A 57,671-nucleotide genomic window follows, 5' to 3' on the forward strand; every position below is an offset into this window, starting at 1 on the left:
CCGTGGACTTGTCCCGGCCGATCCTCTCCGCGGTCCGCCGAATGCTCAGATGCTGTTCGCAATGCAGCTTCTCGATCAGGATCCTCTCCTCGGACGACAGGTGCGAATACTGTTGACCCATGAGTGCAACACCTTCTTAAGTTAGAAACTTCGAACACTTCCAACCCTAGACAAGGTGTTGCACTTCTATTTAGAACCCGGGCTGGGCTGTAATCATCATCGATTGCTGTATGATGAGCAGACATGCCCGCAACAGTTTTGATATTGCGATTTCCGGTGTGCTTCTGCTGCTCATCGCGGTTCTCGTGATGTTCACCTGCTTGGTTTGGGTAGTGCGCGCGAATTACGCGGAACGTTCCGTCTGGATTGTCCGCACGACGTTGGCGATGATTGTGGCACGCCCGTTGTGCAGCCTTCTGCAGGTTGGACTGCTGATTCTTACCGTGCTTGTATGGGTGCAATGGCCTGGAATTCTCATGGTGTTCGGCTTGTCGCTGCCGATGTTCTGCACAGCCTGGATTGTTTATTCATTCGGCCGTCTGCCTGGAATGGACATTCATGACCGCATGGAACAGAGCGCGGGCCACGCCCGAAACCAGACATCGTGACATGTTCGCAAAAAGGGGGGTGTAAAATGGTGCAGTCGTCAGTAAGTCAACGAGTGAACAGGTCCAAACGATTGGTATCCATCAAAGACATAGCTAAGGAAGCGGGTGTTTCCGTATGCACTGTGTCTTTGGTTATGAACAACAAGGATCACAATCGCGTCAGCAAGGCGGTTGCGCAGAAAATCCGTGCGACTGCCAAGAACATGGGGTACAAGCCCAATTCTGTGGCGCGCACCCTACGTACCAGCAAATCCAATACTCTGGGATTTGTGACCGATGAGATCGCCACGACCCCGTACGCGAGCAAGGTACTCGAAGGTGCGCAGGATGCCGCGAGCAAGCTCGGATACATACTGCTTACCACGAACACCAATAATGACGCTGAACTCGAGAACCAAGAAATATCCGCCCTGCTCCGATACAACGTGGATGGCTTCCTATACGCCATGATGTTCCACCGCAAAGTGGACATTCCCGAAGTCTTGGAAGGCAGCCCGACCGTGGTGGTGGACAGTGAGGATGCAGCGGGGCGAGTTCCCTCGGTCTACCCCGATGATGAACTGGCGGGGTATGACGCCACCGACCGTCTGATCAAAGCTGGATGCAGACGCATTGTCTACTACGGTTCCGCAACCCCCATCGTCGCGCAAGGTCAACGTCTGACTGGTTACCGACGTGCGCTTGCGGAAGCGGGCATTCCATTCGATGACGCTTTGGTCGTCAATGTATTGGAGACGACCAACGCTGCTGCTGAGGCGGCGCGGGTATTCGACGAAATCAAGCCGGACGGCATCTTCTGTTTCAACGATGTGCGCGCCACCTTCATCTACGAAGCCGCACGCGAACGCGGAGTGCGCATCGGAACCGACGTGTCGGTGATTAGCATCGACAATCAGCCGTTCATCACTAATGTGATTAAACCATCACTGACTACGCTGGAACTGCCCCATTATGAGATGGGTTTTGAAGCGGTTCGGCAACTTGTCGCCATACTTGACGGCGACAAGGCCGTAGCTGATCTTGAGTCCGATCGTGGCATGGCGGTGCAGAGGCAACGTGATGGCAGCAAAACAGCATTGCGCTGCCGCATCATCGAACGCGATTCCATCGTGTTGTGACGGGTGTTCCCCTTTTTCATATTTAGTTTTCCGATTATCAGTTTTTCAATGCGTAGCCACGTGATATCTGATCATGTGGCGCTGTGGAGGAAATTATTATGCCTGACAACTATTCCGTTGCCATCGAAACCGGCGGCTACCGCTTGCTGGAATTGTTCGCCGAAAGATGCGGCGATGACGCTGCCGTCACCATTACAGACGGGGACGGCCATCAAATCGCCAGCCATGTCATGCCGGTGGCCGAGCGTCGCCACCGTTTCTTGATTCCGGTGCCGACAAACGTGTGTCTCACGGTGAGAGCGCGCCAACTGACCGTGCGGTTCGCCTACTTGTCCGAGTGTGAGAATCTTCTTGATGAAGGCGTGCGTTTCATCAGCATGAATCCGTACGACAATGAATGGGATACGCAGCCGACGCTGGATCAGATCTATGATCGTTTCGCTCGCCCTGCGGCGCATTTCGAGCCATTCGCTCGCTGGATGAATGATCCTAACGGCCTGTGTCGTTTCCAAGGACGCTACCATCTGTTCTACCAATTCAATCCGTATGGTTTTGGCTGGGACAATATGCACTGGGGCCATGCAGTGAGCCGCGATCTGGTGCATTGGACGCATCTGCCAATCTTCCTCGAACCGCAGACGGAGCTGCATATCGACGAACGCATCGTTGGCGGCGCGTTCTCCGGATCCGCGGTGACGGTGGATGCGTGTGACAATCCCTGCAAGGGTGATGATGCGGCCGCTATTCGCCTGTATCTAACCCGGCACCTGGAGACTCGCGGAGACGAATCGTCTGTTACTGAATACCAGACCACCTGCTTGTGTGAGGATGGCGTGCATGTGAGTGTCGAATCTCCAGTCGCGTTGCGCGTTAACGATGGTTTTGGCTTCGATTTCCGTGATCCGAAGGTGGAAACCGGCATGGGCGGCGAGGCGATCGATCCGGAACGCGCTTACATGGTGACCGCCACGAATCTGCCGGTCGCCGAATTCGATACTGATGCTGTGTCCTCCGCGGCGCCTGGCATCAGCGTACAGGGTACAGACGGCTGGTTTACGTGCGGTCCGCAAGGCATGCCCGGCACCGACAAGCCCAATATGGATACGGTGCCTGCCATGGCGCTCTTCTCCGCGAAGAAACCGCTCAAGCGCAACGTGACGTGGCAGTATGAAGGACCGGTGCTCGCCGACTTCGGCCACCAGCTGTCACGTACCTACGAATGTCCTGACCTGTTCCAGCTCGACGGCAAGACGGTCGCCATCGGAGCTTTGATGCACTACCGTGACAAGCAAGGTCGTTTCCAGCAGGTGCGTTGGTATGTTGGTGATCTCAAGGACACCGCCGATGGCCCACGTTTGCAGGTAGGGAACAGCGATTGGTGCGATTTCGGTACCGGCTACTACGCGACACAAAGCTTTGCTGCCGACGACGGGCGTCGTATCGTGTTCGGCTGGTATACCGACTTTCCCGCGATGCGTGTGGAAAAGCCGTGCATCGCTAACGGCATGATGTCGCTGCCACGTGAACTGCACGTGCGTGACGGCCGCTTGACCAGCCGTCCTGTCAAGGAAGTGTACGAGCAGCTGCTAGGCGATCGTTTGGAAGCGCATGCAGACGAAAACGGGACCTTCTTTATTGTGCCGAACAACGCGTATTACACGGACATGCATCTGGCTGACGATGACGATTTCACAATGCTCATCGCGACTGGTACCAATTCCGCCAATGGTAATTCGATGGAATTGCAGCTGCAGCGTCGCGACGGCGTGATCCGACTGGTCACGAAGGGAACAGTCGTGGACGACATCGATTTCGATAGCGGCATCGCCGATGTGCGTCGCGTCGAAATCTTCTTCGACCGTAATGTGGTGGAAGTCTTCCTTAACAACGGCGAAGCGGCCGGCAGTATGCTGTTCCAAGGTGCGGACGGCGATGGCGAGTTCCGTTTTGTTGCTGACGGCAAGGTCGATTGCGTGGATGTGCGTGTGCTTGACGGCATCTGGCGGTGACATACAGCTGCTGCAGCGGTAGGTGGTAACCGGCAGTCATCTCAGTATGTAAGGCAAAACAGACGAAAGGCACGTGTTTTGGCACGTGCCTTCCCTATACTTGAGGGCACGTCCGGCAATTCGCCAAGACGGTAACTGGATATTCACACCTCACGTTTAGGGAGTTCCATGAACAAGGCAATCATCACCGTCGTCGGTCAGGATACTGTCGGCATCATCGCACGCGTCTGCACATACCTTTCCGAACATCAGGTCAACGTGCTTGACATTTCCCAGACCATCATCGACGGTTACTTCAACATGATGATGATTGTCGACTACGCCAACGCGGACAAGGACTTCGGCGCGATGGTCGGCAACCTTGAGGACCTCGGCGACGACATCGGCGTGCGCATCCGCTGCCAGCGTGAGGAAATCTTCACCAAGATGCACCGTATTTGAGGCGGCCCGCTCAGCAGGCCGCCGCACGCGAGGAGGTGGAAAGCCCGGTGGGCTTTCCGCTGACGGAGCCATCCTTATCCCTCTGATGAGGGTGACCGCCAAACTAGTCTTTAAATATCCTGTAAGGAACAAACCATGCTGAACATCATGGAGGTCCACGAGACCAATCAGATGATCGAGCAGGAGAAGCTCGACGTCCGCACCATCACCATGGGCATCTCGTTGCTCGACTGCGCCTCGGACGATGTCGACAAGACCTGCGACAACATCTACCGCAAGATCACTACCTATGCCAAGGACCTCGTTTCCACCGGCAAGGCCATCGAACGCGACTACGGCATCCCGATCGTCAACAAGCGCATCACCGTCACCCCGATCTCGCTGGTCGGTGCCAGCTCCTGCAAGACGAGCGAGGACTTCGTCAAGATCGCCCACGCGCTTGACAAGGCAGCCAAGGAAGTCGGCGTCGACCTGATCGGCGGCTACTCCGCACTCGTCTCCAAGTCCATGACCCCGGCCGAGGAGTTGCTCATCCGCTCCCTGCCGCAAGCCCTTTCCGAGACCGACATCGTCTGCTCGTCCGTGAACGTCGGCTCCACCAAGACCGGCATCGACATGAACGCGGTCGAACTGCTCGGCCACATCATCAAGGACGTTGCCGAGCGCACCGCCGACAACGACTCCTACGGCTGCGTCAAGTTCGTGGCCTTCTGCAACGTGCCTGACGACAATCCGTTCATGGCCGGCGGCTTCCACGGCGTCACCGAGGGCGACGCCGTGATCAACGTGGGCGTTTCCGGTCCGGGTGTCGTCTCCCGCGCATTGGATGCGGCCAAGGGCAAGGACTTCGAGTTCCTGTGCGAAACCATCAAGCGCACCGCGTTCAAGATCACGCGCGTCGGCCAGCTGGTGGCACAGGAGGCATCCCGTCGCCTTGGCATTCCATTCGGCATCATCGACCTTTCCCTCGCGCCGACCCCGGCCGTAGGCGACTCCGTCGGCGAAGTGCTTGAGAAGATCGGCCTCGAACAGGTTGGCGCACCGGGCACTACCGCGGCGCTCGCCATGCTCAACGACCAGGTGAAGAAGGGCGGCATTATGGCGTCCTCCTACGTCGGCGGACTTTCCGGCGCGTTCATCCCTGTCTCCGAAGACAAGAACATGATCGACGCGGCTTCTTCCGGTTGCCTGACCCTCGAGAAGCTTGAGGCCATGACCTGCGTGTGCTCCGTCGGCCTCGACATGATTGCCATTCCGGGAGACACCACCGCAGCCACCATTTCCGGCATCATCGCCGACGAGGCCGCGATCGGCATGGTCAACCAGAAGACCACCGCCGTGCGCGTGATTCCGGTGGAAGGCAAAGGCGTAGGGGAGATGGCCAACTTCGGCGGCCTGATGGGCTATGCGCCGATCATTCCGGTGAACCAGACCAGCTGCGAGGCTTTCGTGACCCGTGGCGGCCGTATTCCGGCACCGATTCACTCTTTCAAGAACTAGAGCATTCTGCGCATTAGTACATTGCTTCGGTCCCTCCGCAGAGGGACCGTTGTGTTTGCATATGGATGTGAGATGCGAGCTTGGCGGGGGAGTGCGGATTTTGGGCATGCGGATTGTGGGGAGTATGTGGGTTTCGGGTACACGGCTGCTCGCGTGTATCGGTGAGTGCGGATTCACAGGAAACTCGCAGAAAAACATGGTGGTTCCTGAAGGTTAGAGAGGTTAACTATGTCTCAGCTGCAAAAGCCCCGAACCGCAAGGTTTCCGATAATTGAATTCCTTCTTCTCTTCTCTTCTCTTCTCTTCTCTCTCTAAGCCTGGAGGTTTCTGCCTTCGGGCTTTTTGTTACCTTTTTCCGGAAGGTCGGGGATGAACACCGCGTTGTCAAGCATCCGCTGCGTTCACTGCTTCCGTACCGGAAGGAAGTCGTGCTTGGTACGCTCGCCATGGGCATCACCTACACGTTGTTCTACGTGCTTAGTACTTGGTCGTTGAGCTATGGCGTTCAGCTTCTTCACTCCGGCGCTGCTGGTGCACAGTGTGCCGCGTGTGATGATCTTCCTGTGCGTCGGCTTTGTCATCATGGGTGGCCTGTTCGGACCGTGCGGCGCCTACCTGCCTGAGCTGTTCCCGACCCATGTGCGCTACTCCGGCACCGGTCTGAGCTACAACCTTGCTGCAATCTTCGGCGGAGCTTTCGCTCCGACCATCGCCGAATTTTACGGGCAGCCTTCAGAAACGCCGCCCTTCGCCACATGGCAGCAAGCCTTTGACTACATAGCCAAACGAGAACGGGAATCCAGTACACCGATGGTATTGGTATTCGACGAGTTTCCTTATGCAGCACTCGCCAACAACTCCCTTCCCTCGGTCCTCCAGATCGCCATCGACCATGATCTCAAACGAACCAATGTGATGCTGATTGTTTCCGGCAGCAACGAAGGATTCATGGAAAGCAAGGTGCTTGGCTCCAAAAGTCCCTTATTCGGCAGATGCACCGCGCAAATCCGGCTGCAGCCACTCAACTATCTGGAAGTCGCGAAATTCTTGCCGAACACCCCGCCGATTGAGCAGGTAGACTATTACGCTACCTTTGGCGGCATGCCATATTATCTGAGCCAACTTGACAAATCGGCCGGCTACCAGTCCAACGTCATCAACCTCTGCTTCGACAAACTCGGCACACTGTACGAGGAACCGATGATGCTGTTGCGCGAGGAGTTGCGCGAGCCTGCAATCTATTTTTCGGTGATGCAGGCCATTGCAAACGGCGAATCGACGCCCAAGGTAATCGCGGAGCATTCCGGAGTCGAGCACGGCAATGTTAACCTGTACCTGCAAACACTCAATAACCTCGGCCTTGTCGGAAAGCGAGTGCCGTTCAGTGAAAAACCGGAGCGCTCGCGCCGCGGCATGTACATCATCAAAGACCCCTTCTTCGCATACTGGTTCCGCTTCGTAGGCCCCCAACATGGGAGCCGTGGAACAGAATGCGGGCAGTATCGCAGCGCGTAGACTGGCTCTCGGCGAAGCGTTCGCCACCTATGTCGGTCAGCAATTCGAAGCGATTTGCGCCCAATGGCTGGCCTATGCCAACGCCGCTGGAAAACTTCCGTTCCTCGCCACCTCCTTCGGGAAATGGTGGGAACCAACCCGGCAAAACACGAACAGACCGACATCGACGTGATTGCAGCCGACGCCTCATTAAAAACCATATTGCTTGGCGAATGCAAATGGCGCAACAATCTTGACGAGACCGAGACCATCGAGTCCTTACGCGACCGTGTCGGATTGGTTCGTGGATTTGCCGCCACCCATTTGGCGGTATTCACCAAAAAACCGCTGAGCAAAGCCACACGAGCTAAATATCCCGAACTCATCGCCGAATCAGTCGATGAGCTGTATAGCACGTTGTAGCTGCTTACTTAGCAGCATGTGCTCGTCCGATTCCGGTTTACTTGGAAATGCTCTCCGGCGGATCGTCCGTGCAGCGACCCATCCAGCCAGACGAGACAGAGATGGACGAGTAGTCGTTCTTTTCCGCTTCGTTGCTGAATTCGGACTGTGGAACGTTGCATTGTTTGCGTTGTCCGAGGCTTGGTGCCCTCAGGTACGCCAAAACGTGGACGCAGCAATGAACAATTCCCCTATGACAACTAGCATGGGGAGACATTATTTGTAAAGCATAAAAGAAGGTCCATTCAAATGGAGAAGCTGAACGATATTAAAAGAGACTCCATATCAGTGAATTACTTTTTGAATACTGCTGCGTACAGCGGTCTCTTCTCCCTTCTTTCGGTTATTCTCACCGGCCAAGTTTCTGCGGCGTCATCGCTATATGTTGGACTGGCGCTCGGAATTTTATCTCTTTTTTCTAGAGGCAGTACTGTTTTTATAGGTAGCTTGATTGAGCGTTTCTCAACGGTATCCCTCACTGAGACCGGTTTCGGATTCATGGTTTTTTCACTTTTGCTGCTACAACCGACAATGGGTGGTTTTATCGGCTTCCTTTTTGCGGATTTGGCTTTGCTGGGACTCGGTCTTTCATTGGTTAATTTTGCCCTACGAGGGCATATCATCGCTACAGTAAAGGATAAAAAAATTCAGGCTTCTTTGTTTGCTTTAGTGACCATGGCAGCCAATCTTGGATCCGCGATTGGACCTCTGGGTTCGAATTACATATATAAGGCTTTCGGACAAACGCTCTTTATTGCAATCATCGTCGGACTCTATGCTTTTTCTGCTTTACTAGCTCCAATAGCGCTGACTCATCATGTCTTCATACGCAATGAGAAAAGCGGCGAGGAAAACACTTCCTCCATCGTGAAGACCATTACAGACTCGCTGAAAAGTCCCGGTACGGTTCTTGCCATCCTGGCAGTGTTCGTGGGCAGTATCATGAATGGTCAGCTTTTTGCCGGAATGGCATTGGAATTCCACTCGTTATCCGATAGTCCAGTCATAAGAGGATTGTTCTATTCCATTGATGCCATATCGGTCATAGCACTGCAAATGCCGGTAAGTAAGATCATCTCGCGCAATATGACCAAAGAACATAATGCCACCTCATTCATAGTCAAAAGCCTGGGGATTTATGGAATTTCCTTCGCACTATTCGCCTGCGGAGTCTCGTCGTACTGGTGGATATGCATCATTTCCTTGGTTGTGTTCTCCATTGCAGAATGCATCTATGCGCCATTAATCAATATTGCTCTGGTAGAGGCACAGCCAGATAAGCCTTTGGTGGACATTCTGAACTATCGGCTGATAATTGCAGCCATTGGTGAATCGGCAGGCTCATTCCTTGGAGGTTGGATCGTTCCGGCACTACGTCCTGCAGGATTGACGGCTTGGTATTGGTGTGCACTGGCGTTAGTGGGAATAATGCCTGCAGTCGTCACTAATCAAATTAGAAAACGTGGACAAAGAATCATTCGTCGTTAAAGGGGAAGTCACATGCATCCACAAAGATTATTCATACTCGAGAAGATATTAACAAATGCCCTTAAACATCCCAATAGTGAGGCTGTTAAGGATAGAAATGGAACTTTTACATACTCGCAATTAGTTGAACAAGCCAAACGTATATCAACACAAATAGAAGAGCAGCATCTTTGTGGCTCGGTGATAAATGTAGATGTCGGTAGATGTAAAGAACGAGTGGTCGTTCTACTGGGAATTTTAATGTCCGGATCATTCTATCTCCCATTAGAAGAAGAATGGCCTGGAAAGCGTAAACAAGTAGTCTGCAACCAAGCGCATATCAGTGCAAGTGCGAAACTAACCGAAAACTCTACTCTTCGAATAGTTCCGCAGCTCAATGATGGAAACCACCCTAAAAAAGACCCTGTGCCTTCGGGTGGTGGATATCTTATTTTTACTTCAGGGTCAACAGGAACTCCCAAAGGCGTTGTTATTGCCGCATCTTCATTGGATTACGTGCTTAAAAATAGTATTGAACGTTTTAATGTGTCCAATAGCACAAAATTATTAGCCGTAGCATCTCCTGCATTCGATTTCTCTATTTTCGAGCTGCTACTACCTCTTGTAGCTGGCGGCACTGTTTGCATCGCCGACAAATCAATACCCAAAAATCCGGATTATTTTGAGCAGATTAGTAAAAAATGGCAGATTAATTGTTTCACCGGAACACCAACTATGTTTACGATGATGACAATGGGAGGTTGGATACCACAAACGAACGCCACTCTGATATTAGGTGGCGAAAATGTGTCAAATCTTCTACTCAAAAACTTAAGCACAGCCAATCAAATATGGAATATTTACGGCCCTACCGAGACCACTATCTATTGTCTTTCAAAAAAGCTAAAACTAGGTGAAGAAATCACATTAGGCAAACCACTCCCCGGAACCAAAGTCTGGGTGCAAACAACGAAAAAGAATGAGCGCACTGGTGAGCTGTATGTTGTGGGTCCTAGCGTTGGATTTGGTTATATAAATAATATCGAATTAACAAAAAGTAATTTTTTTACTGATAGCTCTACTGGCTTTCAAGGTTATAGAACAGGCGACCTCGTATCGCTGACATCTGCTGGAGAGATGTCTTTCATCGGGCGAGCTGACAATCAGATAAAAATCCATGGCTACAGAATTGAGACAGAAGAAGTTGAAAACCATATAAACGCTTTTCTGGGTGGTCATGAATCCTGTGTGAGCGCGATTAAGTCAGAATCCGAAACCCGACTTGTAGCTTTCTTGCCTAAAAACGCTCTCCAATCTCCGATTGATAGTATCGACGCTCTCAGAAATCGCTTAAAGCTTGTGCTGCCAAACTACGCAATTCCCTCAAATATTTTACTACTGGACGAACTGCCAATTAACAGTAATGGAAAGATCAATAGAGTTTTGCTTAAAAACAATTATTTGGAAAAAGTGAACATAAGTAATAGAAATAATAAACTTGCACAGTTGCGAGAATTGAAAAAACCTACAATGACTCAGTTTCTATCTAATTTATTGGATGAAGAGATTGGTGACGATGACAATCTTTTTGCCCATGGAATGAATAGTCTTAAAGTTGTACAGTTTGTTTCGAGGATGCGTCGCCTGGGACAATTCCTAAATGTACGAGATGTTTATCAAAACCCTACTGTAAATCAGCTGAAGAAAATCATTATTGAAACAGATAACGTATTTATCGCACCTAAAACCTGCATACTTGGTCGGAAGGAGTTCAGAGTTCTTCCATCTCAAAGACGATTTCTGAGCCACAATATAACTGCTTCACATAGCTTTGTGGAAAGTGTCGCAGCTAGCGTTCAAGCGAATACAATGATTGATTTGCAAGTTTGCGCTGAAATGCTGGTAAAAAAGTTCCCTGAAATTTCATATGGGTTATCTTTCAAAGGTCGAGAACAACATCCGCATCTCGTCAAGATTGATGAGCCTATTATGGTTAAAACTATTAAGCTTAGCCCAACTGATGATATCCAGTCAAAGATCGATGAGACTCTTGAAACGTCAGCTTCAAATTTAAACATCAAGAACGGCCCCATTGCCGTGCTCCATTATTTCACTAAGCGCGATACTCATTTATTAGTGCTAGTTATCCATCACTGGGCATGCGATGCATTGACTATTCATGAATACGGGTCTGCATTAAAAGAGTTAGCAGAAACAAAAAGAGCAGGAATCGGCATATCTGAACCGGTAGAAGAGATTCCCGGATTCCTGCAGTATGCTGGGTTCTTGGAGGATTTTTATAACTCAGACAAAGGAAGAAAAAAGATAGAGCAACTTCCTGATATTAAAAGACACGACAGTCTCTCTGCTTCTTGGTATCGCGAAAGCAACGGAAGTAATCCTGAAATTTTACCACCACTATATATTAGAGATCACTCTATTCGTTTGTTGCAAGAAAGAGATGATGGACAATATGGATTATTAGATAAGCTATCCTTAGCGGCGTTGACTAATGCAGCTTCAGAATGCCTCAACCTCGACAACATTGTTGTCGACGTAACTCGAAATGGGCGCGAACAAGCTGACTGTCCTGTTCTTCCTTCAATGACAGGGTGGATTAGCAGCTCAGTTCCATTTTTCCACAAACACTGCAGATTTAATTCAGTCGATGAAGAGCTGCTTGCCCTTAATACAGAGTATGAAGAAATGTTGCAGCAAGAGACTGCTTGGAACTCATTCCGTTCAAACTCTCCTCATGTATATCCAGAAGCTTGCCCCACATTCTTTCTGAACGTAACGCGCTCTTCCCATAAGAACGAAGCATCTCCACTTTCAACAAGCTTAATCCGAGGAAGCACGTATCCGTATTCATATGGTTATCCAATTGAAGTGAGGATACAATATTTTAATGATGAGGCCAAAGTTAGAATCTCGTATAACAACGCATATTTTAGCAAGGAGACGATAGAACAATTTTTAGATTTTTTTTAAGGAGCATATCCTTTTAGTATCTCATGTTTTAGCAAATGCACTAGAAAGGGAATAATATGAAAGTACTACTAATGCAACAACCCAAATCTTTCTCGAATTATCCAAAATGGATCGAAGAGGGCCAAGAACGTTTCGATTGTTTAGAAGTTATGGTCTTCACCTCGAACGATCGAGCCGCACACCATAGTTGGCCGAGCTCCGTCATCAAGGAAATCGAGGTTTCCGATTATTCCTCTGATAGCGCTACCGCAAAATTCTTTGATATTGTCAGGAAATTTAAACCAGATAGGATAGTTTCCAGCTCAGAGGAAGACGTACTGAGGGTTGCAGAGGCGAGAAGTTTATTTGGATTTCCCGGTTTACAGCATGAACTGGCGTTAAGCTGTCGAGATAAAGTCACGATGAAACAATCGGCCCTTGATGCCGGATTAAAGATTATTCCCTATACCACCTGCCAAGGCTTTGGAGATATTATTTCGGCGTTCGATCGTTGGGAGACGGTTGTTCTCAAACCTCGATGGGGCGCAGGGTCTGCAGGCATTACGATATTGCATTCGAAAGATGACCTGCCCGCTTTAGCTACCAAGCCGGAATTCATACGAAACGTGCATTCAAACCAGTATTACTTAGAGGAATATTGTTCCGGTTCCGTCTACCATGTGGATGTAGTCTATATCAATTCCGGTTCGATTCTGATCTCACCATCACGGTATCTTGTCCCGCCACTGGATTTCGAGAAACAAAACACCGGTTCCGTGATGTTGGATGAGAACGATGCCGACTACTCCGAGCTGCTCCGACTGACAAAGCAATTAATTGCATCTTTCAGCGATCAGACAATTCCGAATGTGATGCATATCGAATTCTATAAGAATGAAACCGGTGATTTCGTATTCGGGGAAATGGCGGCACGCAGAGGAGGCGGTCTCATCAAGCAGGAGCTGGCAGCCGCCTATGGCATAGACCAAAGCAAGGCCAACTTCCTATTGGAACTTGGTCTTGTCGATGCGGATGTGAATATTACGCGATCATCTCAGTATGGCATACTGCTGGAAACCGCCGGATTGAACTGGCCAAAGGAAAAAGAAATCCCGGATTGGGCGGTTTTGGAATCTGTGGGCAAGAAAAAAGGTATCGCTCATAACTCTGTTGATTCTGACAGGAAATTCCTTATTTCCGGCAATAATGAATCTGAGATTATTCAACGTTCTAATTATCTTATAAATAGTCAATATAATGAGTAAAATTAACTTTTTACAGAGGGGTAATTGTGACTAATTCTGCAGCAGGTTCTATATATGACGAATTATTATGTAGAATTGATAATTCTACTGAATCTAGACTCTTCCGTAAAATAGTGATACTAGTATCGCTAGGGATGTTGGAAGCCAGTATTGACGTCTATATGGGAAGTGCAGTAGCAGGTAGTCTGACTGCATCAAAATGGTAGACATCTCAAGAAACCAGCATGTTTCTTTCAGCGAACTTTTTAGGACTACTCATCGGTTCTCTAATTGCTGGCCTAATAGGAGACTGCAAAGGAAGAAAAGTAGCATATCAAATTAATTTGTTGCTTTTCGGTGGATTTACTGTACTCGGTGCTTTTTCTCCTAACATGGACATGCTGATAGTCTGCAGGTTCCTTGCGGGAATCGGTCTTGGCTCAGAAATAGTGACAGGGTTTGCTTTCATTAACGAATTTGCACCTGTAGCAAGACGGGGAAGGTGGTGTGGACTAGTCTCACTTGTCGCTAATTGCGGGTTGCCTACATCGATTCTTTTATCAGCTGTGATAATCCCAAACACTTCTTGGCGCGTAGTTTTCTTTGCCGTGGGCATATTGGCCATTGTGCTTTGGTTTTTTCGTAAGGACATTCCTGAATCACCCAGGTGGCTAATCAGCAAAGGACGGTATAGGGAAGCAGCTCTTATCGTGGAACAGTTGAGCAGTGCATCCACAGCAACAAATTATGGAAATAACGATAAGCTAAAAAGGACTGCGTTGCAGAATCCCGATCAACAGGATAATTTATTCGTTATGCTTACTGCAGGTGTTGTAGCAGCGGTTGCAGCAAACGTATGCTCCTACACTTTCACAACTTGGGTACCAACAATCTTAGTTTCAAAAGGAATTAGCTTATCGAGTTCACTTTTAACAAGTAGCTTAATGATGTTTGGGGCACCTTTTGGCTGCTTAATGGCCCTGCTTTTACTTGATAAAATAGGTCGAAAAAAAGATGATTGTATTGGCTTTTCTGATGACAGCGATTCTAGGAATAGCTTATGCAAAGCAAGCAACAACAATTTCAGCGATAATACTGGGGTTCTTTTTGGTATTGTTTTTGTATATACTTACTGCTGCTGTTACGGCTGTTTATGTTCCAGAATTATTTCCAACACGAATCCGTTTCCGCTGCGTCGGCATAGTAAACGCTGCGGCAAAATCAGGAAATGTTTTTATGCCACTGTTTATAGCTTTTCTCCTAGCAGAGAAACAAGAAGGACTGATATATGTAAGCATTAGTGGTTTAGCTATAGCCGCAATGGTAATTGTTATCTTCTTTGGCCCTGAAACCTCTCATCGTAAATTACGGTAAATGTTCAAAAATGATCTCATCTTACACAGATAATCCCTATAGCATAATTCATACAGGAAATATTACTACCATTTATACGTATGTGAAAAATCTTCCTAGATCACATGAGTTTGAAGCTGTCGAAGGAAAGAATGGCTATACCCAACGTTTCTACCAGCAGTCTCTAGACGCCCGAACTTGCGCTCGATATGCATTTAGCGAGTACAACATTACAAGAAGTGAGATTCTTTCTGACATATATGGAAAACCTGTTTGGCCGGAAGGGATAATCGGCAGTCTATCTCATTGCGAAGGGTGCGTGGGAGCAGCTATAGCTCATACCTATTATTATCGATCTATAGGAATCGATATCGAAGAAAATTTTTTTTTTACCAATAGAAATTATACATTTTTCTTTGTTTGATAATGAAATTAAAACTATCAGTAGGTTAAAAAATAGCAATCCTACTGTTGCTTGGGATAGACTATTCTTTTCTGCAAAAGAAGCAGTATACAAGGCAATCTCATACGCAGAAAATACTGCTATACCCTTTACGGATATAGAAATTTCTCTGTTACCTATTCGCAAATTTCGTCTGAAATCAATTAGAAGTTCTTACGGTACACCGGTAAATGGACCGATTCCTTCTGTCACTGGTGAATGGAGAATACTGCAAGACAAAGAGCATAGGAAACAGTTCATACTAACGACAGCATGCATGCATAACAACTCTCAAACAGCATGAACATCGATGAGATGCTAAATTGCAATGTTAGGGGCTTAAAAGCATATGATGCAATATTCTGTACATCATATATCTACAACTATCAGCAACTGAAGGATAAGAAGCTGCAGATGTTTTCTACGCAGTTTTGAAGTGATGAAAGCAAAGCCTGATAGGCATCTCCCACACCGTCCGCAGCCCCTTATCCACCGTCCATGAACACGTACATATAATCAGAATCTTAATAGTCTTGTGCACCATGACTCGATGGTTTTCATACTTCTCCAAATTAGTCGCTCAGAGGCCACGATGGCCGGCATCCGTTCGCTGCTCGGCAACTGGTATGTCAATCTGTTCATTGGATAGGTCGCAAAGTACTTGCCATCAGTGTTTTTCGGTGATCTTCTTGCGACGCCAGTAATGTTCAACCGCAGCGGCAAGCACGTCCTTGCGCCGCTCTCCTTCGGAGCCTTGCGAATGCGTTTCAGCATCTGCTCTTTTTGCTTATTTCCCCAAGTTAGGAGAGTAACAGTCTTCGAGGCACTTTGTGAGAATCACAAAAGTGTTAACATGTATAACACGTAAACGTTTGGGAGGTGGACTATGGCCACGGTTACTGCAGCATTAAGGATGCCTGTCGAATTGGCGGCTCGTTACGATTGTCTGGCGAAAGCGACTGGTCGTACGAAGACGTTTTACATGAACGAAGCCCTTACCGAATCGATCGATAGGTTGGAGTATGAATACGGCATTATGAAAAAGGTCGAGGATTGGCGTGCCGGCAGACTCGAGACCGTGACGCTCGACGAGCTGGAGGAAAGCCTTGGCTTGGAGGATTGAGATTGACAAGGGCGTCCAGCGTTCGATGAAGAAGCTGGATCGTAATGTTGCCAAGAGAATCATCGCAAAGCTTAGGGAAATTTCACAGTTGGAAGATCCGAGAAGCACCGGCAAGGCTCTTGCCGGTAATCTGGCAGGGCTGTGGCGTTACCGTGTCGGGGACTATCGTATCGTGTGCGATATAGAGGATGAGGTTCTGCTGATTCTTGTGATTGATGTCGCGCACAGGAGCAAGGTGTACAAGCGTTGCTGATTGCTGCACCAAGGTTCCGTTGGCTCTGCCGGTGAGAAACCAGCGGATGGGAGAAATTGCCGTGTTCGACCCTATCGGGTCTCGTTCGGCGGGGCTATGCATAAGCCCACTGGGCGCTTATGCATCACGCTCCGATTGCAATTATTGACCGGCTTGCGGCCGGACTGTCACTTTTCCTCGTTCAGGCCTATCGGCCTTCACTTGGCGGAGCTACTCGGAAGCGCACTGCGCTTCCTCCTCACGCTCCGTCCTGCAATTGTGGTCTCGCTGCGCGAGGCTCAGGGTTTCCTCTCTCACGCCTGTCGGTGTTCGTTCGGCGTCGCTACTCGTAGGCCCACCGGGCCTTCTCCTCACGCTCCGCCCTTGAAATTCAGTTGGCGCCAGGCTTCGTAGATGGCGATGGACGCGCAATTGGTGAGGTTCAGGGAACGCAAGGACGGGCGCATGGGCAGTCGCACCTGCTCGGCCACATGCGGGCCTTCCATGATGTCCATCGGGTCGGGGATGTCGCCGGGTTCGGGGCCGAACAGCAGGATGTCGGTCGGCTTGTATTCCACTTCGGTGTACAGCTTGGTGGCATGTGCGGTGAACGCGATGATGCGCGAATTGGGCATGGACTCCACCAGGTTGTCGAAATTCGGATGCAGCACCACGTGGGCCATGTCGTGGTAGTCGAGGCCTGCTCGGCGCAGCTTGGTGTCGCGCAGGTTGAAACCCAACGGCTCCACCAAATGCAGGATGGTGCCGGTCACCGCGCACAGGCGGATGGCCGAGCCGGTGTTGCCGGGAATACGCGGTGAGTAGTAGCACAGGTGCGGTGTTACGGTTTCGGTGGTGGCGGCCTTTTCAGCCGAGAGCATCGCGTCCACCACGGAGATGGGGTTGCCATGCGCGTCGGTTACGAGTTCGTCCGGTCCGTAATTCGATTTACGGTACCCGTACTCGAACATCGTCTCGACTTTTGTTTCGGGATTCTGCGCGTTCTGCGAATTCTGTTCTGCCTCGTTCGTCATAGCTGCTAAGAATAAGAACGATGAACGACACAGCAATTTCTTTACGGCTCGGCGCATGGTGGGAGGCCAATGCGCGTGACTTGCCATGGCGCTTCGGACGGGCCACGCCGTGGGGCGTGCTGGTCAGTGAGGTGATGAGCCAGCAGACGCAGATGAGTCGTGTGGTGCCGTATTGGAACGATTGGATGGCACGCTGGCCTGACGCCCGTGCTCTTGCCGCAGCACCTAAAGCCGATGTGATCACCGCATGGGGCCGGCTTGGCTATCCTCGCCGTGCGCTGCGATTGCAGGAATGCGCCCGCGTGGTGGCGGAAGAATATGGCGATGAGCTGCCTCGCACCTACGACGAGCTCGTCGCTCTGCCCGGTATCGGCGACTACACCGCCTCCGCCGTGCTGAGCTTTGCATTCGGTGAGCGCATTGCGGTGATCGATACGAATATTCGCCGCGTGCTGAGCCGCGTATTCCTCGGCACCGAATCTCGCGGGGGAGCGGCGAGCCCGGCCGAACGCGCGCTCGCCAACCGCATGTTGCCCCAAGACAGGGTTTGTGGGGACGGTGCCGATTGCACGGACCATGCATATCGATCCGGCGAACACACTTTCCTGCAGCGCAGCGAACCTCCATCGGTCACGTGGAATCAGTCGGTGATGGAATTGGGCGCGGTGGTTTGCACAGCCAAGACGCCGTTATGCGAGATTTGCCCGATTGCGGATGATTGTGCATTTCTCAAAGCCGGCCGCCCCGGACTGGGGGAGCGCCGCACCCGCCCGCGGCAGCGATTCCAAGGCACGGATCGACAGGTGCGCGGTCTGGTGCTCGCCGCGCTGCGCGAGCTTCCCGCTGGAGTCGCGTTGCCCAGGGAAGCTGCCGACAAGCTTTGGAAGGACCAGATTCAGCTTGCCGCCTGCATCACCAGCCTTGACGATGATGGCCTAATCGAGATTCTGGACGGCGGCCTGCGACTACCCAACTGACATTGTGAAAAATGGTGGGCTCCCCAAGCGTGTATGGGTGTGGTGACCGTAGACTGGAAGAGTTATGGCAGTGCAGAGGAACACATCAGGCGCGAGAACGGCACGCGGAGCCGGTACCGGGGCCAATGGGCCATCCGGCGGGCCCGCCCGAAACGACCGTTCCGGCAAGCCGCGCAAGCGCAAGATCAGCAAAAAGCAGCAGGCCATCTATCGTCGTCGGCGTATCGTGGCCGGTACGGTGTTGCTGCTGATAATCGCGCTGATTGTATTCTGCGTGTACAGCCTTGGCCGGGGTATCGGTGCCGTGAACACGATGATTCACCATGACGAGGTGTATGCGATTTCCCGCGACGCCACGCCGGCGCCGAAGAAAGTCAGCAACGTCAAGGATTGCTCGGCCAGTGATGTGACATTGCAGCTTTCCGCGGCCTCCCAATCCGTGCCGGTAGGAGGATCGCTTGATTTCACCGCGACCATCGTGCACGAGGGGTCAGGCAACTGTTTGGTGGACGGGTCCGATTCCGGCCGTGTGCTCACCATTACTTCCGGTCAGGAAACGATTTACAAGTCCGATGTGTGTCCGGCGGATTCGCGTCTGCTGCTGATGGCTAAGGGTGATAAGGACGTTCAGAAGGTCACGTGGAATACCAATGCGAACGCCACGCTCACCGAATGCACGGATGAGTCGGGTTGGGCCAAGGTCAATGCGGGAACGTACGTGGCGCAGTTGAGTCTGAAGGATCATCCGAAGGTGAAGAGCGATCCGGTGACGTTTACGGTGGGGTAGGACCTGCGGTTGGTGTTTGGACGCTGGGTCTCTCCCTCAGTCTCGCTCCGCTCGACAGCTCCCTCGTCAGCGGGAGCTAAAAATGTCCTCGCATATCAGTATTCTTTTGACTTTGCATGAGGTGTGTCATATTGCGGGCATGCCGTCGACAATGAAGCGTCCGCATAGGCATATGGTGGCCATGCCGGCGCTCCCAGGGGAATTACCACATATTAGCGAGCGATAAGGAACGTCCATTGGCTACTGAGTCTACGACGAACACCACCACCATCATCGCACGCGCCGACCAGCATGACATTGATCTGCACAAGGCGTCGGATCGCGTGAACTTCGGTTCCATCAAGGAACCCATCGATGTGCCCTACCTGCTGGGCGTACAGACCGACAGCTTCGACTGGCTGATCGGCTCCGACCGCTGGAAGAAGCGCGTCGAAGAGGATGAGGCTAACGGCACCAACACCGTGGCCCACACCTCCGGTCTCGACGAGGTCTTCAACGAGATCTCCCCGATCGAGAACTTTGCACAGACCATGTCCCTGACCTTCTCGGACCCGTACTTCGAGGAGCCGCGCCACACCGTGCAGGAGTGCAAGGAGAAGGATTACACCTACTCCGCTCCGCTGTACGTGAACGCCGAATTCGAGAACGGCGACACCGGCGAGATCAAGTCCCAGACCGTGTTTATGGGCGACTTCCCGCTGCAGACCCCGCACGGTACCTTCATCATCGGCGGCACCGAGCGAGTCATCGTCTCCCAGCTCGTGCGTTCCCCGGGCGTCTACTTCGACCGCCAGCAGGATCGCACCTCCGATAAGGAAGTCTTCGGCGCGAAGATCATCCCGAGCCGCGGTGCATGGCTCGAGTTCGAGATCGACAAGAAGGACCAGCCGCAGGTGCGCGTGGACCGCAAGCGCAAGCAGTCCGCCATCGTGTTCCTCATGGCCATCGGCATGACCAAGTCCGAGATCGCCCAGGCCTTCAAGGATTACCCGCTGGTGCTCGACGCCCTGGAGAAGGAAACCCTCGAAACCCAGGACGAGGCCCTCGTCGACCTCTACCGCAAGATTCGTCCGGCCGACACCCCGACCCCCGAGGCCGGCAAGAACCTGCTGGACTCCTTCTACTTCAACACCAAGCGCTACGATTTGGCCCGCGTCGGCCGCTACAAGATCAATCGCAAGCTGGGTGTCGAGGCCGATTTCAACGATCGTTCCCTCCACCAGGAAGACATCATCGCCACGATCAAGTACCTGGTGGCCCTGCACGACGGTGCGGCGACCTTCCCGGGCAAGCGCAACGGCGAAGACGTTGACCTGCGCGTGGACGTCGACGATATCGATCACTTCGGCAACCGCCGTATCCGCCAGGTCGGCGAGCTGATCCAGAACCAGCTGCGTACCGGTCTGAGCCGTATGGAGCGCGTGGTGCGCGAGCGTATGACCACTCAGGACGCCGAGGCCATCACCCCGCAGTCCCTGATCAACATCCGCCCGGTGAACGCCACCATCAAGGAGTTCTTCGGCACTTCCCAGCTCTCCCAGTTCATGGATCAGAACAACCCGCTGTCCGGTGTGACGAACAAGCGTCGTCTTTCCGCCCTGGGCCCCGGCGGTCTGTCCCGCGACCGCGCCTCCATGGAAGTGCGCGACGTGCACCCGTCCCACTTCGGCCGTATGTGCCCGATCGAGTCTCCTGAAGGCCCGAACATCGGTCTGATCGGCTCCCTGGCAACCTTCGGCCGCGTCAACCCGTTCGGCTTCATCGAGACCCCGTACCGCAAGGTCGTCAACGGCCATGTGACCGACGAGGTCGAGTACATGACCGCTGACCGCGATCTTGACCACGTCATCGCCCAGGCCAACCAGGAGCTCGACGAGAACGGCAACTTCGTCTCCAAGTCCGCCCTTGCCCGAGTCGGCGAGGAAGAGGCGGTCGATGTGCCGGTGAGCTCCGTGGATTACATGGACGTCTCCCCGCGTCAGATGGTCTCCCTCGGCGCCTCCCTGATCCCGTTCCTGGAGCATGATGAGGGCCACCGTGCACTGATGGGTACCAACATGCAGCGTCAGGCCGTGCCGCTGATCGAATCCGAGCGCCCGCTGGTGGGCACCGGCTCCGAATGGCGCGCCGCCAACGACTCCGGCGACGTCATCAAGTCCGAGAAGGACGGTGTGGTCACCTACGTGTCCGCCGACCTGATCCGCGTGATGAACGACGACGGCACCACCAGCTCCTACAAGCTGGCCAAGTTCCAGCGCTCCAACCAGACCACCTGCTACAACCAGCGCCCGATCATCCATGATGGCGAGCGTGTGGAGGCCGGTTCGGTGCTGGCCGATGGTCCTGCCATCCAGAAGGGCGACCTGGCCCTGGGCAAGAACCTGCTCATCGCCTTCATGCCGTGGAACGGCTACAACTACGAGGATGCTGTGATCATCTCCCAGCGCCTCGTGCAGGACGACACCCTCTCCTCCATCCACATCGAGGAGTACGAGATCGACGCCCGCGAAACCAAGCTGGGCGCCGAAGAGATCACCCGCGATCTGCCGAACGTCGGCGAGGACGCCGTGGCCAACCTCGACGAGCGCGGCATCATCCGCATCGGCGCCGAGGTCGAGGCCGGCGACATCCTGGTCGGTAAGGTCACCCCGAAGGGTGAGACCGAGCTGACCCCGGAGGAGCGCCTGCTGCGCGCCATCTTCGGCGAGAAGTCCCGCGAGGTGCGCGACACCTCCCTGCGTGTGCCCCACGGCGAGACCGGTACCGTCATCGGCGTCAAGGAGATCACCCGCGAGGATGCCGAGGAGGACGGTGACGAGCTGCCCAACGGCGTCAACCAGATGATCCGCGTCTACATCGCCCAGCACCGCAAGATCACCGTGGGCGACAAGCTCTCCGGCCGCCACGGCAACAAGGGCTGCATCTCCCGCATCCTGCCGGAAGAGGACATGCCGTTCCTTGCCGACGGTACTCCGGTCGACATCATGTTGAACCCGCTGGGTGTGCCTTCCCGAATGAACCTCGGTCAGGTGCTCGAACTGCACCTTGGCTGGATCGCCCACTCCGGTTGGGATATCTCCCTTGACCCGAACATGGAAGCCGAGTGGAAGAAGCTGGTTCCGTCCGGTGCCGAGAAGGCCGAGCCGAACACCCCGGTCGCCACCCCGGTGTTCGACGGTGTCAAGCCCGAGGTCCTGAAGGGCCTGCTGTCCACCACGCTGCCGAATCGTGACGGCGACCGTCTGGTCGGCCCCGACGGCAAGGCCACCCTGTTCGATGGCCGTACCGGTGAGCCGTACACCAAGCCGATTTCCGTTGGCTACATGTACATGTTGAAGCTGCACCACCTGGTCGACGACAAGATTCACGCTCGTTCCACCGGCCCGTACTCCATGATCACCCAGCAGCCGCTCGGTGGTAAGGCCCAGTTCGGTGGCCAGCGCTTCGGCGAGATGGAGGTGTGGGCCCTTGAGGCCTACGGTGCCGCCTACACGCTGCACGAGATGATGACCACCAAGTCCGATGACGTCGACGGCCGCGTGCGCGTCTACGGTGCCATCGTCAAGGGCGATAACCTGCCGCCGGCAGGCATCCCTGAGTCGTTCAAGGTGCTCCTGAAGGAAATGCAGTCCCTGTCCCTGAACGTCGAAGTGCTCAACGCCGAAGGCGTGGCCATCGACATGAAGGATGAGGATGACGATCCGGCCAGCTCCGCTGACGACCTCGGCTTCAACATTGGCGCCCGCCCCGACGCGGCCGCCAAGGAAGACCAGAAGGCCGAAGAGCCCGAATACCAGTGATCCCTCGGGCTGCATGCGGTCAATACGCCGCGTGTAGCCCCGCCAACGTGAAATAGATAACGTACAGAGACCTTTCCGGTTTGCACTACCCCTCAGTCAGCCTTGGCTGACAGCTCCCCTGACAAGGGGAGCTTGGGAAGGTCTCAAGAACAGAAACGGATTAACAAGTGCTGGACGTCAACGCATTTGACAAGATTCGCATCGGCCTTGCCACCGCCGATGACATCCGTGGTTGGAGCCACGGTGAGGTCAAGAAGCCTGAAACCATCAACTACCGTACGCTGAAGCCTGAGAAGGACGGTCTGTTCGGCGAACAGATCTTCGGCCCGACCCGTGACTGGGAGTGCGCCTGCGGCAAGTACAAGCGCGTGCGTTTCAAGGGCATCGTCTGCGAGCGATGCGGTGTCGAAGTGACCCGCAGCCGCGTGCGCCGTGAGCGCATGGGCCACATCGAGCTCGCCGCCCCGGTGACGCACATCTGGTTCTTCAAGGGTGTGCCTTCCCGCCTCGGCTACCTGCTGAACGTCACCCCGAAGGATCTGGAGCGCGTGATCTACTTCGCCTCCTACATGGTCACCGAGGTGAACGAGGACGAGCGTCACAACGATCTGCCCGGCCTGCAGGACGAGTTCGATTCCGAGATCAAGCGCCTTGAGCAGCGCCGTGACTCCGACATCGAAGCCCGCGCCAAGAAGGTCGAAGAGGATCTCGCCGCCCTTGAGGAGGCCGGCGAGGCCAAGGGCCCGGCCCGCACCAAGCTGCGTAACGGTGCCGAGCGCGATATGGCCGCCATCCGCACCCGCTACAACGACCAGATCGCCCGTGTGGACGCCGTCTTCGACAAGTTCAAGAAGCTCAAGCCCGGCGACATGGTCGACGACGTGGACCTGTGGCGCGAGATGCAGGACCGCTACGGCGATTACTTCGACGGCTGCATGGGCGCCGAAGCCATCAAGAAGCGCCTGCAGTCCCTTGACCTGGAGACCATCTCCAAGGAACTGCGCGAGGAGATCAAGGACGCTTCCGAACAGCGTAAGACCAAGGCCCTGAAGCGTCTCAAGGTCGTCAACGCCTTCCTGACCACCGGCAACAAGCCGGAGGCCATGGTGCTCGACGTGATCCCGGTCATCCCGCCGGACCTGCGCCCGATGGTCCAGCTCGACGGTGGCCGCTTCGCCACCTCCGACCTCAACGACCTGTACCGCCGTGTGATCAACCGTAACAACCGTCTGAAGCGACTGATCGAGCTCGGCGCCCCTGAAATCATGCTCAACAACGAGAAGCGCATGCTTCAGGAAGCCGTCGACTCCCTGTTCGATAACGGCCGTCGTGGTCGCCCGGTCACCGGTGCCTCCAACCGTCCGCTGAAGTCCCTGTCCGACATGCTCAAGGGTAAGCAGGGTCGTTTCCGTCAGAACCTGCTCGGTAAGCGAGTCGACTACTCCGGCCGTTCCGTGATCGTGGTCGGCCCGTCCCTGCGCATGCACCAGTGTGGTCTGCCGAAGCCGATGGCCCTCGAGCTGTTCAAGCCGTTCGTCATCAAGCGCCTCGTGGACCTGAACTACGCGCAGAACATGAAGTCCGCCAAGCGTCTCGTGGACCGCGGCGACGCCGAAGTGTGGGGCGTGCTCGAGGAGGTCATCTCCGAGCACCCCGTGCTGCTCAACCGTGCACCTACGCTGCACCGTCTGGGCATCCAGGCGTTCGAGCCGATCCTGGTGGAAGGCAAGGCCATCCACCTGCCGCCGCTGGCCTGCGCCGCCTTCAACGCCGACTTCGATGGTGACCAGATGGCAGTCCACCTGCCCCTGTCCGCCGAGGCCCAGGCCGAGGCCCGCTCGCTGATGATGGCTTCCGACAACATCCTGAAGCCGGCTGACGGTCACACCGTGACCATGCCGTCCCAGGACATGATCCTCGGTCTGTACTACCTGTCCACCGTGCTGGAAGGCGCCAAGGGCCAGGGCCGCGTGTTTTCCTCGCTGGAAGAGGCCGAAATGGCCCTCGACCGCCACGAGATCGACATGCAGGCCAAGGTGCTCATCCGCCTGCCCGAGAGCTTCGTTCTGCCGAAGAACTGGGAGCCCGGCGAGGTCAAGGTGCTCGACCCGCGCGAAGGTGAGGACGAGGTCGTCGAGGAAGAGCGCTTCCACGACGGCACCGTGCTGTTCGCCACCTCCTACGGCCGCATCCTGTTCAACGAGACTCTGCCGACCGACTACCCGTTCGTCAACGAGCAGGTGGCCAAGGGCCGTCTGTCCAAGATTGTCGATGACATCGCCATGCGTTACTCCACCCAGCAGGTGGCCGCCACGCTGGATGCCCTGAAGGATCTTGGCTTCACCCGTGCACCGTGGTCCGGCGTGTCCTTCGCGTTCTCCGACGTGAACGAGCCGCCCGAGCGCGACGAGAAGATCGCCGAGTACGAGGCCAAGGCCGACAAGGTCAACGCCAACTACGAGATGGGTCTGTTGACCGAGGAAGCTCGTCGTCAGGAACTCATCGACCTGTGGACCGAGTGCACCGCCGAGGTGTCCAAGGAAGTCGAGGAGAAGTTCGACCCGACCTCCAACCTGGCCATCATCGTGCAGTCCGGTGCACGAGGCAACATGATGCAGATCAACCAGATCGCAGGTATGCGAGGCCTCGTGGCTAACCCGAAGGGTGAGATCATTCCTCGTCCTGTGAAGTCCAACTACCGCGACGGCCTGTCCGTGCTGGAGTACTTCATCTCCCAGCACGGCGCCCGCAAGGGTCTGGCCGATACCGCACTGCGTACCGCAGAATCCGGTTACCTGACCCGTCGTCTGGTCGACGTCTCCCAGGACGTCATCGTGCGCGAAGAGGACTGCGGCACCAAGGCCGGTCTGCCCATCCGTGTCGCCGAGCGCGACAACGACGGCAACCTGGTGCTCGTCAAGGCCGCCGATGGCGGTCCGTACTCCCGTCTGCTCGCCGCCGACGTCATCGACCCGGCCGACGGACAGACCGTGCTGTACAAGCGCGACGACGCCCTGTCCATGGACGTGCTCAACGACCTCGTGGCCCACGGTGTCGAGGAAGTCAAGTGCCGTTCCGTGCTGACCTGCGAGTCCAAGCGCGGCGTGTGCGCCAAGTGCTACGGCTGGTCCCTGGCCACCAACAAGCTGGTCGATGTCGGCGAGACCGTCGGTATCGTCGCCGCCCAGTCCATCGGTGAGCCTGGTACCCAGCTGACGCTGCGCTCCTTCCACTCCGGCGGTGTGGCCGCGGCATCCGATATCACCCAGGGTCTTCCCCGTGTCACCGAGCTTTTCGAGGCGCGTACCCCGAAGGGCGAGGCGCCGATCACCGAGTTCGCCGGCAGCATCAAGATCGTGGAGAACGATCGCGGTCGCCAGATCATCCTGACCCCGGACGCCGATTCCGGCGCGCCGAAGGAAGACGGCGTGATCAAGCCGATCACCTACCAGGTCTCCAAGCGCGTGCCGCTCAAGGTTGCCGACGGCGACCACATCAAGGTCGGCACCCAGCTGGTCGAAGGTTCCGTGGATCCGAAGAAGATCCTCACCATCCTCGGCAAGCGCGCCGCCCAGGTCAACATCGTGGAGGAAGTGCACACCGTGTACCGCTCCCAGGGCGTGGATATCCACGACAAGCACATCGAGGTCATCGTGCACCAGATGACCCGTCGCGTGACCATCATCGACTCCGGCGACACCGACCTGCTGCCCGGCGAGCTGGTGGACAACGCCCGCTTCCGCGAGATCAACCGCAACATCGTCAAGAACGGTGGCCGTCCGGCCGTCGGTCGTCCGGCGCTTATGGGCATCACCAAGGCGTCTCTGGCCACCGACTCCTGGCTGTCCGCCGCATCCTTCCAGGAGACCACCCGCGTGCTCACCGAAGCCGCGCTCTCCGAGAAGGTCGATGACCTCAAGGGCCTCAAGGAGAACGTCATCATCGGTAAGCTCATCCCGGCCGGTACGGGCCTCGCCCGCTACCGCAACGCCGTGGTCGAGCCCGACAAGGCCATCCGCGACACCATCTACCCGAACTTCGGTCTGGGCGGCGATGGCGATCTCGGCGACGCGACCTTCTCCGACGCCGACCTGTCCGACCTGAACTTCTCGAATCTCGAGTTCGGCGATCTGAAGCTCGGCGACGACTTCAACCCGGATGATTTCTACTCCGATCAGGGCGGTCAGCCTGACATCGAGGAGTAAGCGAGAGGGTCCTAGAAAGGATGTCCTTTCTAGGACTCAGATCTTGCGTTAATCGCAATAAGATGGCCCGGAACTATATCAGTTCCGGGCCATCCGTATATTTGCCATTGTGATTTTCCTGTTGAACAAGAGCAGGCAGCCGCTCGTTGCTTGATTACTCAGGCCTGTTTTTCGGTGAACTGGAAGAACTGATCACCAATACGCACCGTTGAAGGTGCACTGAGCTTGAGCGTTGTGCCCTTGGTGACTTGGGTCTCCTGGCCATTGGTGATGATGTAGGTGCCGTTCAACGAGCCGTAGTCCTCGATCCACAGCGCGCCATCGGTGTCGATGCTGATGGCGGCATGGTTGCGGGACGTGGTGCGGGTCGGGTCTTCGATACGCTCCGCCTTGGCACCTTGCGGCACATCCATGGAAGGCTTGCGGCCCAGCAACGTGCTCTTATCGATCACAATGGTCTGGCCGGTGACATCGTTATGCAGTAAGTACGTCTTCTTCGGTGCCTTGGACGTGAACGAGGAGGAGAGCACGGTGCCGTCCCAATCCTCGATGTCGTTTTCGGCGGCGTGCGGTGTGGTGTCTGCCGGAGCGGTGGCAGCGGGCTCATCGGCGGCGGTAGCGGCAGTGGCGGCAGGCTCTGCCGCAAAAGCGGTATTGGCCGCGGTTTCCGCAGAGCTGGGCTGCCCATAGTCGTTCTGCGGTTCGGCTGTGCCAACTGCGGAATCCGGGGTGCCTTCCACCGGATCGTCGGAATACCAACCCAGTTCAGGTGCTGGAGGGTAGGGAAGTTTGACCATGATGATGCCGTCCTTTCACTGACGAAAAGCCAGAGCGGCGTTGATTGCCGGGTCGCCGAGCTGGCCCAGCCATTCGATCAGTGCCGGATAGGTGTTGGGATTACGTGCGATGCAGGCGCGTAGTTCAGGCGCGTACTGGGCAATCTGGGCGATTTGCATCTGGTCGGTGGTGGTCAGGGCCTGTTCGGCGGTGAAGCCATAAGGATTGGTGGCCACAGGCTCCTCGAATGCCGCCTGAGCTGCGGGCTGCTGGGCCGCGTACTGGTCGGCGGCGGGCTGGGCGGCGGCAGTCTGGTCGGCGGCGGGCTGGGCGGCGTTGTACTGGGCGGCGGCAGTCTGCTGAGCCGCGGCGTACTGGTCGGCGGCGTAAGCGTCTGCAGGCTGCTGCTCGGCAGCCTGCTGGGCCGCCTGTTCCGGAGCCTCCTGATCCTGAACCGGGCCGCCGAATGCGTCGGCGGTGAACCCGTATTGTGCCAGGGTTTCGCGGGCACGCTCATCGCCGAATTCGGCGATCCAACGCTTCAAGCCGGGATAACAACGCGGATTCACGGCGACGTTTGCGCCGAATTCCGGATTCTCGTAGGCGATTTTTGCCAACAGAATCGGGTCCGCGTTCGGATCCTGTACGGCAGCGACCGCAGCATCATAATCAACCATGGGATTACCTCCTTATGTTCGCTCGGTTATGCCGAACGTATGGTCCGTAGTGTTCGCAGTGTTGCGTCTTCAATGGCGCCAATGTCCTCGCCCTCGTCCAGTCTAAAAGCGCTGAACGCGTGATGTTCGGGTTCGGTCAGTGGCATATCGGCCACAATCACAGTGATATTGTCGGTTCCGCCCGCATCGAGCGCGGCCGCCACCAAGGCGTCCACGGCTTCCTGTCTTGGTTGTTGTTGCGCCTAAGACCCACGTCACTGGTCATCGCGACACGGATGGAACCTGTGGTCATGACGTTTTCCTCTTCTTATGCTTGCGCTTGACTCGCGCTGTATGCGGCTTTGCTGCGTGTCTATTTGCCAATATAGACACGCTTTTCAGCGAAAGCCGTGTACGTATCCTCCTGAAACGCGGCAAAGAAGCGAGCATTGCCTTGCGCAACCGGTCGACTCCATTCCAATATGTGGTGGCTTGGCCCGATGCAATGTCTTGCCCCGAGAACGTGGCGTAGTCGGCTTCCCGACCGAGTTGAATCAGTGCCTGATCGTCCGTGCCGAGCTGACGGGCGATTGCGCCGGCCTGATCGCGACGAGTGCCCTTGGCTGTGATGCCGCTTTGCTCGGCAAGTATGTGTATGGCATTCCACCCCGCTGCCACACGGGCTTTCGGACTGCCGTGCCGTCGTGCACGTGCCAGCAATGCAGCTTTAAATATCAGGATTAGTCCGCAAACGATGAGCAGAGTCCACAGGGGGCTTCCATAGATGGCTACCGCACGAGTAACTCGCCAGAACCGCACCCAGAACAGGTTGGTCGGCGAATCATCGGCGTCGGTACCGGCCAACGAACTCTGGCCTTTGGCCTGCGTCTGATCGCGCAGCGGGTCGGTCAACGGTACTGGTGGTTGCCGGACCAGTGTCTGCGGATTCGGCGGCGTCAGGTTCTGGTTTTCATCAGGCACCTTGGTCTCCTTGGGCGTCGGATAGAACGCCACCCATCCCAGGCCTTGCAATTTGATTTCCACCCAAGCGGTCACATCATTGCCGGTGAATTCGATTTTGGTGCCATTGCCTGAAGTCTTCTCCGTGCGGGCATCGGTGATTTCGCCATCCTCGTTTTTCGGCAGGAATCCCAGGACCACACGGGAGGGCAGTCCCAGCTCACGAGCCATCAGTGCCATGGCGGAGGCATATTGTTCGGAATCACCCACCATGGCCGTGCCTGCCAGCAGCTTGTTGATACGGTAATTGCCATGGCCCGCATCGGAAGGATAATCGCCTTCCAGACCGTGTGAGAACCATCCGGAGTCTTTCAATGTGTCGGCCAAGGCCGTGGCGGCGGCACCGCCCGAGGACTGCCCGCCGGCAATGGACGTGGCCAGTTTGCTGGCCGAATCGGGAACATCCTGGGCTGAAGGTTGCGTGATGCGGGCCGCGGCCGCACTGCTGATCTGCTTATCGGTGGGCTTGTGGGCTATGATGCCGGATTCGGTATAGGTGAGTCCCTTGCGCGTGCCGGCGGGAATAATGGCGGAATCGGTATCCGTGTTGTAGTAGAACGTGTCATTGCCGTTGTCGGCATCGTTGGCGAAGCTCACGCCAGCGGCCGCTCCCGCCAGCGGCAGCCAGGTGTCGGTCAGTCCCTGATCGACGGTGAAGGTCGCAGTGAATGATTTACCCTGCTCATCCGCCTTGATCGTGGTGCCCACGCGATGATAATTCGAGGAGTCCGTGGCTTCGGAAGAATCGGACAGGTTCCATACTGTGCCGTCGAATCGATCCATCACCGCAAGTTTGACCGGTGTTCCGGCCGGTAGATTATGGACGGTCAGCAACACGTCTTTTTTGTGGTCCTTGATATAGGATCGCATGCCGCTGAGCGGGCTGGTGTAATCGTAGGGGCTTAACGGCGGATCGTAGCGGTCACGCAGCACGAAACGGTCCTGCGGCACCAGCAACGTGCCCCCGAAAGCAAGGCCGGCAGCGAGCACGACGATGATCAGCGCGGATATCCAGCGCCCCCATTCCAGCAGTTCAAGACGCCAAGACAGCCAGATAATCAGCAGCAAGGCAAAGGCAATGCCGCAGATGGCACGTTGCCAGCCGCTGTCCGTACCCAGCAGAGCACATACGGCCACGGCCGCCGCAAGGGGCGGCACTCCCACCAGAGACAACCATGCGTTGGCATTAATGGCAAACACGCCGGTGAGGAACGTAAGCCACAGGCCGATGGTCCATACCGCCATCAGTACGCCGTCTTGCGTGCCCAGAGGCGGATCGACGGAAATAATGTACTTGAACGAGCCAAACGTCATTTCCCAACCTGAACTCAAGGTCTTCAAGGTGGGAATCACGTAATGGGACGTGGTGGAACTCAGCGTTACCACCGGACCGATGATGAATTGGGCAAACGCCAGAAACACGATTTGCCACCACAGTCGCAACGCCGGCAACATGCCCGCCAGAGCGATGATCGCGCCCAGCAAGGTGGCCGGTACAGCGGCAATCGTCCAAGTGGCCACGCCGCCGTACACGTCGATGAGATTGGCTTGCGCCAGCAACATCATCGCCGCTATGAGTACAAGGCTGGCGATTCGTTTGCCCCACGGCTGGCGACTGAGGCCCATGCCGCGAAGCACATTGCCTCTGGTCATCCAGATAACCGAATGTGTGGAGTCGGCCCAGGAGCCGGTGGTGGTGGAGGTTCCGGTGTACGTGCCGGAGGAAGTGCCGGTGTATGTGCCGCTCGATCCGGCGTACGCAGCGGTATTGGTAGTGGTGATACTGGACTGGTCGAAGGTCATGCGAGCACCCCCATGATCAGTGGGAGATCATCGAGTTCGCCGATGGTGGCCAATGTGAAATTGGCGAATCTTCTGATGCCGCGATTGGCGCCGGCGTTGGCCTGCAATACCACGCAGCTGGCCGATCGGGGCAAGGCCAAGGTCATGCGCTTGATTTGCTCGATGTCTTTCAGCGATCCAACAGTGAAAAAATAGAACGAAGCATCAGGACTGTGCTTCAGCGTGCCCTCGGCGAGATTCGGATTATCCTCACGATCAGGCTCTATGGCACTGGCGTTGTCGAGGAACTCCATGGCGCTGCGCGGTTGGCCATGCGCGTTGCCCGCGTGACAGACCAGCGGGCGATCCTGCAGCAGGCATTTGACGCCGATGGAGGAGTGGATGGACACCGCCATCTCGAATTCCTCGCCGTTGACGTACTCATCCGGGTTCACGCTGATGGTCACCGAGGTGTCGGTGCGGCGCGTGGCCTCATATTGGCGAATCATCAACGTGCCGGTTTTCGCGGAGCTCAGCCAGTGGACGTTACGCACGTCGTCGCCCGGCTCGTATTCGCGCAATCCGTAGAAGTCGAGATCATCATCCACGATCTGGCCGGATGGTTGGCCTTCCAGATCGCGGGGCACGCCGGCATTCAGGGTATCGAGACGAACGGTACGAGGATGGATGAATACGGTGATGCGGTCGGCCAACTCCTTTTCGTGACGCACTAGGCCGAACGGGTCTCCCTTGCGGATGCGCAACGGGCCGATGGGCAGTATTGCGCGCGATATGGTACGGAACTCCACATCGGTTTGCTTGGATTGCCCGGGAGCCAGCATGGGGATGTTGAATCGTTCACGCGCATCGCCGATTGGCAGATATCCGCGTGCCGTGGTCGTCGGCGTTCTGCCGGTGTTGTCGATGCCGACGATAACGGATACGGTGTCTCCCACGGTCACGCGATGATTGGATACGGCGATGGACGCGTGGAAGCGTGTGTTGCCGAGGGAAAGCGCGATTGCCGCGAGCATCATCACCATCGCCACGATGCCGAATACGAGCAGCTCATGCCAGCCCAGAGGCAGGAACGCAATAAGACATGCGATGCCTGTGCCCGTTACCGCCCAGCCCAAGGGCGAGACGTAGGATGCGAAGAACCGTCTGATGCGTCTTACCGCGCGCTTGAACATGCGTTCAGCGCGCCGGCGACGGCGTAATGAGGCGGATGCAGATGCCATGGTCGGATACCTTTCCAGGCCCTATCAGGAACCGATGGTGGGGGAGGGAACGTCTTCGAGCACCTGTGCGATCAGGCTTTCCGGAGTCGCGCCATCGAAGGTGGCTTCCGGAGTCAGCGTGATACGGTGTGCGAGCACGGCCACTGCAAGGTCCTTGATGTCATCCGGCACCACGTAGGCACGGCCATCGGCCGCGGCCCAGATACGGGCGCATCGGGTCAGTGCCAAAGCGCCACGCATGGAGGAGCCGACCGTGATCTTCTCGTTGTGGCGGGTCGCCTCGACGAGCCTGACGATGTATTCACGAATCGCATCATCCACATAGATTTCGGTGGCCACCTGACGCAGCCGCATGACATCGTCACCGCTCAGCACCGGGGAAATGGTCTGCGCACGGTCGGTGATATCGACCTGCTTGAGAATATCGACGGACACATCATGGCCCGGGTAGCCAATCGACGTCTTGATAAGGAATCGGTCCATCTGCGCCTCAGGCAGCTTATAGGTACCGAGCTGCTCGATGGGGTTCTGGGTTGCGATCACGATGAACGGCTGCGGCACATCATGGGTGACGCCGTCAACGGTGACTTTCTGCTCTTCCATAACCTCCAGAAGTGCGGACTGCGTCTTCGGCGATGCACGGTTGATCTCATCGGCCAGCACGATGGAGGCGAAAATCGGTCCCTCGCGGAACTCGAATTCTCCGCGCTTCTGATCGTAGAAAGTCACACCCACCACATCCGAAGGCAGCAGATCGGGCGTGAACTGAATACGCTTGAAACCGGTGGAAATGGAGTTGGCCAAGCCTCGGGCCAACTGGGTCTTACCGGTGCCGGGGTTGTCTTCAAGCAGAATATGGCCACCGACCATCAGTGCGGTGACGCATTGCTTGATGGGGATGGTCTTGCCGATAACCACCTTGGAGACATTCTCGATCAGCGCATTGAAGGACTGCTGGAAATCCCGGACCTGAGCCGTGGGCTGGGACAGTAGTCCGGAATTGATGCTGGCGGGCAGTGCCGATGCGGCTGCTTGCGCGGCTTTGCTCGACTGACGCTGCGGTTGGGATTGAGGCGTGCTGTCATCGCCCGCAGGGATGGAGGCGGCATCAGTAGTAGGAGACGGCTTTTCTGACGACGCTTGTGACGGCCACTGCGGTAGGTTAGGCAGCGCAACGGGCTGCGGCACCGACGCGGTGCTTGGGGTCGTGCCGGTGTGTGGTGCGGATGCCAGGTGCGTGGCGTCGGACAAGTGCGTGGCGTCGGATAGCTGCGTGCTGTCGGACAGACGGGTCGTGTCAGACAACTGCGTCGCGTCGTCGATGTTCTCGCTCATGGATGTTCTCCTATTGCTTGTGAATGGTGGTTGACGATATTGGGGTATTGCCGAAACCAAGAATCCAGGGGTTCTTGGCCAAAGTGATGACATCGGTACCGGATTTGAGCGATTCGGTCCCCTCCGAGGAGCCAGAGGGGCGTGTGCCCGCGACGCTGTCTCCGTCCGCAGTGTTGTCGAGACCGGAGTATCCCGGCCCGCCGGTGACTTTGACGCTCCACGCGTAGTTGCCATCGGCGGCCACGGCCAAGTCGGTGACGTCCAATGGCTGGCCGGAGTTCCACGTGAACGGTTGACCATTGATGATGATTTGTATAGTGGCCGGCTTGCCATAGACATCAACCGAACCGCCGGTGACGTTAATGACGTGAGCGTTGTCTGACCAGCGCAGCCCCTGCGGTTTGTTGATTACAGCCTTCTTCTCATAGGTGTAGGGAGCGCCATTGCGCGGGCCTCCGGTGGCGGCATCGCTGGTAGCGCCGTTGAACACCTGTTGCACCGATGCGGTGTTGCATCTGGCCCAAGGACTCATTCGGAAGTCGAGTGAGTTCCGGTTAGTAGCTGTACCGGAATCGATGCCATCGGCAGTCACGCTGTAGGACTGCGCATGCCCATGCTTGGTCCAATGCACGGTGCATGTACTGCCGGATCCGGTGGTGTAGACGTCAGTGGGCGGCTGGACCTTGTACTGCGGGACAAAGCTGCTCTCGCCCGTGCCGGCGGAAGCATCGCGCTGCGGCACCACGGTGGCCGTTACGGTGATTGTTGTGGTGTTGAGCAACGACTCATCGATGGAGAACGACTGGGAGCTCGGTGACTCGCAAGAGGCTTCGCCGCCAGCGTCGCCACCAAAGGATATCTTCCGGCAGCCGGCATTGCGGTTGTTGCCGAGAGTGACTTTCGCCGTTACTGTGGTGTCGTTGTTCGACAACGCAATGTTCGGCGCATCCGGGTCTCCCCAGATCTTCTCTGACGGCGATGCGGCGGACTCGGCACTCCAATTGATTTTGTTATGGGCTTTGACGGTCGCCGTGATGGCGGTGCCATCGGAAATGTCGTTGTTGTTGAACGTAAACGACAGCTCGGTGGCCGTATTGCCGGTTTCTTTGGTCTGCGGAGCGCCTGCACCGGTGACGGTCACCGAATAGTTGTCGACGGCGCTGAAATCACCGCTCGGTGCCTTCCATGTCACCTTGGCGGTTTTATTGCCACCCGTGACCGTAACATCGGTGGGAGCGGACGGCACCTTGTCTGGTGTGGCTTCGACGGCGGTGGACGGCTTGGACCAGCCGACGTCATTTCGCGCGGCGACGGTGAAGGAATAGGTTTTGCCGTTCTTCAGACCAGTGACCTGGCATGAGGTGACGGCACCGCAATCCTTCTCTCCGGTGGCGGCACCGGTCCAACTGACCTTGTAGTTGGTGATCGGGCTGCCATTGGCGGCACCGGGCGTCCATGTGAGGCTGACCGCGCTGTCCTGCGGTTCCCCGGCTACGGGGGAGAGCAGTGGCGGCTCGGGCTTGTCGATCACGGACACGGTAATCGATGCGGTGACTTCACGATTCTTGGACTTGGTGCCGTCTTGCACGGTGACGAGCACGGTATTCGTGGAAGCACCCACATCGGATGCGACGGCGATGGTGACGTTTCCGGAGGCATCGCATCCGGCGATGGTGAGTTTGGCGGCGTCATCCGCCTTGCAGCTGATGACGGTCAGCGAGGAATCGGGGAACGGATTGTACGCGCCGGTAAGCGCGTTCACGACATCGCTGGCACCGGCCATGATCTTCAACGTCTTGTCGCCGACGTGTGCCAGCGGACGGGTCGAAGACACTACGCGCACGGTCACACCGGCATTCACGGTGCCCGCGCCGTATGCGATTTGCACGGGAATGGACGCGGTGGTGCCAGGAGCGGCATCCTTGGTGGCGGAAACCTGCAAGCTACCGGAACGGGACAGGTTTGCGGTGATTTGCCTGGACGATGAGCTTCCGCCGGAATACGTGTATTGCTTTTCGTCGTCATACACGCCGGACGGTGCATGGGTGAGCGCCGCCAGGTCAACGGTCTTGGGGTCCGCGCCCGCCTCGACATCAATAGTGGAGGACGAGAACGTGGGCGGCGGCACATCGCGGCCTATCACCGTGATCTGGAGAGTGATCACTGCGGAATTGATGATCTTGGTCTTATCCGATCCCTGCTTGCCATCCACAGCGGTAAAGGTAATGGAGGCGGGGCCTGCGTAGTCTTTTGCAGCAGTGAACTTCAGGGTCTTGTCGTTCACGTAGAAATCGGAGTTGGAAGCCTTGGTGGCGCTGATGGAATCAGCGCTTTCGATATACGGTTCCTTGCCGGCGCCGACGCGAACATAGTCATTGATGTTGATTTCAATGGTTTCGCGCGAATTGACCTTCAATTCCGGTGCCTTGGGGCGCAACGTGGGCGGAAAGACACCATAGGCCGGTACCTGGATGAACGCGGTGGAGGTGATGTTGTATTTCGTATTGGTCACCGTGTAAGGCACGGCTCGCGCCTGTGACGTCAGGTCGACGGTGATGGTGGTCGAATGCTCGCCGCCCTTGACGTGAGCGTGAGCGCTGGCGGAGGGATGCACGCCGACCTTGAGCTCATTGGCTGTGCCGGAAGGATTGGCGATCCACTGGGAAACATCCACATCCACGGACTTCTTATCGATGGTGGCGGCGGACGGCACACGATAGTCGTAGGCGGTAGGCGGCTCGATGGCGGCATTCGGATCCACGTTTACCGTGAGGGTGGCCGTATCGGACAAGCAGGCCTTGTCTTTGACCGTGTAGGCGATATAGGCGGTGGTGGCGCTGCCGGGCGTGGTGAAGGAGATCATATTGTCTTTCACGCTCACCCCGTCGAGACCTTGGACCTCGACATGCTTGTCGACGGTCAGATTGGTGTTGTCGCCGGAGATGTCGTTCTGCGCGACCGGCACGGTTGCGGCTGTATTGGGCCTCAACGTGATTTCGTCATCCCTGGCGTATACGCCGGAGTCGGACGATCCTTGGAATACGCCCACGCGGATCTGCGCCTGTGCGCGCTGACCGGTCCAATCCTCCACGGCATAGGAGAAGGTGTCGGTGCCGGACGAATCCGGATACGCTTCATAGACCAAGTAGTCGGAACCGACTTCGGATATGCGGCCCAGCGTGGGTGCCTTGTTGCCCAGACCCAACAGCTGATCGTCGTCGCCATCCGTGTCTATGCCGGTCAGCATGATGGGGATGCGGACCTTCTGCCCGGCGGCAACCTGCGCTTCGGCGTCATGCGGGGTTGGCATGGCCTTGCTCGCTGCGTCGCTCTTATGTACGGTAATGGTGATATTGGCGGAAGCCACATTGCCTAGATTGTCTTCAACCGTATAGGTGATGGGGAAGTTGCCGGTCTCGCTGGATGCTTGGTAGCGGACCGTGTCTCCAGAGACGAAAGCCAGGCCCTTGAACGTCTCCTTGTCGTATTGCAGGTTGTTCTTGAGTTTGACCGTGGTGCCATCCGAGTAGGCCACATGGTCAAGCACATCCACGGACACGATGCCGCCGGTACGCACCTGGGCATTGATATTGCTGGCCTTGGGCACTGAATTCGAGGTGGTCAGAGCCGGTGGCTGCAGCACGATGGTGCCCTTGGCGGTTCCGGAGGCGTTGGCCACGGTGTAGGTAAGGGCGACGGGTTTCGTGGGCACCTGACGCGCGGTGATATACACGCGCTTATGGCTGACGAGACCAACCTTGATGCCGGAGTCGGCCGGTGCGCTCACCGTGGTGACGGATAGCACGCCGCCCATCGGATCGACGTCATTGGTGAGCGGCTCCACAATGGCGGTATTATCCGCGCCAAGCAGGGCGACATCGTTGGCGGCAACCGGTTTGGCGGCTTCGCCGGTGGTGGGCTGCACCTCGACGCGAGCCAATCCGGTGGCCGGAATCGAGCCTTGAGTAATGGTGTAGGGCACATAATAGGTGCCGGGATTGGTGGCCTTGAACGTCAACGACATATCCGCCGCATTGGTGGTCGTCGAAGCGCCGTTGGGCGTATCCACCTGAGTCAGTTGTGCCGGCTGCAAGGAAGTGCCATGCACGTAAGAGGACAGCTTGACGACGGTATCCGTGTTGGGAACGGTGGTTTTCGCTACCGGGTCGATGACCGCGGCCAAGGTGTTCGCGGGCTTGACCGAGAAATACACCATGCCGGTGCCGGTCGCCGTGCCGTCGGAGACGGTGACCTCGACGCCCACACGTCCCGACGCCAGCGCACCGGGGTTGAACGTAAGCTGGCCGTCGGCTCGGGTGGACACCTGCACCTGGTCGGTGTTCTGGGCCACAGCGGAGACCAGAGTGAGCGGGTCTCCATCCGGATCGTTGAAGCTGCTCAGCGCATTGGCGGTATAACTGGCTCCCTGCTCCACATCGATCTCGGGAGGAGTGTCGAACTGTACGGGAGCGTGGTTGCCGCCATCATTCAGGGTTACGGTCACCGTGGCGGAAGAGGTCTGGCCGCGGCCATCGGAAATATCGTAAGTAAAGGTAACGGTGCCTGCGGATGCGGCGGAGGCATCGAGCTGCAAATACCGGCCATCGTAAATCGGCGAAATGGTGACGTCTTTGTCGTTTGGTGCGCCAACCTTGGTGATTTTCAGTACGGAACAATCGGTCTGCTCGTCATTGCGCAGCACGTCGAGAATCTGTTCCGAACCGGCTCGCGCGCCGATTTCATCATCCTCGGCTTTGATTTGGCCGGATTGCGCGGAACAGGTCTTGGAGAAGTCGTGGTGGTTGTTGGCTGAGTCGTTGTTCTGCTGTTCTTTCCCGGTCTGCTCGGTCTGTATTTTGTTCCACTGTATTTTGATGACTGTGGTGGAATCCTCAGGGTTCCACACATTGCCGTTAACCGTGTCGTTGAGCACCACAAGGCGATGGTTGGTGCGGAACACCAATTCGGAAGTGGCATTGACGGATTCGAGGGTTTGCGGCTTGACGCTGGTATCCGTGGGGGAGCAGGCGCGAATGTAGTTGCTGGCCTTCTGGCTCCAAGCCGAGTACACGCAGCCCTTGGACGATACCGGTCGTGCCGGATTCGCCTTGCCCCCGTTGGCTATGAAATTCGCCTTGGCATTGGATTTCAACGGGATAAGCGCAAGGCCTCTCGGTGATGCCGCGGCCACCCAATCGGACTGTACGTCATCGGTGGGAGGCTCCTGAAGGGTGAGGGTGCCGGTCGTGTCGACATCGACGCGGCCGCCCTTGAATATGACGGTTTTGCCGGTTGCGATTACCGGCGTGCTCCCGATGACGGTAAAGCTTTCAACGGTCTGCTGCTTGCCGTCGGTCAGCGATTCGAGGGTTCTGGCCTTGGCGCTGCTGGGATTGTCAAGACGCAGCACCATACCGTCGGATGGACGGTATCCGTAGATCTTGCCATCGTGGGTTACTACGATGCGCCCGCCCTCGCCCAGCTTCATTTTCGGATCGGAAGTGGTGGGAGTCACGGAATCAAGGTTTTCCGACAAGCCGGTCCACACATTGCCGGTCTTCTCGTTGATCAGGGCTACGGTATCCCCGCCGACCACAGTGGTGGTGTTGGCTTTGATGTCGGTCCTGACACCGGTGCTGACCGTGGATGCCTTGATGGTGGAGGCTTTGGTCGTTTCGGTCAGGATGGTGTCGCCATTATGCTGTGCGATGTCGAATCGTGGGGCGGAGGAGGAGACGCCGGCGTCGGCCTCCTTGTTCTTTACGTTGAATCGTGCGGCCTTCTGGTTCTTCAGCGAAGTGACCCATACGGTGCCATCGTCCAGTTGCACATGGCGGCGTGTGACGGTGCTCATGATCACCGCGCCGGCAACAAGTCCCAGAAGCAGCAGGAGCGTGATTGCGGGAACCGTCCACGTATGCCCTCCGGAGGGCATAAGGCGGCGCAAAGCCGCGCTGATGCGTCGGCGACGACCGTATGACTGGGATGATGTGGCCATCTGAACTCCCTGAACCCTGGTTTCTCTGGTTGCTGGTGTAATGACAACGCTTTACGGTTCCAATACCTGCCGTTCCTGTTGCCCATTTGGTGAATTCGCCACTGCCGGGCGCTGCCTGATGCGATACGCAATGCCAAGGTGGCATGCCCGGCAGTGGCGAGCGGATCACTCTTGCGGCTTGGCCGCACAGGCGATGGCGGGGCTGACGGACATCTGGCGGTTCTTGCGCACAATGGACACCTGAATGCAGGTCTGCGAGCCTTCCTGCGCGTTGACGGTCACCGTGGGATCTGACGTTGTGACGGTTTGCGCGCTCTGGTCGGTATTGCTGCCCTGCACTATGGCCCACGCATAGGTATCACCGCTTTGCGGGTCTGGATTCGTCCAGGTGAACGTCACGGATGACCCATCCGCCGCATAGGTGCCGTTCAGATTCTCCGGGGAAGGAATCTGGGCGTTCGCGGTATCGGTGATCACGTCATCCTGATTATTGCGGTTGTTGTCATCGTCCTTGGTGCCGGGCGTCGCCACCTGTTTGGTATCTGATCCGGTGGCGCTGTCCATGCGGGGAACGACCACGAAGGCGAATATCAGTGCCGCCGCGGTGATTGCCGCAAGTATACCGACGGTAATGCCCACCGGTTTGACCCATCGCCGTGACGAATGGGTGATCTGATCTCGCTGGTCCGTGGCCCGGCGCCGACGCTCGATGTCTTTGGGGTAGGCCGGCATCCCTTCCACGGTAACGGGAGTGGCATGCCCGAAATATGCGAATTGCGCACGCTGCATGGCACGTGCGAACTCCAACGCGGAGTAGTACCGCTGGTCGGGGTCCTTGTTCAGGGCCCGGCGCAGCACCGCTTCCACATCGGCCGGCACATCGGGGCGGTTGAGGCGAGGCAATGGCTGGTTGACGATCAGCGAAATCAGTTCCGATTGCGAACGCGGATGATATTCGTGCTGGAATGGCGAGCAGCCGACGAACATGGCGTACAGGGTGGCCGCCAGTGAATAGATGTCGGCGGCTTCCGAACCATTGGTCAGATGCCGAAGCACTTCAGGCGGTGCCCACGGCGGCGAGAATCCGGTTTCGGTACGGTCATACACATCGGTGGAGATACCGAAATCACCCAGAACAGGCAAGCCCTTCGAGGTGATGAGAATGTTGCTGGGCTTGATGTCGTGATGGATGATATTGCTGCGATGCGCGGTGAACAGCGCGCTTGACAGCTTGATGCCGAGGTCGAGTACCTGCTCGCAGGTCATGGACCGGGCCTTCATGATGCTGTTGTAGGTGCCGCCCGGCGCATATTCGATGACGATGTAGCCATGGCCATCGGAGGTGACGCCGGCACCATATACCGGCAGAATGTACGGGTGGGATGACAGCTTGGCCATGAAGTTGGCCTCGCGGTTGAACAGGGCAGCGGCCCGTGGGTCAAGGGTTTTGGCGCTGACCTTTACCGCCACCGGGCGTGCGGGCATACGCTGGTTATATAGGTACACCGTGGCGGTGGCACCGCTTCCCAACATCTGGACGAAATCATATCCGGGCAGTTTCGGCGGCCTCATCGGAATATTGGCCATCTGTTCCCTCCCTCCTTGGAAAATGCACTCTCCCTGCGTTCGTTCTACAGGATACCGTCAAGGGTACGATTCTTCGTCGGGTTCGGTAAAATTTTTCCCTCTGTGACGGTCGGGTTTAGGCTGGAGCCATGATGACGAGACTTGAACCTGGAACAGTGCTGGACGGCATCGACCGTGATGGAGCGGCGAGGCTGATTGTCGGCACGCCTGGAAGCGGCAAAACTGAATTCGCCTTATCGGTGTTGATGGCGGGGCTGCGCCGCTACGGTGGCGCGCAGGTGGTGATGGCCGTATCCGGCCGTGTGGCCGCCGACGCATTGGGCAATCGGGTGATTCGTGAGCTCGGGTTTTCCGTGCAGGCCAGGCCGGTCACCACGCTGGGTGCCGTGTCATTCCGGGCCATATCAGCTTCGCGCGAGGGAACTGGATTGCCGTCGCCTCGATTGTTGAACGGTGCGGAACAGGATGCTTTGCTGCGTCAAGTCATGGCCGTGCATCTGCGCCATGCCGTAGCGGGAGATGATTGCGGCACCTGTGATCTGCTACGCATCTACTTTGCCCAGGATGACTGGGCGAAACTCATACGCGATGCCGGTGCCGGCGAGATGCCCGGCTCGGCTGCTTCCGCACAATCAAGCCTCTTGAAACAAGGGTCGGATTCACCGTCTCCGACGTCGGCAGGCGGCTCGACCAGCGCGGATAGGTTCACTCGAGGTATTTCAGATGCGTTTATCAGCCAGTTGCGCGATATGCTGGCCCGATTGGATGAGCTCGGTGTAGGCGTTCACGAAGAGCCACGTCTTTTGGACGCCGTGACGGAGGACGCGCGATTGTCGGTGCAATGGCGTTTGGCTTTCGCGTTGCGCCGTGAATATATTGCAGCCCAAAGCGCGGCATATCCGGGGCAATACCGTTTGGATGCCTCGTATTTGCTGGTGGCAGGCGCTCGTGTGGTGCATGAGGCATTCGCCGCCGATCATGCGGATGATTCCGGCCGGCCTATGCGTATGGAGGCGTTGGGCTTGCCCCGGCTGCTGGTTGTGGATGATGTTCAAGACACCACGCTGGCCGGCATGCGCTTCTTGGAGGAGTTGGGGAATGCCGGCGTCAAGTTGGTGCTGGTCGGCAACTCGGATGAATCGGTGCAGACCTTCCGTGGATCGTATCCGGAATATCTGATGCGCCGTGCCGTGGAAGGGCGGCTGAAAGCCAAGGAAGAACAGCTGGTGGGCGGCAGTACCGGCGCTGATCAGTCGCACATGACGATGGCTGATGTGATCGCGTCTCGTATTTCGCTGTCGATTCCCTCGCCGGAAGACGAGCCGCTGCCTCCGGCCGAGCGTCCCGGCAAGCTGACCGCCATACTGGGCGGAGTCGATGCAGCGAATTATCAGTCGGACGGCACAGTGACCGCCGGCCTGTACCGATCCTCACGTGAGGAGCTGGATGATGTGGTCTGGCGCATCAAGCGGGCGCATCTTGACCGGCATATTCGGTGGAACGACATGGCGGTCATCGCCCACGACAATGCCGCCGTGCGGCTGTTCGGCGAACGACTGCGCCGAGATGGTGTGCCGGTGCGGTATTCGTCGGTTACCCGTCCTTTGAAGGACGAGACTTTCGTGCAGGGGTTGTTCGCGCTTGTGGAGCTTGCCCGATTGCGTGCCGAGGGAATGGCGGAATGTCAGATGACGTTGGCTTCCTGCGCGGCATATGTAAGGACTAGAGTGGCCACGTTGATGGACGGCCCGTTGGTGAGTGCCGGGGCCAGACCCGGTCAGGGGCGTCCCGCAAGGCTTGCGCCGATCGAATCGGCCATGGGGTCGTTGGAGTCGCTGGCGCATCTCGCCACGGATGATGCCATGCTGACCTCTCTGACGACGGCATGGGAAACATTGCGTGAAACATACCGTGAAACACGGCATGAAACAGGTCGTGACACATCCTCGTCAGTGGTCTCGACGTCAGCGGTTTCGTCGCCAGTGACTTCGTCGCCAGTGACTTCGTCGCCAGTGTCTGTCGAAATACTCAGTGAGCCCTCCGACGATGACTTGGCCTTTGGCGTTGACGCGCTATACGTGATGCTTGCCGTTGATGATGCCGCCGCGCCGGCGCAGGCTGCGCTCGCATCCATCCACGCGGTGCTCGGCAACGACTCTCAGGCCCGCGCTTTTGCGAACCTGTGGCATCTGGTGGGCAGCGTTGCTTCCGGCTTGGAGCGGCTGCCGGCAAGCCAGCGCGTACAGCCGCGCTATGCGCTGTCTGTTGCGTGGAACGCCACCGGTCTGGCACCGGTCTGGCAGCGTGCGGCATTATTCAACACGGCAGAAGGGCGTACGGCCAATGACCGGCTGGACGCGGCAATGCGCCTGTTCCAGTTCGCCGATGATTCCACCGCCAGCCGAGACGTCACGTCATTCATGGCACAGGTTCGGGGCATGGAAGTGCAGGCCGATTCCTTGGCCCAAATAGGGCCGGTGGAAGACGCGGTGACATTGACCACGCCGGCAGGCGCGGCCGGACGCCACTGGGAATATGCGTGGATACCGGTGGTCCAGCAAGACGTGTGGCCGAACCTCGCCGGGCGCAACACCATGTTCGGTGGTGAAGACCTTGCCGAGCTCGTGCTGAGGGGAGCGCTTGAAGAAAGCGACAAAACCGGTCATGATCCGCGGTTCGCGGCTGTGCTGTCGGGCGAGAAGAAGAGCTTCCTGGTCGCGCTGACCCGTGCACGGCGAATCATGATCAGCGCGGTATGGAACGACAGCATGAGCCCATCGGACTTTCTTTTCGGGTATCTGCCGGAATACTATCCGCGCAACCGGCAACAGGCGCCTTTCACCACAGTGGGGGCACATGCGGGATTCGCCGAATATGATCTGGCCGGATTGGACGCCGACCCACGTGGGTTGGTCAGCGCCGCCCGCGCGGTTCTGGCCACTGCTCAACCGCAGCAGGCTGCCGCAAAGGACGCCGCGGTTGCGTTGACACTCCTGTCAGAGCATGGTGTGCGCGCCGCAAATCCGCAGAGCTGGGCGTTCGTGGAATCGCCGGCCCAATCGGATGGCACATCATCTGGCGATGCCTCATCTGACAGTGCCTCATCCGACAGCGCGTCATCTGGCGGTGTACAGTCTGACGGTATCCAAACAGGGAAGGGCAAGACGGATGCGCAGGCCGCACTCATGGTCACCCTGTCTCCATCGGCGGTCGACAGCCTATGGGCGTGCCCGGTGTGCTGGATGCTGGAGAACCGGTTCGCCGGTCCTCGCCCCAGCTCCGTGGCCACCAGTTTCGGAACCCTCATCCATGCGGTTGCGCAGCAAGGCAGCGAGGAAGGGCTGGACCATCTTTCCCACAATGCCCAGGTGTTGGCCACACTGGGCTTGGACTCCACGGCCGGCACGGAACGCCGCATCGAGGCTGTCACGGCACGGCTTAATGCCATCTATCAGAGCAAACGTCCTGATCCGAATGCCATAGCCGACACCCGGAACCGCTATGAGGCCACCCGTAAGGACGAGTCCGCGGCGGATGCCCTGCGCAACATCGCCGATTACTTTGTGCGCAGCGACGCCGATCCGGAAACGTATCTTGGCAAGAACTCCAGCAACTTCAGCATTGGCGCATTGGCCGGTGCCGAATGCGAACGGGAGTTTGCCGCACGATTCGATGTGTGTGACATACTCGACGCATACAATGCCGTGCCCGGCATGCACCCGATTGATCGGAACACGCTGGTCCGTCTGATGGGAGCACTGGTCGGAGGATGGCCGGAAGGCATGGACGAGCATCTGACCGTGAGACTGTCCGGGCGCATCGACCGTATGGAAACCCGCGTACTCGCAGACGGCGGCGAATGCATTCGCCTCATTGACTACAAAACAGGCAGAACGCCCACGGTCAAACAGATTTTCAATGATTTGCAGCTCGTATGCTATCAGCTTGGCCTCGTATTCCCCGAAGACGGGCCGCGCGGTGCCAAGGCACTTGCCGCAATGCCGCATATCAGCCAAAGCGCGCTGTTCCATGTCGGGCAGAATACGGCACCAGCCAGAAGCTATGCTCCGGAAGGTGCCTTCCAGCCGCCGCTGTTCACTGATGGTTCGTTGAATGCCGAACCGTTCACGCCACGATACTGGTATAAAGACCCCAACCGTTTCTTCGACATACCCGCCATAGATCCGGCTACTCCTCCCGAAGGTGTGAGTGCCGAAGCGTGGGCGCAATTCGCCGCGCTCGCCGGTACGCAGACGTTATGGTCGCTGACCATGATTGCCCGCGTATTCTATGCCGCGGCGGCCAGCAGATCAGCCATCATCGAGGCCCATCCGCAAGACACCCATATCGGATTCTGCCGTATGAAGAACGTCTGCCCTGCCTGTGCAGGCCAGATCGACACGATTTTCGAAACGAGGCAAGCATGAGCGCGTTCACTCCCAGTGCGGAACAGGCCGCCATCATCGATGCGCCAGTCAATGCTGACGTACTGGTGGTTGCCGGTGCCGGTTCCGGCAAAACCTTTACGATGACCCAACGCATCATCGCGCTTATCAATCGAGGTGTGGCACCTGAACGCATCCTTGGCCTGACCTTCACACGCAAGGCCGCAGGCGAACTGCTGGAACGCGTCTCCGCCGCAGTGGCCGGTGATATGGCGGGCTCTACGACCGCCACGGTGTCTGATCGGGCATTCCTCAAGCCGGCCATTTTCACGTATGACGCCTTCTTCCAGACCATCGTGCGCCAATATGGACTGCTTGTCGGATTCGATCAGAACACGCAACCATTGAGCGCAGCCGGAGCGCTTCAACTGGCCACCGAAGTCATCGACAGTCACATGGATCTGGCGTTCAGTGAGGATTTTGGCGCCTTCTCCAGTTTGGCGAACCGTGTTCTGGCGTTGTCGGATGCCATTGGCAGTGCCATGATCGGTGCCGGCTGCACCAGCTTCGATGATGCGATCAATCGAGTACGGCAATGGGATTCGGCATTCATCAATCGATTGCAACAAGCCGTCGCAGACGAACCCATGCCCGAGGACGAGCCGAAAATCCCCAAGATCAGACGACTGAAGAAAGATACCGACGCCAGCTGGCAAGCCAAGCTCGATGACCGTGCCGAACATCTGCACGCCCGTTGCACCTATCATTGCGGTGCGCTGCTGGAGACCACGCGCAAACGCGATATTCTGCTCCAGCTGGTGGAGGCCTATGCCCAAGCCAAGCGGGAACGCAATATGGCCGAATTCTCCGACTTCACCATTGCCGCGTATCAGCTTATCGAGCGCTTCCCCTCCATCGGAGAGCGCACGCGCCGCAGGTACAGCCATGTGCTGCTCGACGAATATCAGGACACCTCCACCACGCAGGCCGCTCTGCTGGCAGCACTGTTCCATGTGGATGCGTCACGGAGGTCCGCCGTCAACGCGGTGGGTGATCCGTTCCAGTCGATTTACGCATGGCGTGGTGCCAGCCCTGGTGCATTCCGTATGTTCCAGCAAGATTTCCACCTGCCTGCCGGATACAAGCCATTCCCGTTGTCCGTCACCAGGCGCAACAGCCGTATAGTACTCGAAGCCGCCAATAATCTCACGCTGCCGTTGCGCTCCAATCCGTCGCGTCCCTCAAGCGCATTGATGCGTGAGGTCGATGTCTCATCGCTCGACCCCATGCCTGATGCCCCCGAAGGAACATTGGGAGTACTGGGCTTCGCCACGGCCGGGCAGGAGATCGACGCCGTAGTGCGTTTCTGCAAGACGGCCATCGCACGGCACCGTTCCGCAGCCGAACAACAGGAACAGATGCCGGGCGAACAGAAAGCGCCGGTCGCCGTGCTGTTTCGGTCCAAATCACATATGCCCGAATATCAGGCGGCATTGGAACAGGCCGGATTGACCACATTCGTGGTCGGCTATTCCGCGCTGCTGGAACGTCCGGAAATCCGCGATCTGATGGCGTTGCTGCACGTGGCCGCCGACCACACCGATACGGGATCGCTGATGCGCTTGCTGGCCACGCCACGATTCACCATGTCCGCAGCGGATTTGACCATGTTGGCCCGTTTTGCTGAAGAACAGAACATGGAACAACGCTTCCAAGCATTGGTGCAGGCCGGCCTTGCCCAACCGGATACACCAGCGAATGAATGGGCGGCTGTGGTGCGTGAGTACCGCGATCAGGTGGCCAATGCGGTATTCCTGCCAGACGTATTGCTACGCGGCGATCTGGTAAAACTGCTTGAACGGTTGAGCGCACACGGGCGCAACGCCATAACCCGGGCCGCGGTGATGCTCCGTCAGGTGCATGATGCCGTCGGGCGGCCACTGGGCGACGTGATTCGCGCCGGCATAGAAGCGTTGGATCTTGACATCGACACCGTATTGGCCGGTGTGCTGCATAATCCGCAGCACCGCGCCAATCCCGCTTTGGCGCATATGCCTATGGATGCGATTGTGGATTTGGTGGATACGTACACGCAAGAGATTGCCGCTGAGCAAACTCCCTCGTTGCATGGGTTCATCACATGGGTGGATCATCTGGCTTCGGTGGAGGATGAAGCCGCCAGTCTCCCCGACGCTCCGGTGGATGTGGAACTGATGACCGTACACCAGTCCAAAGGGTTGGAATGGGATGCCGTTGCGGTAGTGGGGCTTACCGCCGGCGGATTCCCCAGCAATCAGGGCGACCATCTCAAGATCGTGCTGGACGAACACCATACGGGAGGCACCGAGCAAGGTCGCTGGACCGCACCCGAATATCATGAGACCGCCGACTCCTGGCTCACCAACCCCACCGCCGTACCCGTGCCTATGCGCGCCGATGCCGGCATTCTGCCGCGATTCCCCCATGATGCCGATGTGGAAGCCGACCCCATCGCATCGTTGGCGGCTTTGGATGATGTGGAGCTTATCGATGATGAAGTGTTCGGCTCCATGCGCGAATTCGGCGATGGCGTGGAAGAAGTGGATGCATCCGGCTGGTATTTGACGCAGGCGGAGGAATATGGGCGCCGGCTGCATGCCGACGAACGTCGATTGATGTATGTGGCGCTTACCCGTGCGCGGGAAGATGCCCTGATGACCTATTGCGCCTATACGGGCGAATCCGGGCGGGACCCGTCAGTGGTGCCCAAAGGCTCTCGCGCCGCTCAGCCATCCAATTTCTGGCTTGAAGTGCATGACGCGCTCCAAGCCCGTGAACATGCGATATCGGCTCAGGACTGTGTGGAACGTCTGCAAGCCGCCAATGCCGGGAAGCCCATGCTGATCTCGGCGCAAGGCGAAGCGATTGCCCCTCCCGAAGGGTTCTTTATCGGAGAGCATGCCGCGGCATACGGTGACGCCGTGGTGGGGGAGTCATGGCAAACGCCGATTACGCAGACGGATGCCGCTGTCGAATTGCCGTGGCCGGCTACCCTCAGCGACGCGGTGCATGAACAGTTGTCACGTGGCATCGATGTCATCGCCGCAGATTCCTCGTCACTTGAGCAGCACCAAGACGCCGGCCCGCTGCTGCAACGGGCGCAATTGCTGGTGGACGACGCCGATTTGATGGCCGATGCCGCCAGCGGCCAGTCGCTTGATGAGGCAGTCAAAGCCAAGGCGCAACGCATTCTGGCCGCCGGACGCCAGAACGTGACAAGCCTGCAAGCCCGCGTAGGTGGCATGAGCGAACGGGAGGAGCGCCTCTACTGGCGTAGCATTATCCGTCCGATTCCACGAATATCGTCTCCGGCGGCCGAAGCCGGCACGCAGTTCCATGCGTGGGCCGAGCAATTCATCAATGCCGGTAAACCGGATGAAGCGGTACTGGCATATGAAGCCGAATCAAGTATGCCGCATACAGGTCAGGATGCGGGATTCGTTTCCCGGGAAGCCATGTTGGCCGATTTGGCCGAACGGGAGCGGCAATGTCGCAAGCCCTCCACACGGCAGCCCGCTGTCCCACAGTCCACGGCTCAACAATCCACATCCGCCGCATCCGCCGCCTCCGCCACTTCCATAAGTAGCGACAATGCCACCGAGTCCAAGCTGGTGGCGTGGCAGCGCAGACTGGCCGAATCATCGTGGGCCAAGCGCATCCCGGCGTGGACGGAGCGTGCCATCGTCGTGGACGTGCCGGGCGTGGGCCTGGTCAATGGCAAACTCGATGCGGTATTCATCGGTGGACTTGACCCGTCCAGCACCACCGCACGCTTTACCGTGGTCGACTGGAAAACCGGTCGTCGGCCCACCAAGCCAGACGACATCACCCACAAACTCGCCCAGCTCGACATGTACCGACTGCTGCTGGCAGCGGTCGAAGGTGTGGAATTGGACAGTATCGACGCCACTCTCTACTATGTCAGTGAGCCCGACGAGGGCTTGCGCGAGCTTCACGCCCGTGCGAAAACCAAACAGGAAATCCTTACCGAGTTGAGCTCCGGCATTCCCGAACAATCTGACAACGACTGAGCCCAAAGGCTCATGACCTGTGCACCATCGGACGGCCTTCACCGGCGGAGAGACCTTATGCATCGCAAGGCATCTCCGACGATGAAGACGACTGGCCATGTACCGGTCCGCGGTTGAAACGCACCGCGTGACGTTGCTCGGGAACCGCTACCCTCGGATGGCACGTGTGGGCGGGCGCACGTGCCGGACAACGCACCAGTAAGGAGTTATTGTGTCCACGACTCGCGCGGTTTCGAAGTCGTCCGCTGCCCACTCGCCCTACCAGCGCCTGTTCATGCTGCCCGGAGCCAAGGCGTTCTGCCTGTCCGGCGCGGTGGCACGATTGCCGATCTCCATGATGAGTCTCGGCATCGTTCTGGCGCTCAACCATCTCTACGACAATTGGACCATCGCCGGCACCATGAGCGCCTCCTATGTGCTGGCCATGAGCTGCGTCACCCCGTTCTACGCCCGCGCCTTCGACCGTTTCGGCCAAGCCCGCGTGGGCCGGCTTGCGCTCGCCGTGCAGATCGTGGCCATGCTCGCCTTCGCCTTCGCGGCGTTGGTGCGCGTGCCGATTCCGCTGCTGTTCGCCCTGGCCATCATCATGGGTCTGACGCAGTTCTCATTCGGTGCATTGGTCCGAACCCGCTGGTCCTATGCGTTGCGCGGTGTGGAAGATGGCGAACAGCTGCTCAACACGGCCTACGCCATGGAAGCCGCCATTGACGAGATCGTCTTTATTCTAGGGCCGATTCTGGCGGCTTGGCTGGCCACCTCCGTGCATCCGGTATCCCAACTGTTCGTGCCCACCGTGGCATGCGGCATCGGCGGCACCATATTCTTCTCGCTGAAATCCACCCAGCCGCCGGTCATCGTGGAACAGGTCACCGTGGCCGCTCACGATGACGGCAGCCCCGCTGCAAGCGAAGATGCCGACCAGCTGACCCTGCGCCAGCTCAAACGCAGCGGTGCCAAGCCCAAAAGCGTATTGCTCTATACCGGCGTACTGCCGTTGCTCGCCGTGTTCATCGTGTTCAATATGAGCTTCACGTCCTTCGACGTGTCCATCACCGCCACCATGAAATCCATGGGACTCGAGCCCTTCCTCGGTCTGCAATTGGCGATGTTCGCGGTCGGCTCGTGCATCGGCGCGCTGGTGTTCGGCTCTCGCCAACTCAAAGGCTCCCATTGGGCACATATGGTGATGTTCCTGTCGCTGCTGACCATCGGCTACGTGTTCTTCCGGCTGTCAATGGACAATCTCATCCTGCTGGGCGTCTTCGAAATTCTCTCCGGCCTGACCGTCTCGCCGACGTTCGCCACCGGCAACCTCATCGTCAAGGATCTTGTGCCGGCGGAATCCCTGACCGAAGGACTGAGCTGGGTAACCACCGCAGGCACGGTCGGCACATCGATTGGCTCGTCCGTGGCCGGTATTGTGCTTGACGCCTCCAACCCTCATGTGGGCATGATGCTGCCATTCATCTTCACGCTGGCGTCCGTGCCATTGGCATTGGCCGGATGGGCCTTGGCCAAGCGGCGTGGGTGAAACGGGATCGGGCTACGCCCGATGGATGGTTGGCGGCTTCGCCGGGGTCTCTCCCTCAGTCCGCTTCACGGCCAGCTCGAACGCAATTAAATGATGGCTTTCAGCCAACTGAATTATTGCTCACTGTCGTTCGCCCTCACCTAAAAACGCCTCCGGCGTTTTCTTCACGGTTCGGCTCATCAGAGGGAGCTCGACTTCACAGTTCGGCTCGTCAGAGGGAGCTTGATTCTGTGGACGGGATATTGGCGTGACGGCTTGGCGGTGATAGGCTGATTGCCGATTGGAAAACGTCCCGGGTGCATTGCCGGGCAGGTACGGGTAGACAGGGAAGAAGACATGATCAAGGTTTCGGTGGTCGGAGCAAAGGGCCGCATGGGCTCGCACGTGGTCGAAGCGGTGAACAAGGCCGAGGATACGCAGCTGGCGCTCGCATTGGATGCCGGCGACGACCTGACCCAGGTCACCACCGACAACACCGATGTGGTCGTCGAATTCACCGTGCCGTCCGTCAGCCTGAACAACGTGCTGACCCTGATCGGCCAAGGCGTGGACGTGGTGGTCGGCACCACCGGCTGGACCGACGAGAAACTCACCCAGGTCAAATCCGCCATCGCCAACGGCCCGAAGCCCGAAACCCAGAAGGTCTTCATCGCACCTAATTTCGCGATCTCCGCCGTGCTGGCCGACTACTTTGCCACCAAGGCCGCGAAATACTTCGAATCCGCCGAAGTCATCGAACTGCACCACCCCACCAAGGTGGACGCCCCCTCCGGCACCGCCATCCACACCGCCCACGGCATCGCCGAAGCACGCAAGGCCGCAGGACTCGCCCCCGTGCCGGACGCCACCGAAACCGATGGCGGCTCACGTGGCCAGGTGGTCGACGGCATCCACGTGCACGCCGTGCGTCTGCGCGGCCTCAACGCCCACGAGGAAGTGCTCTTCGGCAACGCCGGCGAGCAGCTGACCATTCGGGCCGACAGCTTCGACCGCACCAGCTTCATGCCCGGCGTCCTGCTTGCCGTGCGCAAGCTCGCCGGCGACGCTCCGGCCGGCCTGACCATCGGCCTCGACCACTTCCTCGACCTGTAATCGACCCGCAGTCGACCAGCAGTCGACCAGCAGTCTACCCCGCAATTCGGTCAGGGAAGCGCGCCGGGACGCGCATCACGGCATTGCCACCGGTTCCGGTCATAATGCCACGCATTCAGCAACAATCAAGGTACGTAATATAAGAGTCCACAATGGGAAGTACGGTGAACACTATGAGCGAGCATGACATGCACCTTCTTGAGCCAGCACCTTTCGGCCGCATTCTGCCGGCTATGGTCACCCCGATGAAATCCGACGGCAGCGTCGATTTCGCCGCCGCGCAGAAGCTCGCCAAATACCTCGTCGCCGATGGCGCGGATGGTCTGGTGGTCAATGGCACCACCGGTGAATCGCCCGTCACCCATATGGATGAGAAGGTCGAGCTGGTCAGGGCCGTCAAGGAGGTCGTCGACGTTCCGGTGATTTCCGGCGCCGGCTCCAACGACACCGCACACACCGTGCGTATGGTCGAACAGACTCAGGAAGCGGGCGCCGACGCGGTGCTCGTCGTCATGCCTTACTATTCCCGCCCCTCGCAGGACGGTATCGTCGGCCACTACAAGGCCGTCGACGAATCCGCCGAAAAGCCGATCATCGTCTACGATGTTCCCGGCCGTACCGGCTTGAAGGTCAAGGTCGAAACATACGACCGACTGGCCGGACTTGAACACGTCAAGGCTGTCAAGGACGCCACCGGCGATCTTGCAGCCGCAGTGGAGAAGCAGCAGCGCACCGGCCTCGCCTGGTATTCCGGCGATGACGGCCTGTTCCTGCCGTTCCTCTCCATCGGTGCCGTCGGCATCATTTCGGTGATTGCCCACGTCGCCTCCAACCCCATGCAGCAGCTTGTCCAGGCATTCGATCGCGGCGATATCACCACCGCCCGTCGCCTCGCCAACCAGCTCGCCCCCCTTGTCCACGCGTTGAATGGCGACGGCTATCAGGCCGTCATGGCCAAGGCTGCGCTCAAGGTCAAGGGTGTTATCCCCTCCACCACCATGCGTCTGCCGAACATCGGTCCCGACGCCACTCAGCTTGACAAGGCTGAAGAGGGCATGCGCGCTGCCGGACTGCTGTAAGCCCGAAACGCTGCATACGGGTTGCCAGCCCGCCGCCCCTGCATGACAGAGCAGAGGCACCACAACAGAAATCCCAAAAAGGTTATGGCACAAGAACAAAAGAAAACAAGCAAGAACACGAATTCTCGCCGTCGCGGTTCCGCGCGCGGCCGCAACGCCAACGGATCCAACAGCCGTACGCCGTCCCGTAAGATCAACGCCACCCGGCAGGCCACCGCACCTCAGCAGGATGCCGTGCTGATCGCCCCGCCGAAGTACCGCAAGGGCTCCATGCGCATCACGCCGCTCGGCGGCTTGGGCGAAATCGGCCGCAACATGAACGTGATCGAATACAACGGTCACCTGCTGCTCATCGACTGCGGCGTGCTCTTCCCCGAGGAGGAGCAGCCGGGCGTGGATCTCATCCTGCCCGATTTCAGCTACATCAAGAACCGTCTCGACAAGGTCGACGCCCTGGTGCTCACCCACGGCCACGAGGACCACATCGGCGGCGTGCCCTACCTGCTCAAGCTGCGCCCGGACATCCCGCTGATCGGTTCCAAGCTGACCCTCGCCTTCGTGGACGCCAAGTGCAAGGAACACCACCAGAACCCCACCAAGGTTGAGGTTGCCGGCCGTGAGAAGCTCAAGGTGGGCCCCTTCGACCTCGAATTCGTCAACGTCACCCACTCCATCCCGGACGCCCTGGCCGTCTATGTCAAGACCCCGGCCGGCTCCCTGATCGACACGGGCGATATCAAGCTCGACCAGCTGCCGCTCGACCACCGCATCACCGACCTCGTCGAATTCGGCAAGATCGGCGAAAAAGGCGTGGACCTGCTGATGATGGACTCCACCAACGCCGAGGTGCCCGGCTTCGTCAAGCCCGAGACCTCCATCGGCCCGGCCCTTGACCAAGCGTTCGCCCAGGCCACCCGCAAGATCATCGTCGCCAGCTTCTCCTCCCACGTGCACCGTGTGCAGCAGGTGGTGGACGCCGCCCACAAGTACGGCCGCAAGGTCGTGTTCGTCGGCCGTTCGATGGTGCGCAACATGTCCATCGCCGCCGATCTCGGCTACCTGCACATCCCCGAAGGCACCGTCGTGGACCTGAGGCAGGCCAACGACATTCAGGACGACAAGCTCGTCTTCATGTGCACCGGCTCCCAAGGCGAGCCGATGGCCGCACTCGGCCGCATCGCCGACGGCAACCACCGCGACATCCACATCAACGAGTTCGACACCGTGATCCTCGCCAGCTCCCTGATCCCGGGCAACGAGCACGGCGTCTACAAGGTGATCAACAAGCTCGTGCAGCTCGGCGCCAAGGTCGTCAACCGCGACAACGCGGCCGTGCACGTGTCCGGCCACTGCAACGAGGGCGAGCTGCTGTACATGTACAACATCGTCAAGCCCAAGTGTGCCATGCCGATCCACGGCGAAAACCGCCACCTGGTGGCCAACGGCCTGATCGCCGTCAAGACCGGCGTGGACCCGCAGAACGTGGTCTTGGCCGAAGACGGCGATGTGGTCGACCTGTACCACGGCAAGGCCGCGGTCGTCGGCTCCGTGCCGTGCGGCTACGTGTACGTCGATGGCGATTCCGTCGGCGAGCTGACCGACGAGGAGCTGGAGAAGCGCCGCATTCTCGGCACCGAGGGCTTCGTCTCCGCGTTCGTGGTGGTCGACACCGACAACCAGGAGGTCGTCACCGGCCCGAAGATCTACCTGAACGCCGTGGCCGAGGACGAAAGCGAGTTCGACAAGGTCCGTCACCAGATCGTCGAACAGCTCAACGACCAGATGATGCAGGGCACGCGCGATACCTACAAGCTGCAGCAGACCATGCGCCGCACGCTCGGCAGCTGGGTTGCACGCCAGCTGCACCGCAAGCCGATGATCGTGCCCGTCGTGGCCGACATCGCCCAGGACGTCGAAACCGTAGAAACCAAGTAGTTCGGATTATCCAGGGACGACCGTAAGGAGTAATTGAAGTCATGCCCGGTTCTAATCTCACTCGTATTGAAGCCGAAGAACGTAAGGCCGTTATCGAAGCGCCGATTCACTATCACGTCGACCTTGACCTGACGGTCGGCGCGAAGTATTTCGGCTCCAAGTCGCTCATCTGCTTCAACGCGAAGCCCGGTTCGTCGACCTTCCTCGACCTGATCGCCGACGAAGTGACCTCCATCGACCTCAACGGCAAGTCCCTGGACCCGGCCGTGGCCTTCCAAGACAACCGCATCGAACTGACCGACCTCAAGGAGAAGAACGAGGTCACCGTCGAAGCCAAGTGCCGTTACTCCAACACCGGCGAGGGCCTGCACCGCTCGGTCGACCCGTCCGATGGCAACATCTACCTGTACTCCCAGTTCGAGGTGCCGGACGCTCGCCGCGTCTACGCCGTGTTCGACCAGCCCGATCTGAAGGCCACCTTCGACTTCAAGGTGCTCGCCCCCGCCAGCTGGATCGTCACCTCCAACATGCCGGTCGCCTCCATCGAGGACGATTCGCGCACGACCCTTGACGGCACCCTCGGCGACAAGCCGAACGAAAGCACCCGCCTGTGGGACTTCGAGCCGACCCCGGTGATGAGCTCCTACCTGACCGCCATCTGCGCCGGCCCGTACGCCGAATGGCACACCGAATACCTGAACGAAGACGGCCGTACCGTGCCGATGGCCCAGTACTGCCGCCAGTCGTTGGCCAAGGCCTTCGCGAAGGACGTCGACTACCTGTTCGACATCACCAAGAAGGGCTTCGCGTTCTACGCCAAGACCTGGGGCGTGCCCTACCCGTACGCCAAGTTCGACCAGATCTACGTTCCCGAATACAACGCGGGCGCCATGGAGAACATCGGCATGGTCACCATCCGCGACTCCTACGTGTTCGAATCCAAGGTGACCGACGCGCTGGCCGAGCGCCGCGTGGTGACCGTGCTGCACGAGCTCGCGCACATGTGGTTCGGCGACTACGTGACCATGAAGTGGTGGAACGACCTGTGGCTCAACGAGTCCTTCGCCGAATTCACCTCCACGCTCGCCACCGCCGAGGCCACCGAATGGCACGACGCCTGGGCCACCTTCTGCTCCGGCGAGAAGAGCTGGGCGTTGCGCCAGGATCAGCTGCCCACCACGCACCCGATCGTCGCCCCGATCAACGACCTCAACGACACCTATGTCAACTTCGACGGCATCACCTACGCCAAGGGCGCCTCCGTGCTGAAGCAGCTGGCATTCTATGTGGGCCGCACGCAGTTCTTCGAAGGTATCCACAATTACCTGAACCGCCACGCCTACTCCAACGCCACCCTGGCCGACCTGCTGAGCGAACTGGAGAAGACCTCCGGCCGCGATCTCAAGGCCTGGAGCGCCAAGTGGCTGGAGGAATCCGGCATCAACACGATCGCCACCGACCTGACCGTAAACGCGGACGGCACCATCGCCGAACTGAAGCTCACCCAGAGCGCGCCGGCCGAACACCCGGTGCTGCGCCCGCATCGCCTGGCCGTCGGCTTCTACAATGAAGACGCCGCAACCGGCAAGATCGTGCGCACCGAGCAGTTCGAACTCGACGTGGATGGCGAAACCACCATCGTCGAGGCCGCGGCAGGCAAGCCGCGCCCGGCATTCGTGCTGGTCAACGACAACGACCTGACCTACACTAAGATCCGTTTCGACGCCGAATCCCAGGCATTCGCCGAAGCCAACCTGCATCGTTTCGACGATGCCCTGGCCCGCGCCGTGACCTGGCTCGCCTTCTGGGACATGACCCGGGACGGCGAGTTCCCGGCCGAGCGTTTCGTGGACATGACCCTGCGCCTGCTGTCCACCGAAACCGAGTCCACCACCTTCCGCTACGCGCTGGCCTGCA

At 57.7% G+C, this 57,671-nt stretch carries 36 protein-coding genes and 3 pseudogenes (1 of these 39 running past the window's edge); 29 read left to right on the forward strand and 10 right to left on the reverse strand.

All coding sequences use genetic code 11. The features are described from left to right. Window positions 1–121: helix-turn-helix domain-containing protein (locus FYJ31_RS08295; RefSeq protein ID WP_154535965.1), on the reverse strand; the 121-nt coding region annotated here is incomplete at its 3' end. A 109-nt stretch (window positions 122–230) separates the two neighbouring features. Here FYJ31_RS08295 and FYJ31_RS08300 point away from each other — a divergent pair. The 18 genes and pseudogenes from FYJ31_RS08300 to FYJ31_RS08370 all read left to right on the forward strand — a co-directional run bounded on the left by FYJ31_RS08300 (window position 231) and on the right by FYJ31_RS08370 (window position 16,484). Further along, window positions 231–608, forward strand: coding sequence for a hypothetical protein (locus tag FYJ31_RS08300; protein ID WP_229773979.1), 378 nt, complete (start codon window positions 231–233; stop codon window positions 606–608). A 26-nt stretch (window positions 609–634) separates the two neighbouring features. After that, entirely contained in the window at window positions 635–1,726 is a 1,092-nt protein-coding gene (locus FYJ31_RS08305) for a LacI family DNA-binding transcriptional regulator (protein WP_154536459.1), read from the forward strand. A 98-nt stretch (window positions 1,727–1,824) separates the two neighbouring features. Then, window positions 1,825–3,735 (forward strand): glycoside hydrolase family 32 protein, encoded by a 1,911-nt coding sequence (locus FYJ31_RS08310; RefSeq protein ID WP_154536460.1) that lies wholly within the window; start codon window positions 1,825–1,827, stop codon window positions 3,733–3,735. Window positions 3,736–3,903: 168 nt separating this feature from the next. Further along, window positions 3,904–4,176: an ACT domain-containing protein gene (locus FYJ31_RS08315; RefSeq protein ID WP_012578324.1), complete on the forward strand. Its 273-nt coding sequence runs from the start codon at window positions 3,904–3,906 to the stop codon at window positions 4,174–4,176. Between the two features lie 135 nt (window positions 4,177–4,311). Continuing rightward, complete coding sequence (locus FYJ31_RS08320) at window positions 4,312–5,676, forward strand: PFL family protein (protein WP_154536461.1); 1,365 nt, start codon at window positions 4,312–4,314, stop codon at window positions 5,674–5,676. A gap of 353 nt (window positions 5,677–6,029) precedes the next feature. Beyond that, window positions 6,030–6,390: pseudogene (locus tag FYJ31_RS13215) on the forward strand (MFS transporter); the annotation flags it as partial. Next, a complete protein-coding gene (locus FYJ31_RS12860; RefSeq protein WP_318156033.1) occupies window positions 6,385–7,191 on the forward strand; it encodes an AAA family ATPase in 807 nt (268 codons plus the stop codon). The pseudogene FYJ31_RS13215 and the gene FYJ31_RS12860, both read left to right, overlap by 6 nt. Continuing rightward, entirely contained in the window at window positions 7,148–7,363 is a 216-nt protein-coding gene (locus FYJ31_RS13315; protein ID WP_080714863.1) for a DUF234 domain-containing protein, read from the forward strand. The genes FYJ31_RS12860 and FYJ31_RS13315 overlap by 44 nt, the downstream gene beginning before the upstream one ends. Further along, window positions 7,315–7,593, forward strand: coding sequence for a DUF234 domain-containing protein (locus FYJ31_RS08335; protein WP_154536462.1), 279 nt, complete (start codon window positions 7,315–7,317; stop codon window positions 7,591–7,593). The genes FYJ31_RS13315 and FYJ31_RS08335 overlap by 49 nt, the downstream gene beginning before the upstream one ends. Window positions 7,594–7,881: 288 nt before the next feature. Beyond that, window positions 7,882–9,120, forward strand: a complete 1,239-nt coding sequence (locus FYJ31_RS08340; protein WP_154536463.1) for an MFS transporter — start codon at window positions 7,882–7,884, stop codon at window positions 9,118–9,120. A gap of 12 nt (window positions 9,121–9,132) precedes the next feature. After that, window positions 9,133–12,090 (forward strand): non-ribosomal peptide synthetase, encoded by a 2,958-nt coding sequence (locus FYJ31_RS08345; RefSeq protein ID WP_154536464.1) that lies wholly within the window; start codon window positions 9,133–9,135, stop codon window positions 12,088–12,090. Window positions 12,091–12,146: 56 nt separating this feature from the next. Next, the gene (locus tag FYJ31_RS08350) at window positions 12,147–13,334 is read left to right on the forward strand and encodes an ATP-grasp domain-containing protein (RefSeq protein WP_154536465.1); all 1,188 of its coding nucleotides are present in this window, start codon (window positions 12,147–12,149) and stop codon (window positions 13,332–13,334) included. 224 nt (window positions 13,335–13,558) lie between these two features. Then, a pseudogene (locus FYJ31_RS08355) lies at window positions 13,559–14,272 on the forward strand (MFS transporter); the annotation flags it as partial. A gap of 76 nt (window positions 14,273–14,348) precedes the next feature. Beyond that, the gene (locus FYJ31_RS13060; protein WP_268234340.1) at window positions 14,349–14,687 is read left to right on the forward strand and encodes an MFS transporter; all 339 of its coding nucleotides are present in this window, start codon (window positions 14,349–14,351) and stop codon (window positions 14,685–14,687) included. A gap of 10 nt (window positions 14,688–14,697) precedes the next feature. Beyond that, window positions 14,698–15,090, forward strand: coding sequence for a hypothetical protein (locus FYJ31_RS13320; RefSeq protein ID WP_195839483.1), 393 nt, complete (start codon window positions 14,698–14,700; stop codon window positions 15,088–15,090). After that, window positions 15,047–15,412 carry a 4'-phosphopantetheinyl transferase superfamily protein gene (locus FYJ31_RS13325; RefSeq protein WP_442778613.1) on the forward strand — a complete coding sequence of 122 codons (366 nt, stop codon included), beginning with the start codon at window positions 15,047–15,049 and terminating at the stop codon, window positions 15,410–15,412. Before FYJ31_RS13320 ends, FYJ31_RS13325 begins: the two co-directional genes overlap by 44 nt. A 609-nt stretch (window positions 15,413–16,021) precedes the next feature. After that, window positions 16,022–16,231, forward strand: a complete 210-nt coding sequence (gene relB, locus FYJ31_RS12865) for a type II toxin-antitoxin system RelB family antitoxin (RefSeq protein WP_442778614.1) — start codon at window positions 16,022–16,024, stop codon at window positions 16,229–16,231. Between the two features lie 25 nt (window positions 16,232–16,256). Further along, complete coding sequence (locus FYJ31_RS08370; protein WP_229773994.1) at window positions 16,257–16,484, forward strand: type II toxin-antitoxin system RelE family toxin; 228 nt, start codon at window positions 16,257–16,259, stop codon at window positions 16,482–16,484. A gap of 350 nt (window positions 16,485–16,834) precedes the next feature. On the opposite strand, the gene FYJ31_RS08375 is transcribed toward FYJ31_RS08370, so the two are convergent. Then, window positions 16,835–17,497, reverse strand: a complete 663-nt coding sequence (locus FYJ31_RS08375; protein WP_014485112.1) for a tRNA (cytidine(34)-2'-O)-methyltransferase — start codon at window positions 17,495–17,497, stop codon at window positions 16,835–16,837. Between the two features lie 20 nt (window positions 17,498–17,517). Between FYJ31_RS08375 and FYJ31_RS08380 the strand changes: the two genes are divergently transcribed. The 4 genes from FYJ31_RS08380 (at window position 17,518) to FYJ31_RS08395 (ending at window position 27,266) form a co-directional block, all read left to right on the forward strand. Beyond that, window positions 17,518–18,474, forward strand: a complete 957-nt coding sequence (locus FYJ31_RS08380) for an A/G-specific adenine glycosylase (RefSeq protein WP_154536467.1) — start codon at window positions 17,518–17,520, stop codon at window positions 18,472–18,474. A gap of 64 nt (window positions 18,475–18,538) precedes the next feature. Further along, window positions 18,539–19,261, forward strand: coding sequence for a hypothetical protein (locus FYJ31_RS08385; RefSeq protein ID WP_060620046.1), 723 nt, complete (start codon window positions 18,539–18,541; stop codon window positions 19,259–19,261). A gap of 236 nt (window positions 19,262–19,497) precedes the next feature. Then, window positions 19,498–23,061: a DNA-directed RNA polymerase subunit beta gene (gene rpoB, locus FYJ31_RS08390; protein ID WP_071478025.1), complete on the forward strand. Its 3,564-nt coding sequence runs from the start codon at window positions 19,498–19,500 to the stop codon at window positions 23,059–23,061. Between the two features lie 167 nt (window positions 23,062–23,228). Then, window positions 23,229–27,266, forward strand: coding sequence for a DNA-directed RNA polymerase subunit beta' (locus tag FYJ31_RS08395; protein WP_326831198.1), 4,038 nt, complete (start codon window positions 23,229–23,231; stop codon window positions 27,264–27,266). A 158-nt stretch (window positions 27,267–27,424) separates the two neighbouring features. On the opposite strand, the gene FYJ31_RS08400 is transcribed toward FYJ31_RS08395, so the two are convergent. From FYJ31_RS08400 to FYJ31_RS08435, 8 genes and pseudogenes are all read right to left on the reverse strand, one after another. Next, a complete protein-coding gene (locus tag FYJ31_RS08400; RefSeq protein WP_154536468.1) occupies window positions 27,425–28,063 on the reverse strand; it encodes an FHA domain-containing protein in 639 nt (212 codons plus the stop codon). A gap of 15 nt (window positions 28,064–28,078) precedes the next feature. Then, on the reverse strand, window positions 28,079–28,720 hold the full coding sequence (locus FYJ31_RS08405; protein ID WP_154536469.1) for a variant leucine-rich repeat-containing protein: 642 nt from the start codon (window positions 28,718–28,720) through the stop codon (window positions 28,079–28,081). Window positions 28,721–28,746: 26 nt separating this feature from the next. Further along, window positions 28,747–28,944 (reverse strand): annotated as a pseudogene (locus FYJ31_RS12870) (PP2C family protein-serine/threonine phosphatase); the annotation flags it as partial. 64 nt (window positions 28,945–29,008) lie between these two features. After that, entirely contained in the window at window positions 29,009–31,522 is a 2,514-nt protein-coding gene (locus tag FYJ31_RS08415) for a DUF3488 and transglutaminase-like domain-containing protein (protein WP_154536470.1), read from the reverse strand. Next, entirely contained in the window at window positions 31,519–32,742 is a 1,224-nt protein-coding gene (locus FYJ31_RS08420; protein ID WP_154536471.1) for a DUF58 domain-containing protein, read from the reverse strand. The genes FYJ31_RS08415 and FYJ31_RS08420 overlap by 4 nt, the downstream gene beginning before the upstream one ends. Window positions 32,743–32,766: 24 nt before the next feature. Then, a complete protein-coding gene (locus FYJ31_RS08425; protein WP_154536472.1) occupies window positions 32,767–34,077 on the reverse strand; it encodes an AAA family ATPase in 1,311 nt (436 codons plus the stop codon). A 10-nt stretch (window positions 34,078–34,087) separates the two neighbouring features. Beyond that, the gene (locus FYJ31_RS08430; protein WP_154536473.1) at window positions 34,088–40,075 is read right to left on the reverse strand and encodes an Ig-like domain-containing protein; all 5,988 of its coding nucleotides are present in this window, start codon (window positions 40,073–40,075) and stop codon (window positions 34,088–34,090) included. 165 nt (window positions 40,076–40,240) lie between these two features. Next, a complete protein-coding gene (locus tag FYJ31_RS08435; protein WP_154536474.1) occupies window positions 40,241–41,662 on the reverse strand; it encodes a serine/threonine-protein kinase in 1,422 nt (473 codons plus the stop codon). 131 nt (window positions 41,663–41,793) lie between these two features. Between FYJ31_RS08435 and FYJ31_RS08440 the strand changes: the two genes are divergently transcribed. The 7 genes from FYJ31_RS08440 to pepN all read left to right on the forward strand — a co-directional run. Then, window positions 41,794–46,089, forward strand: coding sequence for a PD-(D/E)XK nuclease family protein (locus tag FYJ31_RS08440; protein ID WP_154536491.1), 4,296 nt, complete (start codon window positions 41,794–41,796; stop codon window positions 46,087–46,089). Beyond that, window positions 46,086–50,117, forward strand: coding sequence for an ATP-dependent DNA helicase (locus FYJ31_RS08445; protein ID WP_154536475.1), 4,032 nt, complete (start codon window positions 46,086–46,088; stop codon window positions 50,115–50,117). Before FYJ31_RS08440 ends, FYJ31_RS08445 begins: the two co-directional genes overlap by 4 nt. A 211-nt stretch (window positions 50,118–50,328) precedes the next feature. Next, a complete protein-coding gene (locus FYJ31_RS08450; protein ID WP_174772821.1) occupies window positions 50,329–51,648 on the forward strand; it encodes an MFS transporter in 1,320 nt (439 codons plus the stop codon). Between the two features lie 336 nt (window positions 51,649–51,984). Then, window positions 51,985–52,740 (forward strand): 4-hydroxy-tetrahydrodipicolinate reductase, encoded by a 756-nt coding sequence (dapB, locus tag FYJ31_RS08455; protein ID WP_032744803.1) that lies wholly within the window; start codon window positions 51,985–51,987, stop codon window positions 52,738–52,740. Between the two features lie 173 nt (window positions 52,741–52,913). Next, window positions 52,914–53,819, forward strand: coding sequence for a 4-hydroxy-tetrahydrodipicolinate synthase (dapA, locus tag FYJ31_RS08460; protein ID WP_012578306.1), 906 nt, complete (start codon window positions 52,914–52,916; stop codon window positions 53,817–53,819). Between the two features lie 84 nt (window positions 53,820–53,903). Then, complete coding sequence (locus FYJ31_RS08465) at window positions 53,904–55,754, forward strand: ribonuclease J (protein WP_014485106.1); 1,851 nt, start codon at window positions 53,904–53,906, stop codon at window positions 55,752–55,754. Between the two features lie 41 nt (window positions 55,755–55,795). Continuing rightward, window positions 55,796–57,671, forward strand: the 5' portion of a protein-coding gene (gene pepN, locus FYJ31_RS08470; RefSeq protein ID WP_154536476.1) for an aminopeptidase N. Its footprint extends 734 nt past the window's final position; only the first 1,876 of its 2,610 coding nucleotides appear in the window; its start codon is at window positions 55,796–55,798; its stop codon lies off the right edge, out of view.

The organism is Bifidobacterium sp. WCA-178-WT-4B (assembly GCF_009696495.1).
Taxonomy (GTDB): Bacteria; Actinomycetota; Actinomycetes; order Actinomycetales; family Bifidobacteriaceae; genus Bifidobacterium; species Bifidobacterium infantis.

Bases quoted from the DNA above. Each gene is read 5' to 3' on its own strand.
- FYJ31_RS08335 (WP_154536462.1), top strand. From the start codon at position 7,315: ATGGTGGGAACCAACCCGGCAAAACACGAACAGACCGACATCGACGTG.
- FYJ31_RS08400 (WP_154536468.1), bottom strand. From the start codon at position 28,063: ATGGTCAAACTTCCCTACCCTCCAGCACCTGAACTGGGTTGGTATTCC.
- FYJ31_RS08385 (WP_060620046.1), top strand. From the start codon at position 18,539: ATGGCAGTGCAGAGGAACACATCAGGCGCGAGAACGGCACGCGGAGCC.
- FYJ31_RS08465 (WP_014485106.1), top strand. From the start codon at position 53,904: ATGGCACAAGAACAAAAGAAAACAAGCAAGAACACGAATTCTCGCCGT.
- FYJ31_RS13320 (WP_195839483.1), top strand. From the start codon at position 14,698: ATGATCTCATCTTACACAGATAATCCCTATAGCATAATTCATACAGGA.
- FYJ31_RS08440 (WP_154536491.1), top strand. From the start codon at position 41,794: ATGACGAGACTTGAACCTGGAACAGTGCTGGACGGCATCGACCGTGAT.
- FYJ31_RS08420 (WP_154536471.1), bottom strand. From the start codon at position 32,742: ATGGCATCTGCATCCGCCTCATTACGCCGTCGCCGGCGCGCTGAACGC.
- FYJ31_RS13060 (WP_268234340.1), top strand. From the start codon at position 14,349: ATGACAGCGATTCTAGGAATAGCTTATGCAAAGCAAGCAACAACAATT.
- dapA (WP_012578306.1), top strand. From the start codon at position 52,914: ATGAGCGAGCATGACATGCACCTTCTTGAGCCAGCACCTTTCGGCCGC.
- FYJ31_RS08310 (WP_154536460.1), top strand. From the start codon at position 1,825: ATGCCTGACAACTATTCCGTTGCCATCGAAACCGGCGGCTACCGCTTG.
- FYJ31_RS08315 (WP_012578324.1), top strand. From the start codon at position 3,904: ATGAACAAGGCAATCATCACCGTCGTCGGTCAGGATACTGTCGGCATC.
- FYJ31_RS08380 (WP_154536467.1), top strand. From the start codon at position 17,518: ATGAACGACACAGCAATTTCTTTACGGCTCGGCGCATGGTGGGAGGCC.
- FYJ31_RS13315 (WP_080714863.1), top strand. From the start codon at position 7,148: ATGGGAGCCGTGGAACAGAATGCGGGCAGTATCGCAGCGCGTAGACTG.
- FYJ31_RS08340 (WP_154536463.1), top strand. From the start codon at position 7,882: ATGGAGAAGCTGAACGATATTAAAAGAGACTCCATATCAGTGAATTAC.
- FYJ31_RS08345 (WP_154536464.1), top strand. From the start codon at position 9,133: ATGCATCCACAAAGATTATTCATACTCGAGAAGATATTAACAAATGCC.
- FYJ31_RS08405 (WP_154536469.1), bottom strand. From the start codon at position 28,720: ATGGTTGATTATGATGCTGCGGTCGCTGCCGTACAGGATCCGAACGCG.
- dapB (WP_032744803.1), top strand. From the start codon at position 51,985: ATGATCAAGGTTTCGGTGGTCGGAGCAAAGGGCCGCATGGGCTCGCAC.
- FYJ31_RS08375 (WP_014485112.1), bottom strand. From the start codon at position 17,497: ATGACGAACGAGGCAGAACAGAATTCGCAGAACGCGCAGAATCCCGAA.
- FYJ31_RS08300 (WP_229773979.1), top strand. From the start codon at position 231: ATGATGAGCAGACATGCCCGCAACAGTTTTGATATTGCGATTTCCGGT.
- FYJ31_RS08435 (WP_154536474.1), bottom strand. From the start codon at position 41,662: ATGGCCAATATTCCGATGAGGCCGCCGAAACTGCCCGGATATGATTTC.
- FYJ31_RS08430 (WP_154536473.1), bottom strand. From the start codon at position 40,075: ATGGCCACATCATCCCAGTCATACGGTCGTCGCCGACGCATCAGCGCG.
- FYJ31_RS08415 (WP_154536470.1), bottom strand. From the start codon at position 31,522: ATGACCTTCGACCAGTCCAGTATCACCACTACCAATACCGCTGCGTAC.
- relB (WP_442778614.1), top strand. From the start codon at position 16,022: ATGCCTGTCGAATTGGCGGCTCGTTACGATTGTCTGGCGAAAGCGACT.
- FYJ31_RS08425 (WP_154536472.1), bottom strand. From the start codon at position 34,077: ATGAGCGAGAACATCGACGACGCGACGCAGTTGTCTGACACGACCCGT.
- FYJ31_RS08320 (WP_154536461.1), top strand. From the start codon at position 4,312: ATGCTGAACATCATGGAGGTCCACGAGACCAATCAGATGATCGAGCAG.
- FYJ31_RS08350 (WP_154536465.1), top strand. From the start codon at position 12,147: ATGAAAGTACTACTAATGCAACAACCCAAATCTTTCTCGAATTATCCA.
- FYJ31_RS08305 (WP_154536459.1), top strand. From the start codon at position 635: ATGGTGCAGTCGTCAGTAAGTCAACGAGTGAACAGGTCCAAACGATTG.
- FYJ31_RS08445 (WP_154536475.1), top strand. From the start codon at position 46,086: ATGAGCGCGTTCACTCCCAGTGCGGAACAGGCCGCCATCATCGATGCG.
- FYJ31_RS08370 (WP_229773994.1), top strand. From the start codon at position 16,257: ATGAAGAAGCTGGATCGTAATGTTGCCAAGAGAATCATCGCAAAGCTT.